Annotated in this window: 55 protein-coding genes and 2 pseudogenes (1 of these 57 only partly in view); 22 read left to right on the top strand and 35 right to left on the bottom strand. The window is 68.6% G+C overall.

The features are described from left to right. The 5 genes from RYH79_RS15775 to RYH79_RS15755 all read left to right on the top strand — a co-directional run. Window positions 1–854: the 3' portion of a S26 family signal peptidase gene (locus RYH79_RS15775; RefSeq protein ID WP_370901071.1), read on the top strand. 241 nt of this gene lie to the left of the window's left edge; only the last 854 of its 1095 coding nucleotides appear in the window; its start codon lies off the left edge, out of view; its stop codon occupies window positions 852–854. Window positions 855–1159: 305 nt separating this feature from the next. Beyond that, the gene (locus RYH79_RS15770; protein ID WP_370901069.1) at window positions 1160–1747 is read left to right on the top strand and encodes a DUF7344 domain-containing protein; all 588 of its coding nucleotides are present in this window, start codon (window positions 1160–1162) and stop codon (window positions 1745–1747) included. A 96-nt stretch (window positions 1748–1843) separates the two neighbouring features. Next, window positions 1844–2641, top strand: coding sequence for a flagellin (locus RYH79_RS15765; RefSeq protein WP_370901067.1), 798 nt, complete (start codon window positions 1844–1846; stop codon window positions 2639–2641). Between the two features lie 109 nt (window positions 2642–2750). Further along, complete coding sequence (locus tag RYH79_RS15760; protein ID WP_370901065.1) at window positions 2751–4319, top strand: S8 family serine peptidase; 1569 nt, start codon at window positions 2751–2753, stop codon at window positions 4317–4319. 45 nt (window positions 4320–4364) lie between these two features. Further along, on the top strand, window positions 4365–4709 hold the full coding sequence (locus tag RYH79_RS15755) for an amphi-Trp domain-containing protein (protein ID WP_370901063.1): 345 nt from the start codon (window positions 4365–4367) through the stop codon (window positions 4707–4709). Window positions 4710–4736: 27 nt separating this feature from the next. Here the strand turns inward: RYH79_RS15755 and RYH79_RS15750 are convergent, their stop codons facing one another. Beyond that, the gene (locus RYH79_RS15750; protein WP_370901061.1) at window positions 4737–5732 is read right to left on the bottom strand and encodes an ABC transporter permease; all 996 of its coding nucleotides are present in this window, start codon (window positions 5730–5732) and stop codon (window positions 4737–4739) included. 96 nt (window positions 5733–5828) lie between these two features. Between RYH79_RS15750 and RYH79_RS15745 the strand changes: the two genes are divergently transcribed. Continuing rightward, entirely contained in the window at window positions 5829–7049 is a 1221-nt protein-coding gene (locus RYH79_RS15745) for an ABC transporter permease (protein WP_370901059.1), read from the top strand. 21 nt (window positions 7050–7070) lie between these two features. Here the strand turns inward: RYH79_RS15745 and RYH79_RS15740 are convergent, their stop codons facing one another. The 8 genes from RYH79_RS15740 to RYH79_RS15705 form a co-directional block, all read right to left on the bottom strand. Then, window positions 7071–8222 carry a SipW-dependent-type signal peptide-containing protein gene (locus RYH79_RS15740; RefSeq protein ID WP_370901057.1) on the bottom strand — a complete coding sequence of 384 codons (1152 nt, stop codon included), beginning with the start codon at window positions 8220–8222 and terminating at the stop codon, window positions 7071–7073. Window positions 8223–8382: 160 nt separating this feature from the next. Further along, window positions 8383–9921, bottom strand: coding sequence for a SipW-dependent-type signal peptide-containing protein (locus tag RYH79_RS15735; protein ID WP_370901055.1), 1539 nt, complete (start codon window positions 9919–9921; stop codon window positions 8383–8385). A gap of 312 nt (window positions 9922–10233) precedes the next feature. Continuing rightward, entirely contained in the window at window positions 10234–11892 is a 1659-nt protein-coding gene (locus RYH79_RS15730; protein WP_370901053.1) for a VWA domain-containing protein, read from the bottom strand. A 76-nt stretch (window positions 11893–11968) separates the two neighbouring features. Further along, complete coding sequence (locus RYH79_RS15725) at window positions 11969–12949, bottom strand: SipW-dependent-type signal peptide-containing protein (protein ID WP_370901051.1); 981 nt, start codon at window positions 12947–12949, stop codon at window positions 11969–11971. A 666-nt stretch (window positions 12950–13615) separates the two neighbouring features. Beyond that, window positions 13616–13966, bottom strand: a complete 351-nt coding sequence (locus tag RYH79_RS15720; RefSeq protein ID WP_370901049.1) for a SipW-dependent-type signal peptide-containing protein — start codon at window positions 13964–13966, stop codon at window positions 13616–13618. Further along, window positions 13959–15182 carry a signal peptidase I gene (locus tag RYH79_RS15715; RefSeq protein WP_370901047.1) on the bottom strand — a complete coding sequence of 408 codons (1224 nt, stop codon included), beginning with the start codon at window positions 15180–15182 and terminating at the stop codon, window positions 13959–13961. The genes RYH79_RS15720 and RYH79_RS15715 overlap by 8 nt, the downstream gene beginning before the upstream one ends. Beyond that, entirely contained in the window at window positions 15179–15811 is a 633-nt protein-coding gene (locus tag RYH79_RS15710; RefSeq protein WP_370901046.1) for a hypothetical protein, read from the bottom strand. Before RYH79_RS15710 ends, RYH79_RS15715 begins: the two co-directional genes overlap by 4 nt. Then, window positions 15808–16557, bottom strand: coding sequence for a hypothetical protein (locus RYH79_RS15705; protein WP_370901044.1), 750 nt, complete (start codon window positions 16555–16557; stop codon window positions 15808–15810). The genes RYH79_RS15710 and RYH79_RS15705 overlap by 4 nt, the downstream gene beginning before the upstream one ends. A gap of 148 nt (window positions 16558–16705) precedes the next feature. On the opposite strand from RYH79_RS15705, the gene RYH79_RS15700 reads away from it, so the two are divergent. After that, complete coding sequence (locus RYH79_RS15700) at window positions 16706–17239, top strand: DUF7344 domain-containing protein (protein WP_370901042.1); 534 nt, start codon at window positions 16706–16708, stop codon at window positions 17237–17239. Here the strand turns inward: RYH79_RS15700 and RYH79_RS15695 are convergent. Continuing rightward, window positions 17236–18087 carry a DUF8054 domain-containing protein gene (locus RYH79_RS15695; protein WP_370901040.1) on the bottom strand — a complete coding sequence of 284 codons (852 nt, stop codon included), beginning with the start codon at window positions 18085–18087 and terminating at the stop codon, window positions 17236–17238. The two genes, RYH79_RS15700 and RYH79_RS15695, sit on opposite strands and share 4 nt — an antisense overlap. A gap of 139 nt (window positions 18088–18226) precedes the next feature. Here RYH79_RS15695 and RYH79_RS15690 point away from each other — a divergent pair, with 139 nt between their 5' ends. From RYH79_RS15690 to RYH79_RS15680, 3 genes are all read left to right on the top strand, one after another. Then, complete coding sequence (locus RYH79_RS15690) at window positions 18227–18505, top strand: HalOD1 output domain-containing protein (protein ID WP_370901037.1); 279 nt, start codon at window positions 18227–18229, stop codon at window positions 18503–18505. A 283-nt stretch (window positions 18506–18788) separates the two neighbouring features. After that, the gene (locus tag RYH79_RS15685; protein ID WP_370901035.1) at window positions 18789–19427 is read left to right on the top strand and encodes a DUF7344 domain-containing protein; all 639 of its coding nucleotides are present in this window, start codon (window positions 18789–18791) and stop codon (window positions 19425–19427) included. Between the two features lie 126 nt (window positions 19428–19553). Beyond that, window positions 19554–19928 carry an ArsR/SmtB family transcription factor gene (locus RYH79_RS15680; protein WP_370901033.1) on the top strand — a complete coding sequence of 125 codons (375 nt, stop codon included), beginning with the start codon at window positions 19554–19556 and terminating at the stop codon, window positions 19926–19928. Between the two features lie 6 nt (window positions 19929–19934). Here RYH79_RS15680 and RYH79_RS15675 read toward each other — a convergent pair whose 3' ends face one another. Further along, the gene (locus RYH79_RS15675) at window positions 19935–20567 is read right to left on the bottom strand and encodes a DUF2270 domain-containing protein (protein ID WP_370901799.1); all 633 of its coding nucleotides are present in this window, start codon (window positions 20565–20567) and stop codon (window positions 19935–19937) included. Between the two features lie 517 nt (window positions 20568–21084). On the opposite strand from RYH79_RS15675, the gene RYH79_RS15670 reads away from it, so the two are divergent. Continuing rightward, window positions 21085–21240: a hypothetical protein gene (locus RYH79_RS15670; RefSeq protein WP_370901031.1), complete on the top strand. Its 156-nt coding sequence runs from the start codon at window positions 21085–21087 to the stop codon at window positions 21238–21240. Window position 21241: 1 nt separating this feature from the next. Here the strand turns inward: RYH79_RS15670 and RYH79_RS15665 are convergent, their stop codons facing one another. Together RYH79_RS15665 and RYH79_RS15660 are read right to left on the bottom strand one after the other, a co-directional pair. Beyond that, the gene (locus RYH79_RS15665) at window positions 21242–21568 is read right to left on the bottom strand and encodes a HalOD1 output domain-containing protein (protein ID WP_370901029.1); all 327 of its coding nucleotides are present in this window, start codon (window positions 21566–21568) and stop codon (window positions 21242–21244) included. Further along, a complete protein-coding gene (locus RYH79_RS15660) occupies window positions 21565–21879 on the bottom strand; it encodes a hypothetical protein (protein ID WP_370901027.1) in 315 nt (104 codons plus the stop codon). The genes RYH79_RS15665 and RYH79_RS15660 overlap by 4 nt, the downstream gene beginning before the upstream one ends. 416 nt (window positions 21880–22295) lie before the next feature. Here RYH79_RS15660 and RYH79_RS15655 point away from each other — a divergent pair, with 416 nt between their 5' ends. Further along, window positions 22296–22556, top strand: a complete 261-nt coding sequence (locus RYH79_RS15655) for a hypothetical protein (protein ID WP_370901025.1) — start codon at window positions 22296–22298, stop codon at window positions 22554–22556. On the opposite strand, the gene RYH79_RS15650 is transcribed toward RYH79_RS15655, so the two are convergent. Continuing rightward, a complete protein-coding gene (locus RYH79_RS15650) occupies window positions 22546–23619 on the bottom strand; it encodes a DUF7350 domain-containing protein (protein ID WP_370901023.1) in 1074 nt (357 codons plus the stop codon). The two genes, RYH79_RS15655 and RYH79_RS15650, sit on opposite strands and share 11 nt — an antisense overlap. A gap of 141 nt (window positions 23620–23760) precedes the next feature. Between RYH79_RS15650 and RYH79_RS15645 the strand changes: the two genes are divergently transcribed. Continuing rightward, window positions 23761–24375 (top strand): hypothetical protein, encoded by a 615-nt coding sequence (locus RYH79_RS15645; protein WP_370901021.1) that lies wholly within the window; start codon window positions 23761–23763, stop codon window positions 24373–24375. Window positions 24376–24540: 165 nt separating this feature from the next. On the opposite strand, the gene RYH79_RS15640 is transcribed toward RYH79_RS15645, so the two are convergent. The 7 genes from RYH79_RS15640 to RYH79_RS15610 all read right to left on the bottom strand — a co-directional run bounded on the left by RYH79_RS15640 (window position 24541) and on the right by RYH79_RS15610 (window position 33206). Further along, window positions 24541–25953, bottom strand: coding sequence for a midas domain-containing protein (locus RYH79_RS15640; protein ID WP_370901019.1), 1413 nt, complete (start codon window positions 25951–25953; stop codon window positions 24541–24543). Continuing rightward, complete coding sequence (locus RYH79_RS15635) at window positions 25950–27245, bottom strand: signal peptidase I (protein ID WP_370901017.1); 1296 nt, start codon at window positions 27243–27245, stop codon at window positions 25950–25952. Before RYH79_RS15635 ends, RYH79_RS15640 begins: the two co-directional genes overlap by 4 nt. Further along, the gene (locus RYH79_RS15630) at window positions 27242–27868 is read right to left on the bottom strand and encodes a hypothetical protein (protein WP_370901015.1); all 627 of its coding nucleotides are present in this window, start codon (window positions 27866–27868) and stop codon (window positions 27242–27244) included. The genes RYH79_RS15635 and RYH79_RS15630 overlap by 4 nt, the downstream gene beginning before the upstream one ends. Continuing rightward, window positions 27855–28670 (bottom strand): hypothetical protein, encoded by an 816-nt coding sequence (locus RYH79_RS15625; protein ID WP_370901013.1) that lies wholly within the window; start codon window positions 28668–28670, stop codon window positions 27855–27857. Before RYH79_RS15625 ends, RYH79_RS15630 begins: the two co-directional genes overlap by 14 nt. A gap of 327 nt (window positions 28671–28997) precedes the next feature. Further along, on the bottom strand, window positions 28998–30707 hold the full coding sequence (locus RYH79_RS15620) for a SipW-dependent-type signal peptide-containing protein (protein ID WP_370901011.1): 1710 nt from the start codon (window positions 30705–30707) through the stop codon (window positions 28998–29000). Window positions 30708–30811: 104 nt separating this feature from the next. Beyond that, a complete protein-coding gene (locus RYH79_RS15615) occupies window positions 30812–32239 on the bottom strand; it encodes a vWA domain-containing protein (protein WP_370901009.1) in 1428 nt (475 codons plus the stop codon). 94 nt (window positions 32240–32333) lie between these two features. Beyond that, entirely contained in the window at window positions 32334–33206 is an 873-nt protein-coding gene (locus RYH79_RS15610; RefSeq protein ID WP_370901007.1) for a SipW-dependent-type signal peptide-containing protein, read from the bottom strand. Window positions 33207–33579: 373 nt separating this feature from the next. Between RYH79_RS15610 and RYH79_RS15605 the strand changes: the two genes are divergently transcribed. After that, entirely contained in the window at window positions 33580–34158 is a 579-nt protein-coding gene (locus RYH79_RS15605) for a DUF7344 domain-containing protein (protein WP_370901005.1), read from the top strand. 112 nt (window positions 34159–34270) lie between these two features. Here the strand turns inward: RYH79_RS15605 and RYH79_RS15600 are convergent, their stop codons facing one another. Further along, complete coding sequence (locus tag RYH79_RS15600) at window positions 34271–35167, bottom strand: DUF8054 domain-containing protein (RefSeq protein WP_370901003.1); 897 nt, start codon at window positions 35165–35167, stop codon at window positions 34271–34273. A 260-nt stretch (window positions 35168–35427) separates the two neighbouring features. Here RYH79_RS15600 and RYH79_RS15595 point away from each other — a divergent pair, with 260 nt between their 5' ends. Next, the gene (locus RYH79_RS15595; protein WP_370901001.1) at window positions 35428–35985 is read left to right on the top strand and encodes a DUF7344 domain-containing protein; all 558 of its coding nucleotides are present in this window, start codon (window positions 35428–35430) and stop codon (window positions 35983–35985) included. Between the two features lie 7 nt (window positions 35986–35992). Here the strand turns inward: RYH79_RS15595 and RYH79_RS15590 are convergent, their stop codons facing one another. Next, window positions 35993–36631, bottom strand: coding sequence for an AAA family ATPase (locus RYH79_RS15590; RefSeq protein ID WP_370900999.1), 639 nt, complete (start codon window positions 36629–36631; stop codon window positions 35993–35995). 241 nt (window positions 36632–36872) lie between these two features. Between RYH79_RS15590 and RYH79_RS15585 the strand changes: the two genes are divergently transcribed. Beyond that, complete coding sequence (locus tag RYH79_RS15585; RefSeq protein WP_370900997.1) at window positions 36873–37841, top strand: metal-dependent hydrolase; 969 nt, start codon at window positions 36873–36875, stop codon at window positions 37839–37841. A gap of 85 nt (window positions 37842–37926) precedes the next feature. Then, window positions 37927–38553 (top strand): DUF2238 domain-containing protein, encoded by a 627-nt coding sequence (locus RYH79_RS15580; protein ID WP_370900995.1) that lies wholly within the window; start codon window positions 37927–37929, stop codon window positions 38551–38553. Window positions 38554–38588: 35 nt separating this feature from the next. On the opposite strand, the gene RYH79_RS15575 is transcribed toward RYH79_RS15580, so the two are convergent. Together RYH79_RS15575 and RYH79_RS15570 are read right to left on the bottom strand one after the other, a co-directional pair. Then, window positions 38589–39923, bottom strand: coding sequence for a hypothetical protein (locus tag RYH79_RS15575; protein WP_370900993.1), 1335 nt, complete (start codon window positions 39921–39923; stop codon window positions 38589–38591). 399 nt (window positions 39924–40322) lie between these two features. Next, the gene (locus RYH79_RS15570) at window positions 40323–40496 is read right to left on the bottom strand and encodes a PQQ-binding-like beta-propeller repeat protein (RefSeq protein ID WP_370901807.1); all 174 of its coding nucleotides are present in this window, start codon (window positions 40494–40496) and stop codon (window positions 40323–40325) included. Window positions 40497–40763: 267 nt separating this feature from the next. Between RYH79_RS15570 and RYH79_RS15565 the strand changes: the two genes are divergently transcribed. After that, entirely contained in the window at window positions 40764–41009 is a 246-nt protein-coding gene (locus tag RYH79_RS15565; RefSeq protein ID WP_370901806.1) for a hypothetical protein, read from the top strand. 116 nt (window positions 41010–41125) lie between these two features. On the opposite strand, the pseudogene RYH79_RS15560 reads toward RYH79_RS15565, so the two are convergent. The 3 genes and pseudogenes from RYH79_RS15560 to RYH79_RS15550 form a co-directional block, all read right to left on the bottom strand. Next, window positions 41126–41470 (bottom strand): annotated as a pseudogene (locus RYH79_RS15560) (outer membrane protein assembly factor BamB family protein); the annotation flags it as partial. Between the two features lie 802 nt (window positions 41471–42272). Then, window positions 42273–43266, bottom strand: a pseudogene (locus RYH79_RS15555) (S49 family peptidase). A 99-nt stretch (window positions 43267–43365) separates the two neighbouring features. Further along, a complete protein-coding gene (locus tag RYH79_RS15550; protein WP_370900991.1) occupies window positions 43366–44151 on the bottom strand; it encodes a TSUP family transporter in 786 nt (261 codons plus the stop codon). A 175-nt stretch (window positions 44152–44326) separates the two neighbouring features. Here RYH79_RS15550 and RYH79_RS15545 point away from each other — a divergent pair, with 175 nt between their 5' ends. Both RYH79_RS15545 and RYH79_RS15540 read left to right on the top strand, forming a co-directional pair. Beyond that, window positions 44327–45832 (top strand): lamin tail domain-containing protein, encoded by a 1506-nt coding sequence (locus RYH79_RS15545; RefSeq protein WP_370900989.1) that lies wholly within the window; start codon window positions 44327–44329, stop codon window positions 45830–45832. Further along, the gene (locus RYH79_RS15540; protein ID WP_370900987.1) at window positions 45829–46140 is read left to right on the top strand and encodes a DUF3006 family protein; all 312 of its coding nucleotides are present in this window, start codon (window positions 45829–45831) and stop codon (window positions 46138–46140) included. Before RYH79_RS15545 ends, RYH79_RS15540 begins: the two co-directional genes overlap by 4 nt. 190 nt (window positions 46141–46330) lie before the next feature. Here the strand turns inward: RYH79_RS15540 and RYH79_RS15535 are convergent, their stop codons facing one another. The 5 genes from RYH79_RS15535 to RYH79_RS15515 form a co-directional block, all read right to left on the bottom strand. Then, complete coding sequence (locus RYH79_RS15535) at window positions 46331–47095, bottom strand: universal stress protein (RefSeq protein ID WP_370900985.1); 765 nt, start codon at window positions 47093–47095, stop codon at window positions 46331–46333. Continuing rightward, complete coding sequence (locus RYH79_RS15530) at window positions 47092–48558, bottom strand: APC family permease (RefSeq protein ID WP_370900983.1); 1467 nt, start codon at window positions 48556–48558, stop codon at window positions 47092–47094. The genes RYH79_RS15535 and RYH79_RS15530 overlap by 4 nt, the downstream gene beginning before the upstream one ends. 118 nt (window positions 48559–48676) lie before the next feature. Further along, a complete protein-coding gene (locus tag RYH79_RS15525) occupies window positions 48677–48964 on the bottom strand; it encodes an amphi-Trp domain-containing protein (protein WP_370900981.1) in 288 nt (95 codons plus the stop codon). Between the two features lie 95 nt (window positions 48965–49059). Continuing rightward, window positions 49060–50448, bottom strand: a complete 1389-nt coding sequence (locus RYH79_RS15520; protein ID WP_370900979.1) for an MFS transporter — start codon at window positions 50446–50448, stop codon at window positions 49060–49062. A gap of 111 nt (window positions 50449–50559) precedes the next feature. Beyond that, entirely contained in the window at window positions 50560–50868 is a 309-nt protein-coding gene (locus RYH79_RS15515; RefSeq protein WP_370900977.1) for a hypothetical protein, read from the bottom strand. Window positions 50869–51061: 193 nt separating this feature from the next. On the opposite strand from RYH79_RS15515, the gene RYH79_RS15510 reads away from it, so the two are divergent. Then, window positions 51062–52156, top strand: a complete 1095-nt coding sequence (locus RYH79_RS15510) for a helix-turn-helix domain-containing protein (protein ID WP_370900975.1) — start codon at window positions 51062–51064, stop codon at window positions 52154–52156. Between the two features lie 69 nt (window positions 52157–52225). On the opposite strand, the gene RYH79_RS15505 is transcribed toward RYH79_RS15510, so the two are convergent. Continuing rightward, on the bottom strand, window positions 52226–53320 hold the full coding sequence (locus RYH79_RS15505; protein WP_370900973.1) for an OmpH/Skp family outer membrane protein: 1095 nt from the start codon (window positions 53318–53320) through the stop codon (window positions 52226–52228). A gap of 193 nt (window positions 53321–53513) precedes the next feature. Between RYH79_RS15505 and RYH79_RS15500 the strand changes: the two genes are divergently transcribed. Further along, window positions 53514–54170 (top strand): sensor domain-containing protein, encoded by a 657-nt coding sequence (locus RYH79_RS15500; RefSeq protein WP_370900971.1) that lies wholly within the window; start codon window positions 53514–53516, stop codon window positions 54168–54170. A 43-nt stretch (window positions 54171–54213) separates the two neighbouring features. Here the strand turns inward: RYH79_RS15500 and RYH79_RS15495 are convergent, their stop codons facing one another. Continuing rightward, window positions 54214–56943 carry a DEAD/DEAH box helicase gene (locus tag RYH79_RS15495; protein ID WP_370900969.1) on the bottom strand — a complete coding sequence of 910 codons (2730 nt, stop codon included), beginning with the start codon at window positions 56941–56943 and terminating at the stop codon, window positions 54214–54216. Between the last annotated feature and the right edge of the window lie 63 nt (window positions 56944–57006).

The raw sequence follows: 57006 nt of genomic DNA, 5'->3' as shown, positions 1-57006 counted from the left end.
CCCGCGGGGACGCGAACCCGTTCACGGACCAAGACGGCGAGGAGCCGCCGGTCAAGCGGACGCAGATCGTCGCGGTGGCGGCAGAGGCCGGTAGCGGCGTGGTCGTGATCCCGGAACTCGGGACGGTCGTCCAGGCGATCGGCGGCGCCCTCGGGACGATCCAACGGTACGCGGCCGCTTACACCGGTCTACGGTCGCTGATGGGGCTCACCGGGGTCGGGTACGGACTCGGACTCCTGTCTGCGATCGGCTACGTCGTCGATGTCGTGACCAGGAGTCGCCGCGAGACGGACGAGCGCGACCGCACACCGGACCGCGACCGTGGCGGGACGGACGGCCAGCGGTACCTCCGCGTGTTCACGGCGATCATCGTTGTCGCAGCCACGGGGACGATGCTGTTGCCCTCCGGGCCGACGGAGTACGGCGTCGTCAGCGCGGAGTTCGACAGCGATCAGCCGAGCGTGATCCCGGCCGGCGAGACCCGCGAGCAGGCCGTCCGGCTGGGCAACACCGGGCTCGTTCCAGTGGTGGCGGTGCTGGAACCGGTCGGCGACGGGATCGGCGTCCGCGACCGGACGGTGTCGATCCCGTCTCGAGGCGAGGCGACGACGGAGATCACCATCACCGCACCCGAGGAGACGGGCTACTACCGGCGCGTCCTCACGACACACCGGTATCTGGCGCTCCTGCCGACACCGATGATCGTCGGACTCGCCGGCGTCCACCCCTGGCTCCCGGTAGTCGTGATCGACGCCGTCCTGGGAGGCGGCTTCTACCTCCTCGGCTACCCACTGCTGGCCGGCCGGATCCGGAGCCGCGACCGTGACGATCGCCGCCGCTCCGGCACTCTGTGACGGAGCCTCTCAGCCACTCAGTAGTTCTCACAGATTGATAATTGCAGGACGATACCACACCCACTGGGGTGTCGGACCCGTCGACCGGGCGCGCCCGACGATTCACCGGCGCTGACGCGTGCCTGACGGTTCGTTCTCACAGATTTTACGCTGAGTCTAGTTATTTCTATTTCTCACATGACGACTATGATAAACGGGCTCTTATAATAGAGGCTTTCAACGGAGAGATTCTGTATTTCACCAATCCACCGACACTACTCTCTCGAACTCTTATTACATATCCGTTGTAGGACACGTTACGACACATGAACGTGGTCGGGGAGGACTTGAGCGAGGCGGAGACGACAGAACAGTTGTTCGAGATCTTGTCGAACAGGCGGCGGCGGTACGCGGTGTACGCGCTGGGACAGGGGGAAGAAGACACAGTCGAGTTGGGCGAACTCGCCAGACGGATCGCGGCCTGGGAGACGGAACAGCCGCCGGAGCAGGTGTCGAGCACAGAACGCAAGCGGGTGTACACGGCGCTCCAGCAGTCACACCTCCCGAAGCTCGCCGACGCCGGGCTCGTGGACTACGACGAACGAGCGTCGGTGATCCACGCACGACCGGAGCTAGAGGAGTACGAAGTGTATATGGAGCTCGTTCACGGCCGAGAGATTCCCTGGAGCCACTACTACCTCGGACTCTCTGGAGTCGCGGTGAGCCTCCTGCTGGCCGTCTGGGTGGGCGCTCCGCCGTTCTCGACGCTGCCCGACGTAGTGTGGATGGCGGCGCTCGTCGCCGCTCTGACCGTATCTGCGGCCGCTCACGCCTACTTCTCTCGTGGGGTCGAACTCGTCGCCGACGGCACGCCGCCGGAAGTCGAAATCGGCCCCGGCGAGACGGACGACTGAGACGAGCAGACCGCCACGCCTCGCGTTTTTCTCAGAACTGATTTTTCGACCCAAGTGTTATAAATTGGGGCCGTTACCTCGATATGAGCCGATACGATGCGCAGACTGTTCGACGGGGCGAGTGACGAGTCGGGACAGGTCGGAATCGGGACGTTGATCGTCTTCACCGCCATGGTGATCGTCGCGACGATCGCGGCAGGAGTGTTCCTCGACACCGCCGGGTTCCTCCAGTCGAAGGGCGAACAGACGGGCGAGGAGTCCGTCGACCGCGTCACGTCGCGGCTTCGGGTCGTCTCCGTCGCCGGAAACATCACTGGCAACCGGAACGACCACCTGACGAAGTCCGGCGGCGACGCGCTGGCCGACGGGACGGTGAACACGTTGTCGGTCACGGTCGAGCGGCCACCGGGCGGAGAGGAGATCCGGCTCCGCAACCTCACCGTTCTGTGGCGTGGACCCAATCAGACCACGACACTCTACCACGGCGGGACGGAGCCGTACGCCCCCGGGCGGGCGGGTGGGGACGGGTTCGGCGCCGGCGACAGTTCGACCGCCGGAGCGACGGCCGGGATCTCTCCGGTCCAGCAGTCCGACCCGGCCACGAACCCCGGGAGTCTCGACGGAGCGAGTGATCCACACCTGACGTACCACACTTTCTCGCCGAACTCCGACCAGAACACGCTGCTGTCGAGTGACGGCCAGTTGGCGTCGATCTACATCAACGTCGCGGCCGTCGAGAGCGGGACCGCCGACGACAGGCGGCCGGCCGATCTCGACCCGCTCACCCGAGGTGACCGGGCGCGGATCGTGTTCGTCACCGGTGGCGGCGGTCGGACGGTGGTCCAGGTGGTCGTACCGCAGTCGATCGGCCCGGACGACATTATCGAACTGTGACCCGAGATACGACGACGCGACGACAGGCGAGACCGAGCGGGAGAGACGACGCGCGGGAGCGCCGACCGACGCGTGAGACAACGGCACGCGGGCGTCGAGGGTGGTCGCCGTGACGGACGACGACGGGCTCTCACGCCGTGGGTTCCTCCGAGCGACCGGCGCGGCGGCGGCGGCGACCACGGTCGCCGGGCCGGCGGCGGGCCAGGAGCCGTCCGCCTCCCGGGCGGATCGGGTGCTCGTCGGGGTGTCGGCAGCCGCCGACAGCCTCCGTGGCCCGGTGGCGGAGACGATGCCGGAGTCGGCAGCGATCCGTTCCGTGGACGACACGCTACGGTACGTCACCGTCCAGTTCCCGCCGGACACGCCGACGGCAATCGAACACGACTACGTTCAGACCGCCGAGGCCCACGACATGGTGCGGTACGCCGAGCGGAACAAACTCCGGACACGGCGACTCACCCCGGACGACCCGCTCCGGAGTGAGCAGGAGTCGTTGGACCTGATCAACGCGAACGCGGCGTTCGACACCACGGTCGGCTCTTCCGACGTCCGGATCGCCGTGATCGACACCGGCGCCGACTACGAACACGAGGATCTGGCCGCGAACGTCCGGGCGAACCCCGGGAGAGACTTCGTCTTCGGCGGCGACAGCGACCCGATCAACGGAACCAACAACGGCCAGCCGCAGCCACACGGCACTCACGTCGGCGGAATCGCCGCGGCGGTGACAGACAACGAGACGGGCGTGACCGGTGTGAGTCAATCGGAGCTGATCTTCGGTCGTGCACTCGGGGATAGCGGTGCCGGATTCACCGAGGACATCGCAGACGCGATTCGGTGGGCGGGCGACCAGAACGCCGACATCATCAACCTCTCGCTTGGCGCTTCGACCGCCTCGAACGTAGAACTGAGCGCGGTCCAGTACGCACACCGCAAGGGGGCGTTGCTCGTCGCGGCTGCGGGCAACGACGGGAGGGAGGCTGTCAGCTTCCCGGCGGGCTACGACCTAGTCGTCGCAGTCGCGGCAGCCGACTCCGACGGCACTCTCGCCTCGTTCACCAACACCGGTGAACAGGTCGAAGTGGTCGCTCCGGGGGTCGACTACCTGTCTACGGTCCCGGACGGGTACAAAGGCAAGAAGTACACGGGGTTCAGTGGAACCTCGATGGCCTCGCCGTGTGCCGCCGGCGTCGCGGCACTCATCATGGCCCAACACGGGACGGATCGGACGGAGACACGCAGACACCTGCGAGCGAGCTCCGAGGTTACCACTCCGGTCGGTATCGTCGACGCGCAGGCGGCCGTCGAGGAGGACCCGGGCGACATCCCGGTCCCGCCGAGGCCGAGCGGCGGGCTGCGACAGAGGACCGACAGCGTCACGAGCCGGCTCTCCGGGTTCGACGACTCCGACTGCTACCGGTACGGCTTCTCGTTCGACAACCCCTCGGCCGTCGACGTCGAGCTGAGCGGGGAAGACGGGACCGACTTCGACCTCTACGTCAACGACGGCGTTGCGAACTGCCCGACGAACGACACTGCGACGAAACGGTTCGTCTCCACGGACAGCAACGAGAGCCTCACCGTCCAGAACCCAGACGTCTCGGTACCGCTGTACGTCACTGTCGACTCGTACGCCGGCAGCGGTCGCTACACCCTCGAGATTGTCGAGACCGGCTGACCCCGACCGCCACGTTCTTGTTTTAGGCGGGCCAAAATTCGAGCGATGACGGACGATCAGCCCGATGTCGACGGTGAGACGGGAGCGACCGGAGAGACGGAGACCGAGGAGACCGAATCGACGGAACGGACCGTGATCCGCAGCGGCCGCGAGTTCGAGCGGGAGTACCGACTGTCGGCGGCCGCGGCCGGCGAGTTCCTGGTCGACCTGGGTGAACGGCTCCAGTCCGGCGACGAGCTGACGATCACCGACGAGGAGTGGGAACTACCGTTCGGCTTCGGCGAACCCGTGGAACTGGAGGTGGACTACGACGGCGTCGACGACCCGGAACTGGAGATCGAAGTGGAACTCCCCGGACGGTCGGACGACACCGGTCCGTCGGTCGAGTGAGTCACCGGGCGGCCGGACGGGGGGTGCTCAGTCGTCGTCGACCGTCGCTCGGGGGTCGAGCGTGCCGTACACCACGTCCGCGAGGAGGTTCGCCGTCACCCCGACGGCCGCGAGGACGAACGTCACCCCGAGCACGATGGGGAGATCCTGTCGTCGAATCGCCCGGACCCCGAGCGCGCCGAACCCGTCCAGCCCGAGCGCGGTCTCCAACACGAACACCTCCACGACGAGCACGCCCAACACGTCCGCGACGAACAACGACGCCAGCGTGACGGCGCCGTGTCGCAGGACGTGACGGCCGACGGCTCGGCGACCGCCTCCCTTCGCTCGAACCGTCTTGACGAACGCCCGCCGGAGCCGCTCGTTCGTCTCCGTCCGAACGTACCGCGCCTGGACCGCGAGCAGACTCAGCCCCAGCGCCAGCGACGCGCTGACCGTTCCGACGCCGACGCCGGAGGCCGCCAGCCAGGCGGTCGGCACCGCGGCCGCGAGGACGACCGGCAGCGCGATCAGCGCCAGCCAGAAGTTCGGCAGCCCGTACAGGAGGTACGACAGCCCGGCGACGCTCCGCTCGCGGCCGCTCGTCGTCCGGCTCGCCGTCGCCAGCCCGAACAACGTGCTCCCGACGAGTGAGCCGACGACCGCCGGCGTCACCCAGACGGCCGTCGTCGCCAGCCCGTCGCCGACGAGCGTCCGGACGGACCGCACGTCGAGCCGTGCCGGGTCCCGCGAGACTCCCCAGTCCAGCGTGACCACGCTCACCATCCAGTCGACGTACCGCACCGGCAACGGGCGGTCTAGCCCGTTCGCCTCGCGGTACGCCTGGACCGCCTCGCGTACCTGTCGGGTCTGTTCCGTCGCGTTGGCGTTCTCTGCGGCAGCCTGCCGGCTCGCTTCCGCCGCGACCCTGGCGACCGCCGGGTTGGCCGTGAGTTCGATCACCGCGAACGTCGCCGTCAGGACTGCCAGGAGTGCGACGGCCGCGAACGCCACTCGTCGGAGGAGGAACGTCCGTCTCGACATGGATCTGTTCGGGGACCGGCGTCGCCGGTGGCGACGCTCCGGCAACACCTACCGACAGAGATATTTTGTATCTTCGGGTCGACGAACCGCCCGACGGTGGTTCCCGATCCCGATCCCTCCCCCGACCAGACCGACGAGACCGACTGTGCTCCCGCGACGGACGGCGGCGTCGCCGGCGTCCACGAGATCGACTGGAGCGACGCGGACCCCTCGCCGTCCGTCCCGGTCGTCCGGCTCGTCCTCGCGGCGTTGGCGGCCGTCGGCCTCGCGCTCGCCTGGACGGAGACCCAGGCGACGAACGTCGACCCGTTGCTGGACCGCAACCCCACGCCGGTCGTCTGGCTGTTCCGAATCGCGCTCCTGACGGCCGCCGTGGTCGTCCTCCCGGCGGCCGTCCGGGCCCCGCGTGTCGCCCTCGCCCGGCTCCGGCCGCTCCGACGCGACCCACTCACCGCGGTCGCGGCGCTGACGCTCGCGGCCGCGACCGCCGTCGCCGTCGTCGGCCCCGTGGTCGCCGGCCTCCCCGACGCTGCGCCGCTGTCGTCGGATCAGCCGCCGGTCGCCGTCCAGGTCGCCTACCCGACGGCCACGAACGACTGCGTCGCCAGTGTCGTCGGCACCGGGGAGAGCCGAGCCTGTCCCGGTACGCTCCAGTACCCTCTCGGGACGAACGCGATCGGCTACGACGTGGTGACGCTGCTCGTCCACGCGCTCCGGAGTAGCCTCCAGATCGTCGTCGTCACCCTCGCGCTGGCGGTGCCGATCGGAACGCTCGTCGGCGCCGTCTCCGGTTACGCCGGCGGTCGCGTCGACGACGTGCTCTCCTGGTACGTCGACGTCCAGCAGTCGACGCCGACGTTCGTCGTCTACCTGCTGGGCGTGTTCGTGTTCGGCGAGAGTCACCTCCTGTTCGTCGGGGCGTTCGGACTCCTGGGCTGGGCCAGCACGGCGAAGCTCGTCCGCGGCGCCGTGCTCGAACGCCGTGACGCCGACTACGTCCGCGCGGCCCGTGGCGCCGGCGCCTCCTCGTCGGCCGTCCTCCGGCGGCACATCCTGCCGAACGTCTCCGGCACCGTCTTCGTGGAGGCGACGCGACGCGCTCCGCAGTTGCTCCTCCTCGAAGTCGGACTCACTTTCGTCGGGCTCGGCGACGCCGCGCGACGGGTTCCCTCGTTCGGCAACGTGATCCGCTCCGGAATCCGAGGAAACTGGTGGGTGTGGGTGCCCGCACTGGTGACCCTCACGGCCGTCGTCGCCGCCCTGTTGCTCGTCGGCGACGCGTTCGGTGACGACGTGCCGGGGCGCCAGCGGACGTGACCCCTCCCGTGGCCAAGTAGCTCACCCACCGCCGGCCGTCTCCGTCTCCTCGGGCGCCTGCCCGCTGCCGTCGTTGTGGCGGCACTGCTCGGTGTAGAACCCGAGATCGAACGTAGCAGAGTCCGTCTGAATCTCGTTGGCGTGGTCCACCGGGAGCCACCACGCGAACGCGACGTGTCGCGTCGTGGAGTTGGGGTAACAGTCCCGCGTCTCTGTCAACGGGTCGGCGTCCAACGGCACGCCGTTGCCGTCGGACAGCTCCGCCAACACCTCGCGGAGACTCCCGTCCGTTATCAGCGCCTCCTCGGCGGTGAGCGTGATGTTCGACGGCTCCGTCACCGCGTGCGGGGAGTTGACGACCTCCTCCGGCTCTAACACGTTGTCGCCGTCGTCGTGCCAGACGGCGACCTGGACCTCGTCCAACAGCTCGACGACACCCTCCTCCTCGTCGGGGTCGTCCGCCTCCGGCTCCGTCGTGCCGTTCTCGGCGGCGCTCACGAGGTCTCCCGTCAGCCAGATGTACCCCGGGTTGTGGAACAGGTGGAGGCTGAACGTCACCTCACCGAAGTCGCCCGGCTTCACGTCGTTCAAGTCGATCACGGGCGCCTCCAGGTCCTGCGGCACCTGCGCGAACTGGTCGCGGTAGGCCGTCTCCACCTCCTCGGCGGTGAGCCCGGGATTGAACGACGCAATCTGGTTGCGGGTGAGGATCGGATCCTGGTGGCCGTCGCCGTCGGCGTCCGGGTACGCCTCCACCTCGGTGTTGTACTGGAAGTCGTTCAGTGCCTCGCTGGGCACCGCCACCAGCGGCTCCGTCGGCGTCGGCACGCCGACGTACCCCGACGGGACCGCGCTCGGGTCGCCGCCCGTCGTCACCACCTCGAAGTCGTCCACGCCGTCGCCGTCGGTGTCCGTGTCGAACTCGTCGGGGTCACCGCCGATCAGGCTCCCGTCCACGTAGTCGTCGTTCTCGTCGACCGACCAGTCGCTGTAGTGTTCCGACCAGTCGACCATCAGGTCTAGTTCCCCCGCGACCAAGCGGTTCCCGTCGAACTCCTCGCGGTCCGAGAAGTACGCGCTCGTCCCCAGCCCCGACCCGGCCGAGACGACCCCGGCACCTCCCAGGGCCACGAGCAGTCGTCGTCGTGTCAGTGTCGTGTGTCCATCTGTCATGGTGTCCGCCGCGGCTGTGGCCGCGAGACCCACCGGCGGAGTCGAACCGCCGACCGCAACGACACGGCACACCGGTGTGGGTGAGTGGGTGGTGAGAGGGGACGGTCGTCGGGGCCGCCGCGTCACCGAGCGATGCGCCCGTGCCGCCGCCGTCCGGCGACTACAGGTAGATGACCCCGGAGCTGTCGGTGACGTTGTCGATGTCCTCTCGGCCGTCCTGGTTGCTCGGGCTCGGGTTCGACGCGACGCCCTCGCCGCCGTCGCTCGCGAACACTTCGTCGACGATCGCCGCGCCCGGGGTGCTCACGGGCGCCCCGGTCGCGCTCAGATCGCTCGTCCAGTCGATCTCGAACGTGTACGACAGCTGGTCGGCCGACTCCGTGGCCGAGAACCCCGACAGGTCCTCCTCGGCGACGACGACGAAGCTCCCGTCTGGCTGGCGGCGCTTGATGTAGCCGCCGGGGGTCGGCTGTCCGGCCGCGACCCGCTCGCTGTTGTCCGCGCCGCCGTAGCCGATCCGGAAGTCGTCCGTGAACCCGTTCGAGTCGGCCGCCGCCAGCCCGTCGAAGTCGTGGTCGACGACCGCCTCGACGACGTAACTGGTGGGGTTGCTCGGCCACTCGCCGGGCTCGTTGCCGTACATAGCGCCGTCCAGCTCCACGTCGATCGTCGTCGTCGGACCGGCGCTCACCACCGCGTTGATCCACTCGCCGCTCTCCCTGACGCCGTCGGTCGTGTCGCTCGACAGGACGACGTCCTCGGGCGCCTGCCCGGAGCCGTCGTTGTGGCGGCACTGCTCGGTGTAGAACCCGAGCGTGAACGTGGCAGAGTCCGTCTGGATCTGGTTGGCGTGGTCCACCGGCAGCCACCAGAGCAGACTCACCTCGGCGATGGACGATCCGGAGAAACACTCCCGACCGGTCGCCTCGTCGGCGATCCCGGTCGGCGACAACGGGACCCCCTTGTCCGAGGACGCCGCCGCCAGGAACTCGCGGAGCGTCATCTGGTTCGTCGGCTGGAACCCGGTGCTCGTGTCCTCGAACACACTGGAGTCTTGGATGCCGCCGACGCCGTACGCGATCTGAATCTCGTCTAGCAGCTCGACGACACCTTCCTCCTCGTCGGGGTCGTCCGCCTCCGGCTCTGTCACGCCGTTCTCGCTCGCGGCCTCCAACAACGCGCTCAGCCAGAGGTAGCCGGGGTTGTCACACAGCTCGACGGCGAACTGCACGCCGCCGAAGTCGCCCGGCTTCACGTCCTCGAGCTCGATCACGGCCGCGCCGTCGGCGTCGCTCTCCGTGCCGCAGAGGTCTCCGTCCACCGGAACGCCACCGTTGATGTTGTCGCCCGTCCGCAGCGTCCCGACGAACTGTTCGTACACGTCCGCCGTCTCGTCGTCTAGGTCCAGCGCGATGTCGTTGGCGTCCGGGTTCCCGTCGGGCGCCGGTAGCCGCACGTCCGTCGTCTCGGGCGAACTGGCCATCGAGGCGAACTCCGCCTCGTCTTCCGACCAGTCGCTGTAGTACTCGCTCGCGGCAACCTTCATGTCGAGGCTGCCGGCGGTGATGCTGTTCCCGGTGAACTCCTCGCGGTCCGAGAAGTACGCGCTCGTCCCCAGTCCCGCACCGGCAGAGACGACGCCCGCCGTCCCGAGTGCCGCGAGCACCCGTCGTCGTGAGAGTCGGATTCGGTCTGTCATGGTTCGGTCGTGTCTCCCCCCTCTCGGGGGAGTCCCACCGACGGGGTCGAACCGCCGTCACACGGCAGAGCCCGTGTCACGAGTCCCCAACCCAGGGGACGTCGTGATACGTCACGCCGTATCACGAGCCTCCGACTCGCGTCGGAGACGCCGTACGCGGCCGGCGGCGGGTCGACCCCGCCGCGTCCGCGTGGGAGACTGCAGACGCACACCTGGACCGTCACCGCCCACGCCGCACGACACCCCCTCTCACCCACGATCCCGGGTGTGCGTCGTTCGAACTGCTCGCGTCGTTCGCTCCGCCCGCCCGTCTCAGGAGTCGCTGGTCGCGTTCTCCTCCCGGGGCATCCCGGAGCCGTCGTTGTGGCGACACTGCTCGGTGTAGAACCCGATGTCGAACGTGGCGGAGTCCGTCTGGATCTCGTTGGCGTGGTCCACCGGGAGGTACCACCCGACCCCGATACACGACCGGACGTTCGCGTCGTAACACGCCCGCCCGGGTTCGTCGGTCGGGTCCAAGGGGAGCCCGGGCTGTGGCCCGATCGCCTCCGTCAGCTCTCGGAGCGACCCCTGGAACAACAGACGCTCACCGTCGGTCGTGGTGCCGCCGCCGGTGATCTCCGCCGTGATAGCAGACGCCGCCGCGGCCATCTCCTGGCGCACGTCGTCGTCACCACCCGGCGAGCTAGTGCCAGTGCCGCCGTCCTGGTAGACGAAGTAGGTGTCCGACGGCGTCGACGCGATGTCTCGCCAGAAGTCCGCGTCCGTGCTCGTCGGGTCGACGTCCAGCGCGACTACCTTGATCGTCACGCCGGCCACGTCCTTCAGGTCCGTCGCGGCGTCGCGGATGTTCTGGCGGACGGTGGAGTCCGGCGACGGTGCGTTGGTGAACAACACCGCGAACTTCTCGTTGCCGACCGTGCAGTCGCTCAGCGAGGTCTCGGCGAGTGTGAGCGCCTCTGCGACGTTCGTCCCGCCGGCCGGCGTGCTCGCCAGTGCGGCGTCGAGCCCGTCCAACACCAGCTGTTCGTCGTCCGTCAGCGGCTGCTCGATGGTGTCCTCGTCGGCGAAGGAGTTCACCGCGAAGCGGTTGTTGTCCGTGCTCCCCAGCGGCCCCGGCCCGAGGACTCCGTCGTCCGCGCCGTCCACGTCGTCCGTCGTGGTGACGATGTCGCGGGCGATCTCGTTTGCCGCCTCCGCCTTCGTGATCGTCGGGTCGCCGTCCGCGTAGACGGCGTCTTCCATCGACCCGGAGGTGTCGATGATGAGGTCCGCACACACTGGCTCTGACGCCTGGTCGAACACGTTGTCACAGTCCGCGTCGTACCAGACGCGGGTCTGCACCTCGTCGAGAAGTTCCACGACGCCCTCCTCCTCGTCGGGGTCGTCCGCCTCCGGCTCCGTCAGGCCGTTCTCGCTGGCGGACTCGAGCCCGCCGGACAGCCAGACGTACCCCGGGTTGTCACACAGCGCGAAGTCGAGCGTCAGTTCGCCGAAGTCCCCCGGCTTCACGTCGTCCAGGTCGATGCTCGCGGCGGGGTCGTCGTTGGCCGCGTCCGCGGACGCACACGGATCCTCCTCGTCCAGCGTCAGCGGCTTCGGGATCGACTCGTCGACGACTTCCGTGTTGTTCTGGAAGGTGGAGACGTTCTCGTTGCGGACCCAGAGCGGCCCGACGTCGTTCCCCAAGATCCCGGTGAAGTTGGTCGTGTCCATCGGGTTCTCCATCGTCACGTCCTCCTCGGAGATACCCTCCAGTTCGTCCGGCGACCAGTCGCTGTAGTGCTCCTCGTAGGAGACGACCATGTTCAACTCCCCCGCAGCGAGCTGGTTGCCCGTGAACTCCTCGCGGTCCGAGAAGTACGCGCTCGTCCCTAGTCCCGCGCCGGCGCTGGCGACCCCAGCGGTCCCGAGACCGGCGAGTAGTCGCCGGCGCGACAGTTCTAGTCCACTCGTGTCGTCTCGTGTCATCTGTCTGTTGTCTGTGTGCCGTCCTCACCCGACGGCGCTGGCGGTTGGCGTGTGGTACGCGTGGGGTGACTCCGGATCACGGCTGTGGCACGTCCGTCCGGTTCTGCCCGGAGCCGTCGTTGTGGCGGCACTGCTCGGTGTAGAACCCGAGATCGAACGTGACGGAGTCCGTCTGGATCTCGTTGGCGTGGTCCACCGGGAGGTACCACCCGAACCCGACCGCGTGGGTGGCCGGTGCCGCGCTGTAACAGTTCCGCCCGCTGCCGCCGGCGCTCGTCGCCGTGATGTCGCCCGGTAGCGGCAGTCCGAAACTGCCGTTCGTCGGCTCCAGGGTGTACTCCGCCAGGAACGTCCGGAGCGACACCGGACCGACCAGCGTCGACTCCTCCTCGTCGAGCACGTTGTCCTGGTCCGTGTCGTCCCAGACGATCACCTGGATCTCGTCGAGGAGTTCCACGACCCCCTCCTCCTCGTCGGGGTCGTCCGCCTCCGGCTCCGTCACGCCGTTTTCGGACGCCGACGTGAGCGCGCCGTACAGCCAGACGTAGCCCGGATTGCCACACAGCGTGAAGTCGAGCGTCAGCTCGCCGAAGTCTCCCGGTTTCACGTCGTCCAAGGCGATGCTGGCCGCCGGGTCGTCGTTCGCCCGGTTGCCGTCGGCACACGCCAACTCGGGGTCCAGCGTCAGCGGCTTGCCAGCCGAGCTGTTGACGACCTCCGTGTTGTTCTGGAAGGTGGAGACGTTCTCGTCACTGACCCAGATCGGCCCGACCTCGTCGCCCAGCAGCCCGGTGAAGTTGCCCGTGTCCGCCGGCATCTCCATCGTCACGTCTTCCTCGGAGATGCCCTCCATCTCGTCTTCCGACCAGTCGCTGTAGTGTTCCTCGTAGGACACCTTCATGTCCAACTCCCCCGCGGCGAGCTGGTTGCCCGTGAACTCCTCGCGGTCCGAGAAGTACGCGCTCGTCCCCAGTCCCGCGCCGGCGCTGGCGACACCGACCGTCCCCAGTGCCGCCAGTGCCTGCCGTCTCGACAGTTCGTAGCGCTCTCGTGTCATTGTGACTCCCCCTCGTGGGGTGGTCTCCCATTGTGGTAGTCGGGTGTTTGCTACTCGCAGGCTACTCCGGACCGAACGCACCGCTCGGTGGGCCCGAACGAGTCGTTCGAGCGGCGTTAGTCGCAGGATTACAGCCGCGAGCGGCGCTCTCGCCGCCGGTCCTCGTGAGGGCGTCTCGACAGGTCTCGGACTGCGTCCGGCGACTCGTGGCGGTGTGCGCGTCGCCGAACGGACGTTCGGCAGCTCGTCACTGCTGGTGAGTGTGTCCGACCGACTCACACCCGGCCGTCGACGAGTTCGCTCTCGACGGCGACTGGATGGCTCACTCTCGACGACGACCCCCCGACAGTCGGGGGACAGCGCGACAGGTTCCCTCGGCGCGGCGCCGGTCTCCGACCGCCCCGCGCACACCGGACGCGCCGCGCAGAGGCCGGAGGCTACCCGAGGCCCGACTGTCCCACGGCGACGGCAGACCGTCGAGCCGAGCGGGAACGGCAGACCGTCGGGCACGGGGGCCGCGGTCGATCCAGAGAACAGCGTCGTTCCCGAGTGCACACCACAGGGTAGTCACGAGCAGATCGGCAGACGCGCCGGCGTCGAAGCACGTCGGGTGGTCGGTCGTGCCGTCGAGACGACACCAGCGAGGAGAGTCCGCCCGCTCGTCGTTCAACCGACCGTTCGCACCGTCCGGGCCGTCGTCGCCATCCGCGTCGTCTCCACGACCACGAGCGGGTCTCCGCCACTGTCCTCGCCGCCGTCGGGGCGTTCGACGCTGCTCGGTCCGCCGTCGTCGTTGCCGGCCGTCGCCGTCGGTGTTCCCCCGTCGTTACCGGCGGTGGCCGTCGCCGTCCCGCCGTCGTTGCCGGCCGTCGCCGGGGCGTTCGCGGCGCCGAACTCCGCCTGGACCTGCTCCGTGTCCGTGAACGCCGCGAACGACGCGACGCCGGCGCCCGCCGACGCCGCCACCGCGACGGCCAGCGCCAGCGCCACGATCCGCCGCAACGGTGTGTCAGTCACCCCCCTCACCCCCGGCGGCGTAGTAGAACGTCAGGACGAACCCGACCGCCAACAGCCCGGCGACGAACGCCCCGACGCTCCAGGCCGACACACCCGTCTGGAACAACACCCAACCCGCGTAGCCAGCGAACGCCGCCGTCACCGCCGCCGACAGCCGTAGGTCCGAACGGGTGACGACCACCTCCGCCGGCGCCGCTGCCGTCTCGCCGCCGTCCGCCGCCGCCTGTGTCGTGTCCGTACTGCTCTCTCCGGTCGCCTCACCCCCTTCGGCCGTCTCGCCCCGCTCCGCGAGTTCCTCGCCGGTGGCCACGTCCGTGTCGGCCGTCGCGTGTCCGTCGGCCGTCGCGTGTTCATCGCCCGTCGCGTGCCCGTTACGCGCCGCGTGCTCGCCGTCTGTGGCGCGTGTCCCGTCTCCCGCTCGCTCGTCGTCTGCCTCGACGGTCCGGGCGCGCGGCGGCGGCTCGACTTCCGGCTCCGTCTCGCCGCCGTCGTCGCTCGGGTCCCCGTCCGGGTCCGCCCGTCCGTCGCCGCTCGGCTCCGTCGTCTCTGCCTCGCCGGTGGCTCCTCCGGTCGGGTCGATCCGCAGCGGCACCGAGCCGTCGTCGTCGCCGGGGTCGTCGTCGCCGGGACCGCCTCCGTCGCCGTTGCCGTCGTCGTCGTCGTCATCCCTGCCGCCCGTCCCGAGGGAGCCACTCCCGCCGTCGCTCCGGACGACCGACAGCAGTTCCGTCACGACCAACAACGTCAGCGGGGCGACGACGAACGACACGAACCCCGCGGTCGTCGAGCCGAACTGGACGACGTGGCCGACGAACGGCAGCGTGACGAGGACGCGCCCGATTATCTGATCACTCGCTACCGCCTGCGGGTCCGCCTCCTCGTTGGCGTCGCCCTTCGTCCGGAAGTACAGCTCCCCGTCCTGTGTGACCCGTTCGACGACCCGGTGTGTCGTCGGTAGCCGCCCGCCGTCGTGGCGGAACGTCACGATGTCGCCCGCCCCGATCCGGTCGGGCGGCACCTGTCGCACGATCACGACGTCGCCCGCGCCGATCGTCGGCTCCATGCTCCCAGAGACGACCGTGTAGCTCTGATCTGCGCCGACTACCGACGGCGCGGCGTACACCACGAACGGGACGAGGAGAGCCACCAGGAGGACCGTCCCGAGGACGTTCGCGATCGTTCGCAGCCGTCCCGTCGTGTCCGCGTCGTCACTCACGGCGACCACCCCACCGGTCTCGGTGTCGTGTGTCGGCACTGCCGTGCGCCGAACTGGAGCGTCGCCGCCGCGGTGCCGCCGTCGACGCTCGCGTCGGACGGCAGCGACCACGACAGCTCCACACAGCCGGCGACACCGTCCAGACAGTCGTCGCTCTCGGTCGTCGTCAGCCGGACCCCGTCGCCGAGCGCCGCCCCCAGTCCCGACAGCGACCCGTCGTAGATCGCCGTCGTCGCCGTCGCCGAACACGGCACCCGGGACGCCACCGACACGACGAGTTGGTCCGCGAGACGCGTCGACGGAGTCGTCGCCGTCAGCCACAGCCGCGCGGCACCGCCGGAGACCTGCCCGGCGGCCGTCACCCCACCCGTGTCACCCGGGGTCAGGTCGTCGAACGACACCGACAGCGTCTGGCCGTCCTCGAACGTCGTCGGCGGCGCCGGCGGCTCGCCGTCGGCGGTCGCGGCACCGACGGCCAGCCCGAGCGATCCGCTCGTGAACACGTTGCCGCCGACGACCTCTCGATCCGACAGGGTAGCGTACACGCCGGTCGCCCCCAGGAACCCCGTGCCGGCGGCGGCCGTCAGCGCCCCCAACAGCCGTCGCCGCGACGGTCCGTCGGCGGTCACGGCGACCCTCCGAAGGGGTTCGGGCTCCCGCACGGTACGCCCGCGAACACGAGATCCAGTCTCGCCTCGTCCGTCTGGACGTAGTCACCGACGTCTGCCGGCAGCGACCACGACAGTCCCAGACAGACGCGGCTCCCCTGCGAGAGACAGTCGGCGACCCGATAGCCGTCCGACAGCGCCGCGACCGTTCCGCGGAGACTGCCCTCGGCGACCGTCGGCTCGTCGATCCCCTGCGTGCCGTCACACGCACCCACGAGCCCGTCGTCGCGCCACACGACTGTCTCCAGGGCAGCCCCCAGCTCGCCGCCGGGTCCCTCGTCCGACGCCGCCGCCTCCGGGTCCGTCACGCCGTTCTCGGACTCGGTGAGCGACGGGCGGAGCCAGACGGCGACCCCCTCGTCGTCGTTCGGTCGGTCTGCCGCGAGCAGGCCGATGGCCAGGCGGCCGTCGTCGCCCGGGACCACGTTGCCGACAGTGACGACCGCACTCGCCGCCTCCTCGCGGTACGCCGGGGTCTGGTCCGGATCGAGCGCAGTCTCCGCGTCGACCGAACCGTCCTGTGTCGTCACGACACCGTCGTAGCGCGTGTACCACGCGACTCGGAGCCGTGTGTCGTCCGTGTCGCCGTCCGGGTCCGCGGCGACCGAGTAGCCCCAGGGTGACGACCGGCGGTCGCCTACCGCCGCGACTGTCGCAGTCAGTCCGCCCACCGCAATCAGGAGGCCGCGTCGAGTCTGCCTGTCCATGTGTGTGCTCCGGCGGCCCGTCGGGGGGGTCACGCCGTCGCCCGCTACGACCCCACTCGTCTTCGTTAGGCGCCAGCTACGGCCAGCTCCCGCCGAAGTAGCCGGCGTGTAGTTACTTCGGTGCCGGGCGTCCACCCGGCGACGAACCGTGCAGCAGTCCACACCCGCGCCCGTCGAGATCGAGCCGACGGAGGCGTACGAGCTCCTGGGCAACGACCGCAGACGGCGGACGCTCGTGCAGCTTCGCGCCGCCGGACGGTGTTCGCTCGCGGAGCTGACGGACGCCGTCGTCCGGCGGGAGACGAGCGAGCGTCCGCCGCCAGAACGGCTCCGCCAGAGCGTGTACAACTCGCTGCGCCAGACACACCTCCCGCGGCTGGCGGCCGCCGACGTCGTCGCGTACGACCGCGACCACCAGGTCGTCCGGCTGCGTCGCCGGGCGCGGGCGTTGGACCGTTACCGCCACGCCGCCCCCGGCGGGATGACGTGGGCAGAGTGGTACCGGAACGTCGCCGTCGCCGGGCTGTGGGGGCTGTTGTTGATCCACCTGGACGTGCCGCCGCTCGCGGAACTGGACGGGCTCGTCGTCACCGTCGTCTCGCTGGCGGCGCTGGCGGGTGTCGGTATTGCCAGAGTGTGGCACCGACGGTGGCTGTACCGCCGGCTCCTGTTCGACCGCTAGTCGTTCGTCTGTCTCGCTCGCTCGCCGTCCCGGGGCACCGGCGCCTCGAACAGTCGCGTCCCGCAGTCGACACAGCCACCGGCGACCACCGGCACGTCACGACAACACGACGGCACCGTCTCGCGCGACAGCGCCACCTGCCCCCGACAGTCCGGACACCGGTCCAGCCACAGCCGGAGCCCCGCGAGCACGGTCGTGCGTGCCTCGAAGTCCAACGAGCCCCAGTGGCTCGACCGACGGGCGACCAGGGGGGCGGCCGCCAGGTCGAGCCGAGCGGCCGTCGGAGACTCCCACTCCGCGACGGCAGTGTCGTCGACGAACGCTTCGAACTGCTCGGGCGACCGGCGGAAGCTCACCGCAGACGGCTCCACGTCCGGGAACTCCGCCAGCCGGAGCAGCGCGTCCGGGTCGGCCGCGGTGCCGAGCCGATCCGTCGCCGACTGCCACCGAGACCGGAACGGCGGCGACAGCTCGAGCTCGTCGTCCCCCTCCCCCGTCGAACGGAGGATCCCCGCGGCGACGAGCACGCGCTCGGCGTTCGGATCGTCCTCGTCGGACACCGTCGGGGCGTGGAACCACGCCCAGACCCGGTCCGGGAGGTACCGACGGGTGAGCGTCGGCGTGTACGGGACGGCGTACCCCCGGACGGCGACGGACGCGAGCCCGACGACGACGGTCGCGCCGCCGACGAGCGGCCACTGTGACGCGAGCGCGCCGCCGACGAGCGCGACCAACAGCGTGTTCAGTGCGGTACACGGACGACAACGGTTCTCTCCGGTGTGTTCCGGCGGACGAACCCTGCGTGCCAGACTCCGGAGTCGGGTCCGGAGTGATCGGTCGTGTGACATCCTCGGAGGAGAGAGGCGGGCAGTGGAGTTGGTTATGCAGTGGCTTCCCCGCTCGTCGCCGACGGCTCCGCCGGCCGGAGCCCCAGTAGTCGATAGTTACTTTATCGATGGGTAGTGAGTAGTCGAAGGGTAGACACGGATGCGAGATCCGAACGGGGCCAGACAGGAGGAGTCGACCGTCCGGGAGTGGGACCCCGGGACGGAGCTGACAGTCGCGGTCGTGACGACCGTCGCCGAACTACGTGGAACGGCGCCGGACGCGTTGACGCCGCTGTCGGAGGCGATCGATCCGGACGCCGTCCAGGCGTTGTTCGAGGGCGACGGCGACCCGGTCGTCCAGTTCGAGTACGAGGACTGTGTCGTCACCGTCGACAGCCGGAGCATCGCGGTGGTACCCCCCGAACACCGGATCGAGTGACACCGACCGTCTCTGGTACCGACGGGGAGCCGGCCTCGGACGAGACAGTGACCGACCGCGCGCCAGTTCGCGGTCGGGTCCGGTGAGTCGGCGTTCCTCCGTATCAAAGTCCACTCTGTACTCATTTCTCTACTCCGTTATCGATTTTTGTTTCGGAATCTGAACCACGAGTCTCCAGACAGTTCGAGTGGTGTTACCGTGACCCGGATTTATGTACCGGAACAGAGAATCTGCACACGCACACCTCCGACACACTCGGACCGTGTGTGAGGGAGGCGTCACGATGAGTACGACACCAGACGGCAGTGAGACTGGAGAAACGACTGCAGTCGGGACGGAGACGACGAGTGAGTTGGGATACGACGAGGCGTTCGGGCTGCTGAAGAACGGCAGACGGCGGGCAGTGTTGTCGGCACTCGCGGACACACCGGAGACGACGCTGTCGGAACTGGCGGAACGGATCGCGGCCGAGGAGAACGACACGGAGCCGACGCTGCTCACGTCGGCCCAACGGAAACGAGTGTACATCAGCCTCTACCAGAACCACCTCCCGAAGCTGGCAGACGAGGGTGTGATCGACTACGATCGCAGCCGGGGTGACGTAGTACGGCGGCCGCCGGCAGACCGGTTGATCGCGTTTCTCGACGGACTGGAAGGGCGTGACACCGACCCGGCGCTGGCCGACGGCCTCCGTCGCCGACACCTCTTGGGCGGGCTGGCGGCGACGATCGCGCTCGCGGGGACCACGTTGGCGCCCGCGACCGCGCCAGCCTGGACCGCGGTCACCAGCGGGTCGTTGTTGGCGATGTGCTGTGTCGAGCGAGTCGACTGGACACGGGTGGATCACACGCTGTCGGACGCTCGGCTGCCGTTGGCGGTGACGGTGGCCGTGACGCGGCTGTCGACGCTGTGGCGGCGGTGACGGCAGCCGCGACGCGGCGACACCGGAAGTTGTCCGTGCCTACGTGGCCAGTAGGCAACGCCTTCAGTCGGCTCGTGGTGCCGTTACGCGGCGGGTAACGAGGTGCCCCGGCGACCAGAGACGGGTATGAGCGAGTCACAGGAGCGACGGAGAGTCCCGACGACAGCCGTCAGGACGCGCCTCGAGGGGTCGACGACACTACCGGACGAGCGCGCAGCGGCCGTGCTCTCTGCGCTGGCCGACGACGACTGTCGGGCGATCCTCGCCGCCGTCCGCGACCGCTACCGGTCCGTCGAGGAGATCGCGGCCGCGACGAACGTGCCGACCTCGACGACGTACCGGAAGCTCGACCGACTCTCGGAGGCCGGACTGCTCCACGAGGGGAGTCGACTCCCGTGTGAGGGTCGCCCGCCGACGACGTACACGGCCGCGGTCCGAGACGTCCGCGTGGCCGTCGCCACCGAGGGTCCGGTGGTCAGGGTGTGGAGACGGCCGGAGTGACGGCAGCTACGCTCGCTCGTCGTGACGCAGTTCCTCGTCACCGTGCCAGGTCCGGGGTCTGAGGGCGACGACGACGGCCACGAGCGCGTAGCCGGCGACGACGGCCGTCACCACCACTCCGGACGCGTCGCCGACGGCGGCGCTGGCCGGCCACGGCTCCGCGACGAACGCGGTGACGCGGATCACCCACGCACCGAGCACGACGAACACGAGCGGGAGGTACATGCGTCGGAGTCGGTGCGCGACCGCTTCCTCCGCCGTCACTGCCGGCTCCGGAGAGGCGTACGCCGCGCTCAGCCGTTCGCGCCACCCCTCCGACGGCTCGCAGTCGGGGTCGAGTCCGGGTGCGAACACGTTCCGCTGGAGGTCACGCACCCGCGAGCGCCAGATGTCGTAGCCGCGGTAGCGGCGCGCCTCGACGATCAGGAACACCGTCAGCGCGGCGACGCCGACCAGAACGACGTAGTGGGGGTGTGACTCCGCCGAGAACGTCCACGTCAGGATCGCGGCGATCAGGATCACCGCCCAGTTGGTCGTCCGGTCCAGCCGTTCGCGCCAGAACTTCGTCCGGTGGAGCTCGCCGCGGTAGAGGTGCGCGAGCGCCGAACTCGGTCCCATCTGCTCGTCCAACAGTCCCAACCCAACGTCGTCGTCGCGGTCGCCGAGGCCCGGAGCGGTCCCTCCGGTCGCCGACTGCTCGCCGCGTCTCGTCTCTTCTCTCCCAGTCGACGGCCGCCCGTTCCGTCGTGTCGTCTCCCCTTCGGTCGACGATCGCCCGTTCCGTCGTGTCGTCTCCTCTCTCCCAGTCGACGGCCGCCCGTTCCGTCGTGTCGTCTCCCCTTCGGTCGCCGACCGCCCGTTCCGCTGTCTCGTCTCCTCTCCCCCGGGCAACGACTGCTCGCCGTCCGGCGCCGAGTCGGTAGCCTTGCTCGAACTGTCCACTTCTGACTCCGCCCCGTCGGTCATCGTACTCTACTCCAACCCGCCGAGGCTTACGGCTTTCGCCTCGCTGACCGCTCTGGTCGGAGGGGGCTCTAACCGATCGGAAGTGCAGTCTTGTTTCAGTACTACCAGGAGAGCCGACTCGCCACGGAGTTCTGTCACGGCGCTGCGTTAGATGTAGGGTTTATTACTACGAAGCGTGTAAACGAATACGATGCCGAGGGAGAAGCTGTTGACGGCGTGTCCGTTCTGTGGCTTGGAGGGTCGGGGAATCGATCCGGAGGTCCGGCACCGGACAGTGTGTACCCACGTCGAGGAGGTCCACCCCGGGCGTGTCGAGGAACTCCACCGCCCGACGGTCGACGAGTGAGCTACTGGAACACGGTCACCCGGCCGTCGCCACGAATCTCTACGAGCGTCCCGCGGTAGACGAAACGCATCGCCGCGGCCTCGACTCCGCCTCTCTCGAACAGGGCGCGTTCCACTGCCTCCACGTCGATCACCGACCCCAGCGGCGGGGTCGCCACCGCCGTCGGGTCGACTCCCTCGGCGGCCGCGACCCCGCCGATCACGACCGTCACGAGATCGGCGTCGTCCTCGGGGTCGAACGACCGACGTTCGACCGGGTGCCACTGTCGGCTGTACAGCAGGGACGGCTGTCCGGACTGGTCCACCTCCTCTTCCGGACTGTCGCTCACGCCGTCCCCCCGCGGGCCAGCGGCTCGTCTAGCACAGACGACGCCACGCCGATGTCGCTCGTCCACCCGATGCTGTCCCGGTCGGAGTCGTACGCGACGAACCCGGCGCCGTCTGGCTTCGGCACGTGGACGCGCCCGGTCGACACCGCTACCGTCTCGCGACCCGGGAGCTCTGCCTCGCCGACGGACGGTGCACCCGTCGACTCTCGACCCCCGAACGGCGGCCGCCGGCGCGCGTGTGCCAGAGCGTCGAACGTTCGATCCAGCACTCTCCGGTCGAGGCGGCTCCCGCCGTCACTGCTGTCTATCACTCGCGCCACCTTCTACCACGGTAAGAATTCTCTCGGTATACACTTTTCGGCAGGCTCGAACCATCAACGACGTGATCTGTGTTTCTCGCCGGCGCGCGAGCGGTGGTGTCAGCCTCGTCCGACACGCCCGCGTCGGTGGTCGGGTCGCTCGGGAGGAGTCGAGCGTCGTGGTCGTTCGTGGTGAGTCGGTCGAGCCCAGACGAGCGACGGGGACGCGTGGTCGGCTCCGAGGATCCGTGTCGAGCGTCGGCGGTCGACGACGAGGTGCTACACGAGCTCCGCGAACGGGGCGTCGCCGACAGAGCCCGACGACGACCGCGGTGACACCCGTGGACACCGAGCGCCGACACGCTAGTACTGCGTGAGCTGTACAAGAGCAGCGAAACTGTAGCGCCGCCGGCGGCGTACAGACGGACGTGCAGCCCAGTGTCGCAGTCGTCGACACCGGGGTTCAGGCGTTCCGGGTGGGCGACAGCGACGGCGTCCAGTTCCACCCGGAGTACGACCGCGAGACTGCAGCGTGGGTGATTCGCGGCAAGGAGTTCGATCCGGAGCGAGAGACGGCGCTGTTGGCGGAGCTCACAGACGACACCGTCGCGGCGGCCGCGCAGGCGAGTCTGGTGTTCGACAACTTCGTCGAGATTGCTGCTCGGGGTGGACGAGCGACTACAGCGTAAGCGTCGCGTCCGGCATCGGACCGGAGACACCGCCGAAGGCGGTCTCGTACCCCTCGTGGCGGGCAGTCTGTGGCTGGACCGTGACGGAGAGCTCGAGTTCGTCGCCGGACTCGACGCCGTCGACGACCGCGCCGTAGTGGTACGCCAGGTTCGGATCGAGCGTCCGTCGGAGTCGGCCGTCGAACACGGTGTCGCCGTCGCGCCGGAGTCGCCCCCGGAGCCCCATCGCCGGGATCAACATCCGGTTGTGCTCCGTCCGGGCGGAGACTGCGAGGTACTGGCCGTCGCCGTCGACGCCCGCCGGCGGCTCGTCCAAGACGGTGACGGCGAGGACCGCGTCGTCGCTCTCGACTGTGCCGCGGACGTTCCCCGGGAGTTCGCCGACCGCCGGCGCTCGGGAGTCCGGCAGCATCTCCATCTCCATCCGAGAGACAGCGCCGGGGGTCGCGGCTTCGTCGTCCGGCGTGATCTCGAAGTCGATCTCGTCTCTGTCCGCCCGGCTGTACGAGAACGGCAGTTCGACCGTCACGGGCTCGTCGAACCGTCCGCGGAAGCTCCCGGTCTTCCGGGTGGGAACTGCGCCGACGCTCAGCTCCACCGTGTAGTCGCCGTCGCCCGCCAGCCCGAAGTTGGCGCCGTAGTGGAACCCCATCGGCTGTGACAGCATCGGGTAGATCGCCTCCTGCGTGACGAGTTCGCCGTCGCGGTAGATCGCCGTCGACAGCCCCGTCTCCGGCAGAACTCTCCCCGTCTCCGGGTCCCAGACGCTGGCCATCAGGTGAACGTCGTCCTCCTCGCCGACCGCCGTCAGCGAGGTCTCGTCGCCGACGACGTTCCAGAACCGGTGGGCGTAGCTGTACGTCAGCCCGAAGGCGTAGTCACCCTCGCGGGCCGTCCCGACCATCGCCATCCCCTCGACGTGGCTGGGGACGTACACCCCGTCCGGACGGTCCTCCGGGATCGGCGGCTGGCCGACCTGTTCCGTCTCGAACCCGCCGAGACAGCCCGCGAGACCCACCGCCCCTACGGCCGCTCCCGTCCGGAGGAAGGCACGTCTGTCCATACGCTACGTTCCGCCGCCCGCGGGCAAGTGGATTCTGTTCTCGACCCCGCGCAGCACACGACCGCGTGCGCCCCACAGTGCCCCCTCCTGACATGTCACGCAGTATCAAACTTTACGTCGGATTCCTCCATACGCACTGACATGGCAACGGTAGACGAGACGGGAGTGCCACGAGACGGAAACGTCGTCGAACGAGTGACACACCTGGCGCAGCGTGCGAACTCGGCGTTCGCTGCCGGGAGCGTGGCGGTGCCGCTGGGGGTCGTCGCCGTCGCGGCGGCGCTGGGCTCTACCGCGGGGTTGTTCTACGCCCACGTCGCCGCCGGCGCGCTCTGGTTCGGCTTCGCGCTCGTGTTTCCGGCGGTCGTCGGCCCGGTGTTGGGTGGGTTGGACGACGACGCCGCCCGGAAGGTGACCCGGCGGCTGACGCCGAAGGTGATCTTCTTCGTGTTCGGCGCGAGTCTGGCGACGGTCGTCTCCGGCACGCTCCTGTTGAGCGGCGACGCCGGGCTGGCGTACGGCTACAGCGGCACCTGGCCGACGCTGGCGCTCGCGTCCGGGTGGGGACTGTTCTTCTTCGGGCTGGCCGTGCCCAACCGACTCCACCTCCGGGAGTACTACCTCCGGACCGCCTCCGACACGGACGAGTCGGCGCTGGCGTCCGTCGAGAAGAAGATCCTCGCGGTCGGACTGTTCGAGGCCGCCGCCATGCTCGGGATCATCGCGGTGATGTCCGGGCTCCGGCTCGGCGTGTGAGCCGTCGCTCGCACACCGTTCGACCGCCTCGGAACACGCCCACCGACCGGATCGACCCCGCGACGAGCGCGGCCACGTAGAGGGACGACAGCCAGACGAGCACGTTCCGCCGCGTCGCGCCCGGTGCGGTCCCGGGGAGTCGACCTCCCCCCCGGGGACGATCCATCAGGCGTCGCCCGTTCCCCGGTCGTCCCGGGTCGCCTCGGCTTCGGTCTCGCTCGTCTCCTCCTCGCTGCTGGCGTCGCCCGCCTCGGCCGTGTCGCCGTCCGTGTCGTCGACGCCGTCGGCAGCGTCTGTGCCACTGGAGTCGTCTGTCGCTTCGGCTTCCGAGTCGTCGGGCTCGCTCTCGCTCGTCTCCTCGGCGTCGTCCGCGTCGTCCGTGCCGTCCGCGTCGTCCGTGCCGTCCGCGTCTGTACCGTCGGATTCGTCTGTGGTCTCGTCGATCAGATCGTCCGTCTCGTCCGCGTCGGCACCACTCTCGGTCGAGCTGGTGTCGGCCGGGTCGTTCGGTGTGTCGTCGTCGGAGTCACCCGTCTCGTCGGACGTATCCGAGTCGTCAGTCGAGGCGTTCGCGTCGGCGGCGGCGTCGTCCGCGTTCGACACGTCGTCGTCGGGGCCGCCCTCGGGCACGGATTCGGTGTCCCTGTCCGACTCCGGATCTGGGTCGGTGCCGTCGTCCGGCGTGTCACCGGCGGTCGCGTTGCCGTCGCCGCCGTTCGGGTCTCCCGGGGCGGGGTCGTCCGTGGCTTCGTCGTCGATCTCGACCGTCTCGTTCCCGCTCGACCCGGGCTCGACCGTCTCGTTCCCGCTCGACCCGGGCTCGACCGTCTCGTTCCCGTTCGATTCGGGTTCGACAGTTTCGTTGCCGTCGGGTGCGATCCCGGCTGTCTCGTTGCCGTTCGACTTGGGGTCGACCGTCTCGTTGTCACCGATTTCGAGGTCGACCGTCTCGTTGCCGTTCGATTCGGGATCGATAGTCTCGTTCCCGTTCGACTCGGGTTCGACCGTCTCGTTCCCGTTCGACTCGGGTTCGACCGTCTCGTTGTCACCGATTTCGAGGTCGACTGTCTCGTTGCCGTTCGACTTGGGGTCGACCGTCTCGTTGTCACCGATTTCGAGGTCGACCGTCTCGTTCCCGTTCGACTCGGGCTCGACCGTCTCGTTCCCGTTCGACTCGGGCTCGACCGTCTCGTTCCCGTCCGAATCGTCCACGTCGTCTCCGACGGTTTCGTCGTCCGTCGGTTCGTCCGCGTCCTCGACGGCCGTCTCGGCCGTCTCGACTGCGTCCTCAGACTCGGAACTCTCGTCGGAGGCCGGTGTCGTCTCGTTGCCGACCACGTCGACCACGGGCAGTTCCGTCTCCTCGTCGCTCGTCGTGTCGTCGTCCACCGAGACGACGCCGAGGCCAAACGCCGAGACGACTGGCGTCGGTGTCGGGACGGGGGTGATCTCGACCGTGAGCGGCTGGACCGCCGTCTCCGTGTCGCTCACGAGCGCGAGACTGCCGAGGCCGGCACCGGCGGTCGCGGCCGCTAGAACCACCGCCGCCACGACCACCACCGTCACCGGTCGGCTCACGGTGCCCCCCCGTCGCCGTCCGACTCGTCCGACTCGTCCGACTCGTCCGACTCGTTCTTCTCGGTGTCCAGTTCGCCCTCGCTGTCGGCCTCCTCGTCGGCCTCCGACTCCGCGGGCGACGACACCGGAGTCACAGCAGCGTCCGTCGTCGTAGCAGTCGTCGTCTCTGTCGTCCCTGTCGTCTCTGCCGACTGCGCTGCGGTCGCGGCTGCGACGGCCTCCCGGGCGGCACTCGCCCGTCTCCGGCCGTCGAGCGTGACGTACACTGCGGCGAGACAGCCGAGTAGCCCGGCCGTCGCCGCACCGACCGCGACCGCGTCCGGCGCAGCGCCGACGGACACCTGGCCGTACACGTTCCAGCCAGCGTACGCCGCGAGCCCACCCGCCGCGAGCGCGCTCAGTGTGAGATCCGTCTCCGCGACCGACACCGTCGCCGGCTCCGACGCCGGCTCCGACGCCGGCTCGGCCGGCGGCGTCCGCGACGTGACGCCGTCGCCGTCCGCCGCAGTTCCGCTCGCCGTCTCCATCGCCTCCATCACGGTCGCGTCTGTCGTCTCCATCGCCTCCATCACGGCCCCGTCTGTCGCTGGCTCGGGTGGTCGGCGTCGGCCGCCGTCGGCCGTCGGAGCCCCAGTCTCTCGTGGCGTCACGACGGCCGCCGGGGGTGTGTCGGGAGCGTCCGTCGCCGGGTCGCCGACGGGCTCGTCCGTGTCGTCGTCCGCATCGCCGTCTGCGTCGTCACCGCGGCGCATCCAGCCGTACAGCTCCGAGCCGCCGAACAGGAGCAACGGCACGACGACGAGCGTGACGTAGCCGACCGGGGTGTTCGCCCAGAGGATCACGTAGCCGATCAACGGGATCGACAGCGTCACCTCGCCGAGCACGTCCCCCGGCGAGACGAGCCGGGTGTCCGGGTTCTCGTTGGCGTCCCCCTGCGTCAGGTAGGCACCGTCTACGACCTCGACCACGCGGTGGGTGGTCGGCACCTCGCGCCCGTTGCGGTACGTCACCACGTCGCCGACGCCGACGGCCGTGCTCGCGTCCACGATCACCACGTCGCCGGTCGACAGCGCCGGCTCCATACTCCCCGAGAGGATCACGAACCCGTAGTTCGCCCCGACCAACTGCGGCACTGCGAACACGACGAACGGCACCACCGCCGCGACGAGCAGGACCGTCCCCCCGATGGCCGCGATCCGCCGTGCCGTCTGCCGGCGGTCCGTCGCCGCCGACGCCGGCTCGTCGTCGTCCGGTTCACGCCCTCTGCGGGTCTCGCGCGTCTCGCGGGTCACTCGAACCACCCCGAGTCGGTCAGCGCGGCCGTCGGTGCCGACAGACACTGCTCGGCGGCGACGGTCACGGTCAGATCGGCGCTTGCAATTCCGACGAACCCCGCGGGGTCGAACCGTGCAGCCAGCGTCACCGGGGTGGCGACACAGCCGTCCGTTCGGCTGCCGTCGTCGACCACCAGCGGCGTCGCCTGCGCGAACCCGTACAGTGTGTCGTCGGCCAACGTCTCGGTCGGACTGCCGTCGGCCGTCGCCGTCGACAGCCGGACCCGGACCGTCTCCGTCGCCGTCGTCTGCGGCGTCGTCGCTCGAATCGACAGCGCGACCGGTCGGTCGAATCCGTCGACGGGCTCCACTCTGACGACCGTCGTCTCCGTCGCCGCCGCGTCCGTCAGTGCCACTGCCGGGAGCGTCACCGTCGGGCCGTCGACGACGCCGTCCGGCTGCGTCGGGTCGATCCCAGCGCCGGCGTCCGTCCAGTAGGCCACCCGCACGTCCAACTGCCCGGCGTCGACCGCGCTCTCGACCGTCTCGCGGTCCCGGACGACCGCGCCCGTTCCTGCGCCGCCCAGTGCCGCCGTCCCGGCCGCGACGCCCGCCAACAGCCCCCGCCTACTGAGTCGCATCCTCACCTCCGGTCGCCGTCTCGAACGGGCTGCCGTCGCCCGCCGGCACTGCCGCGAACACGGCGTCGAACCCCAGGGAGTCTCCCTGAGAGCGGTTCGTCGACGCGTCGTACGGGAACCGCCACGCCAACGACACACACCGGGGTGCGCCAGGCGTCAGCCCCGTCACGACGAGTACGCCCGCGTCGGCACCAGCGCCGCCAGCACCCAACGCCACGCTCGCGGGCTGTTCGGGGACGGTCACCGTCTCGGTGACGTCGACCTCACCGTCACAGGTGCCCAACGGCGAGCCGTCGCGCCACACCGTCACCAGGAGTTCGTCGTCGAGCTCACCGTCCGTCGCCGTCGTGTCGCCGGCGGCCTGCTCCGGCTCGACGAACTCCCCCTCGCCGTCGGCCGTCACCGTCGTCTGGAGGTAGATGTCGATCTCGTCCGCGAGCAGGTCGTCCGTCGCGGTCGTCTCCAGTCCGACGATCACGACGCCGTCGTCGCCCGGGAGCACACCAGACAACGAGAACACCGGGCCGTCTGCGGCCGCGGCGAGGTCGTCGACGTACGCTGGGTCCGTCTCCGGGTCGAGCGTCGCGTCGAGTCCGGGGTCGGTCGTGCCGTTCTGTCGCTCCTGGAAGACGCCGTTGTAGCGTTCGTACCAGGCCACCCGGACCACCGACTCCGGGAGCCCACTCGTCTGTGCGTAGCTGTAGTTCGTGAACCGTGGCCGTTGCCGTCCGAGGGTGGCCGTCCCGACCCCCAGCGATCCGAGTCCGACTGCGGCCAACAGTGTGCGCCGTGTGAGTTGCATGTTCCCTTCGCCGACTCGCGCCGGCGTCGGCCGGCCGTCCCGACCCAGTCTCGCGTCTGTCTCCGTTCGTACGTCGCTCCGGCCGGAGTTAGGTATACGCCGGCTACCGTCCGGTCCGGTCGCCGGGCTGTCTGCTGTCCGTCCGTCTCCCGCCGTCGAGGTGGCCGGCCGGGCGAGTGCGTCTCGCCACGGTGTCCGGCCCCGAGGCCGGGAGTGAGTGTCGCCTACGCCCCCGGTACGACGACCGTACCGGCGTGGAGGGCCGTGTCGGGGGACCAGTGTCGGCGTCGGCGACGGTGACGCCGAGATCACCGGTGACTCGCCGGATCAGGTCGTCACCGTCGGGCCGGAGCCGTCGTTGTTCCGGGCCTGCTCGGTGTAGAACGCCACGTCGAACGCGACGCTGTCGCCCTGCACCTCGTTGCCGACGTCGAACGGCAGTTCCCACGACATCGCCAGACAGTGCTGGATCCCTTCGCCGACGAACGGCTCGCGGTCCGAGTCCGTCGCCGGATCCGCGAACTCGTCGTACAGCGTCGCCCGGTTGCCGTCCAACGGGATCCCGTTGCCCGACGACAGTGCGGACAGTGCACTGTCCAGCGTACCCGACACGATCAGCCGCTCGGTCACGAACTGGCCCGCGAGCAGCCCGAACACCGCCGGGATGGCCGCCGGGTCGTTCACGTCGTAGAAGAAGTCCGGATCGTTGCCCGAACTCCCGGCCGCGCCGGCCATCGCCTGGAGTGTCGTCTCGTCGGCGCTCGCAATGGAGACGGTGTACAGGTCCGTTCCCGGTGCCGGGCTCGCGGCCCGCGCGTCGTCGGCGGCGTCCGTCGGTGCCACGGGCGTGTTCGGCCCCTGGCCCGCGAAGTTGGACCCGTCCGACAGCGTGATGTTGGCCGCCCGGACGCCCGCACGGCCGTTGGTCGCCAGTTCCCCCTGTGCGTCCTCGACACCCTCGCCGATGAACGTCCCCGTGGAGATGGACGGTGCAGTCGCGTTCGGGTCCGAGTCACCGTCGCCGTCGTTCGGTGTCGACGGCTCACTGCCCGTGACCACGTTCGCCAGCTTCTGTCGGAGCCCCGACAGCGCCGTGTCGATGAGGCTCAGGTCCGACGTGAGCGGCTGGAGCACGCCCGTCCGGGGCTCCGTGTCGTCTGTCCCCTCGCCGTCGAAGTAGGCGACGCCCACCTGGAAGTCAGTTCCCTGGCGGTCGAGGTAGTCAACGAACTGTCGTGTGCCGAGTTCCACGAGGTCGATCCGCGTGGTCTCCGGGTACGTCGTACCGTTCACCTGGATCTCGTCGTCGCTGACGATTCCGCCGTACTGGTCGTACAGCATCGAGCCGGAGAAGTCCAGCGTGAGCACGATGTCCGCTGGCTCCGTCTCGTCGCGGACGTTGTCACAGTCCTCGTCGTACCACAGCTCCACGTCGATGTTGCGTGCCAGGTCCGCGGCCTCCGTCTCGTCGACGGCTGCCTCGCTGTCCGTGTTCTGCCCTTCGCTCTCGGCGACGTCGGTCGCCTGCATCCAGAGGTAGCCCGGGTTGTCACACAGGTGGAGGCTGAAGGTCACCTCACCCTCGTCGCCCGGCTTCACGTCGCCGAGTTCGATCAGCGCCTCCTGTGGCTCCCCCGTCGTCGGATCCGTCCCGTACGTCGCCTCCGACAGCGGCGGGATGTTGTCACAGTCCAGGATGTCGACGTTGCGGCCGTTGTCGTCGTCACCCTCCAGGCCAGCGTCGTCCGTGTACCGCCGGACGCTACCGTCCGTCAGTTGGATCGACTGCTCGCCGTCCTGGTCGTGGTCCGGGTGTGCGTTGACGAACGTCGTCTCCCCGTCCGCGGTGTACGTCTGTTGCCAGTCGACGAGGAGGTCGAGTTCGCCCGCGACGAACTGATTGTTCTGGAACGTCTCCTCGTCCGCGTAGAACGCGCTCGTGCCGAGCCCGGCACCCGCCGAGGCGAGCCCGACAGCGCCGACGCCCGCGAGCACCTTCCGCCTGCTGAGTCGCCCGATTCCGTTGTTGTCTGTCATGTGTTGTGAATTGTCGATCTGTGTCGTGTCGTCCAGTCGGTCGGTCGTTGTTCGCTCGCGCGATTCGACCCGGGAGATCCCGGGGGGCCGTTCACCGGCCGTCGTCAGGAGGGTGGCGGAGTGTTGCGAGCCTGCGTCGCCGTCGCGGCGACGTCGAAACTCACGCTGTCGGACTGCGTCTCGTTGCCCGAGGCGAACGGGAGCTCCCACTCGAAGCCGATACACTGGGTCGTCATCGCCGGGTACGGCTGGACGCCGGCGTCGACGCGGGAGCCGTCGAGGGTGATCCCCTGGCTCAACTGGTCGAACACCTCCCGCATCGTCCCCTCGACGATCTTCTGTTCGCCCGCGAGCACGATGTTCGCAATCTGGGCGTACACCGTGTCCAGGTCGGCCGGGTCCGGCGCGACGAAGGCGTCGTCCGGGCTGGAGGCGATCTGCGTCTCCAAGAACGTCTCGTCGGCCCCGGTGCCCAGCGCGATCGTGAAGATCCGGACACCGGCGTTGCGTGCGTCCGCTGCGGCCGACGCGGCCGCACTCGAGTCGTTCGGCGAGCCGTCCGAGAGGACGATCATCACCTTCGAGGCACCCGCCGTCGCGTTCGTCCCGGTCGACAGTTCCGTCTCTGCCGTGTCGATCCCCGCGGTCATGTCCGTACCGCCGCCGTCGTCGTAGAGGTCGATCGCGTCCTTGACAGCCTGGTAGTCGGTCGTCAGCTCCTGGTCCAGGCTCGCGCCGTTGCTGAACGAGATCGCGGCCGCCTCGTCGGGAACCGAGAGGTTGTCGACGAAGTCCGTCGCCGCCGCGATCAGGTCGTCGATCTCGTCGGCCATCGAGCCGGAGGTGTCGCTGACGAGCGCCACCTCCAGTTCGTTGCGTTCGCCCGTCCCGGTCGGCTCGAACACGTTGTCACAGTCCTCGTCGTACCAGACACACACCTGGATCTCGTCCGGGAGTTCGCTCAGGTCGTCCGTGTCGGTCCCCTCGGCGGCGATCTCCGGGTCGTTCTGTCCGTTGTCGGCCTCGTCGGTGAGCGCGCCGGACAGCTCGATGTACCCCGGGTTGTCACAGAGGTGGACGCTGATCGTCACCTCACCCGTGTCGCCCGGCTTCACGTCCGAGAGCGTGAAGATCGGCACGCCGTCGCCGTTGACGAGGAACTCGTCGGCTTCCGGGCTACAGAACTCGAACGCCTGGTCGCCAGCCGCCTGGACGAGATCCGCCCAGTCTTGCATGTCCGCCGGCGACGGCGCTTGGTCGAGGAGGTACGTCCCCTCGTCGATCTCCTCGGCGTCGGGGTAGCCCATCGCCTGGATCTGGCTCAGACGGCCCGTACCGCCGGCGTACGTCGCCTTGTAGTCCAGCTTCAAGTCGAGCTCACCCGCGGTGATGTCGTTGTCTCGGAACTCCTCCTGGTCGGAGAAGAACGCGCTCGTCCCCAGTCCGGTGCCGGCGGACGCGAGTCCGACGGCACCGACGCCGGCGAGCAGTTTCCGTCGGCTGAGTCCCCCCAGCCCGTCAGTGTGTGTCATGTGTTGTCGTCGCGTGTGTCGACGGTGTCGTCGCCGTCGACCGGTGTGGCCGGGTGTCCGCCCGACCGTCGGCTATCGTCACTCCTCGGCCGGGTCAGACGGCCGTGTTGTTGAACGGGTCCGTGTTGTTCCGGCGTTGCTCCGTGTCGAACACGAGATCGAAGGAGAGACTGTCCCCCTGGATCTCGTTGCCGACCTCGTACGGAATCTCCAACAGGAGGTAGAACACGTACGGCTCGCCGTCGACACCGCCGACCGCGACCGGCACGCCCTGGTCGTCTCTGACGATGTAGCCGCCGTTGGCCGTGTCCAAGATCGCGTTCGCCTCCCGAGCGGTGGTGTGGTGTTGGTCGCTGTCGACGACACCGCCGGTGTCCGGCTGTGCGTACTGGAGCCCCAGGAGGTCACTCGCGTTGTTGAACACGGGGTCCAGGTTCGTGAGGTCGGTCCGCGTCCCGCCCGCAGAGCCGTCCACCGGGCCGGCGTAGTCCTGCCACACCGTCGACAGGAGGAACTGGCCCAGGTCCGCGCTGTTGTTCGTGTCGCCTTCCGCCGCCTGCTCCGGCTCGGGGTTCGCGCCGCCCGCCTCCGCGAACTCCTCCGTGCTCACCTGCACGTAGCCGGGGTTGTCGAGAACGTCGATCTCACAGCAGACGATCCCCCAGTCGCCCGGCTTGGCGTCGTCGACCACGAGGCCGACGGCGGCGTCCTGGCCGTCGGCGGTCGTCGACGCGCCGAGTTCGAAAGACGTCTGATTCGCCCAGTAGTCGTTCGCGGCCACGACGGTCGCGGTCACGGACATGTCGAGTGTGCCCGCGGTGATGCTGTTGTTCTCGAGTTCTTCCGTGTCGGAGAAGAACGCGCTCGTACCCAGTCCAGCGCCCGCGGAGGCGAGGCCCACGGCACCGAGGCCGGCGAGCATCTTCCGCCGCGAGAGGTCGTACAGTCGGGGTTCGTCGTCTGTCATAGTCGGTCACCCGGCGGCCGTCCGTCCGACCGTCTCGGGATACTCGTCTCCTGGATGGGGTCGAGGTTAGCTATGAGCCGGTTCAGCCCGCTGCATCCGCCCGGTGACACCGTGAAACGTCTCGTGACACCCGTTTGGGGGCCGCCGTACCGCTCTGTGGTGGTGTGCGAGCCGGGCGACGGGCCCTCGCCTACCGGGTCGTCGCCAGGGCCTTCGGGCCGTTAGGCCCCGCCTACCGGGCGCGTACGGCCGTCTCGCCGCCGTGAACGGTCACCCCGCCGCTCGACAGTGCTCGGCGAACCACCGCGACGGTCCACTCCGTCGGGTCGGAGCCGAGCCCATACTGAAGTGGCAACGGAGCGTTTCGACGATAGTGACACGAGACGCCCCCCTGCGTGCGACGGACGCGCACCACCTGCTGAGCAACGCGCGTCGGTGTGAGACGCTCCGTGTCCTGTCCTCGCGGCCGGGGGAGCCGTCGCTGGAACTGCGAGAGCTGTCCGAGCGGGTCGCCGCCACGGAGGCGGGCGAGACGCCGGCACCGCGGCCGCTCCGCCGGAGCGTCTACAACGCGCTCCACCAGACACACCTCCCGAAACTGGACGAACACGGGTTCGTCAGCTACGACGCCGTCCGCAAGCGTGTCGTCGTCCGTGCGGAGGCGCGCGAACTGATCCGGTACATGGACACGCTCGGCCCCGCCGGGCTCACCTGGGGGGAGTACTACCGGGGCGTCGGGATCGTCGGGCTGTGTCTCGTCGTCGCGGCGTTGGCTGCTCTCCCGCCGTTCGCGCTCGTCGACCCGTTGTTGTGGGCCAGCGGCGTGTTGGTCGTGTTCGCCGTCTCGACGCTGTACCAACTGCTGGCAGCCCCAGTCGGCGGCCGTGTCGGACTGTTCTGGCTGTGGCTGGACCTCCGCGAACTCCACGGGCGACTGAACGGGCGGCGGTGACGCCGGCGGACGACCGCCTCGGCTCTCGACTCTCGGCTCGCGTCGGAGAACAGAGTGTGGCTGGGGTCGGCCTCGGTCGGGTCACGCCGAATCGCCGGCCGCGTGTCGCCGGCTACTCCAGGCTGTCGGCGGCGACGCGCACCTCCAGCATCCGGGTGTCACAGTCGACACAGGAGACGGCGACGACGCGGCGGGAAGAACAACACGACGGCACCGTGTCCGTGCCGAGCCGGACGGCTCCGCCACACGCGGGACACACCTCGGCGAACAGTCGAAGACTGGCGGCCGTCTCCGTGCGGGCGGCGGGCGTGAGTCGGTCCCACTCCGGCAGCCACTCCGGCAGGAGATCGAACGCGGCGGTGTCGGCGAACAACGCCGCGCGCGACTCCCAGGTGCCCAGCCACACGCCGTCGAGGTGGGCGACCACTCCGTCGTCGTACGTCGTCACGACGAGCGCGTCGCGGTCGACACCGAGCGCGGTCGACAGCGCCGTCCGCTCGCCGTCCGTCCCGGCGAGCGCGACTCTGGTGCCCGACAGCCACGCGGCGGCGAACCCGGCGTCCAAGCGCACGTCGTCGCCCACGGGCGTCGGGCGGAGCAGCCCCGCGGCCTCCAACAGCCCGTCGCGGTCGGCCGCGCGGGCGGTGACCCGGTCGGACGCCGCCGCCTTCCCGAACCACGCCAGCACCCGCTCGGGAAGGTACCGCCGGGTGAGCGTCGGCGTGTACGGCACGACGTACCCTCGGAGCCAGATGGCCGCCACCCCGGCGAGGACGGCGACCAACGCGGCGGTCGGGGAGACGGTCGCCAACACCGTCCCGCCGACGGCGACGGCGGCGAGGTTGACGACGGTACACGGGAGACACCGGTCGTCGCCGGTGTACTGCGGGTGGCGCAGCCAGGCCACGGCGGTTCCGAGCGGCCCAGCGCGCAGCCAGGCTGCGGCCGCGAGCGTCGCTCGGCGGGTGCGTGTCGAGTGCGTCTGCGGTGTCGGTGGTCGGATCGACATGTGTCTGCCGGCGCGTGCCGGTCGTCACCGCTACGCGGTGTGTCGGCGTAAGTATGTGTTCCGTACGCCGTCGTCGGGACAGCCTGTGACCGCCCGACGGCCGCGGCCGTCGTCCGAACGGACAGTTGTTGCGGCGCTCCACCAGTACACTGTAGCCGATCTGTCGTGACGGGATATTAGTATCAGATGACCCTAAATAGATTATAAATGGTGATTCCACACATGGGTTTATACTCCGATAGCGTGAGGTACAACGAGATATGCAATCGGCAGTAGAGACCGACGCCGTCGAGACGGACGAACTGTTCGAGACACTGAGCAACCGTCGACGGCGACACGCGATCCACTACCTCGTCGGGGTCGGGGACGGGGAGACGGTGGCGATCGGGGAGCTCGCCGAACAGCTCGCCGCGTGGGAGAACGACGTAGAGCTGTCGGCCGTGAGCGCCCGCCAGCGCAAGCGGCTGTACACGGCGCTCCACCAGACGCACCTCCCGAAGCTAGACCGGTTGGACATCGTCGACTACGACAGCGCTCGGGGCACGGTCGCGGTCGGAGCGGAGATGCCGGCGTTCGACGTGTACTTCGACGTGATCGCGGGCGACGACGTGCCTTGGAGCCAGTTCTACCTCGGGTTCGCGCTCGTCAGCCTGTTGGTGGTGGCAGCGTCGGGGCTGGGTGTCCCGCCGTTCGTCGTGCTGGACGGGTACACCGGTGCCTGGCTCGTCGCCGGTGGGCTGCTCGTCGTCGCCAGCGTCCACATCGTCCACAGCCGGCAGCGTCGCCTCCGCGTCGTCGACAGCCCACCGGAGCGGTGACGACCGCTCACGACTCGTCGTCGGTCGACCCGTCTCCGTACAGTTCGTCTCTGCGTGTCTCTCTCGTGCGTGTCTCTGCGGCCGTCGTCGGAATCGCCGCGACGACGGCGTCGAGCTCTCGTTCCAACTGTGTCCGGTCCGCCTCGTTGACGATTCGGTGATCGACCGGCTCGTCGGTCAGCAGCGTCTCCAGGCCGTACTCGAGGTCTCGACGGTCGCGCCGCCGGAGGTAGCCCGGACCGTACTGCCCCGCGCCCGCACGGTTGCGACGGCTGACCCGTTCGTAGCGCACGTCGAACCCGGCGGTGAGTTTGACGAGCGTCACCCTGTCGGCCTGGCTCCGGAGGTCGGACAGCGACACCGGCGTCCGCACACCGTCGACGACGACCGTCGACGCCGGCAGACAGTCGTCGACGGCGTCGGCGATCCACTCCCGGAACGGCTCCGCCCCGCGCTCTCGGAACCGAGCGTACAGCCAGTTGCCGATCTCTCTGCCGACGACCGCCCCCTCCAGCTCCGTCCGCGCGTCCCGTCTGACGGCGTCACCGAGGCTCGCCACCGGAGCTCCGAGCAGTCCCGCGAGGTACCGCGCGCTGTGTGTCTTGCCCGTTCCGGGGAGTCCGACCGTCACGACGGCGTGGTTCACGAGTAGATTGTTGTTCCTGTTCGATAAATTAGTTCTGGTAGTAATAGGACACGGGCGGAGTCAGACGGATACAGGGGCTCGCTGCGGCCGCGAAACTCCCGTGTCGTGGTGAGTCCGTCGTCGCAGCGTCGTTCGGCGACACCGACACGGGGCCGTCCCGCCGGCGACGTCGAGCGCCGTCGGCTCCGCCCCGTTGAGCGCAGCCGAAACACACACCACACAGCCACCGGAACGTCGGCGTGTGTTCGTCGGACACGAGTTCCTGGCGTTCGCGCTCGTGGCCGGGCTCGCGGCGCTGGCGGGACGAGATCGGCGGACGACGCTGTGGCTCGGTGCCGTCGCGGCGGCCGCGGCGGTCCTGCCCGACCTGGACTTACTCGTCGGCGTGCTGTCGTACGTCCGGCAGTTGGGTGGCGATGCGGTGGTGTCGATGAACGGCTTCTGGGGCGTGTCGAACGCCGTCCACCGACGCGTCACCCACCCGTTGGCGGTCGTCGGTCCCGCGGCGGTCGGAGTCGCGGCCGCCGGCGGGGCCTGGCGGGCGTGGACCGACGGCGACCACGGTCGTGGCGTGCTGGCGGCGGGCGTGACCGCTCTCGCCGTGGCCCCGGCGTTCCTGGTGGGCGACGGCGTCGCCGGCCTGCGGGGCACGTTCGTCGCCGGGGTGTTCGCCGTCGGCGTGGTCGCCGTCGGCGTCGCCGTGGCCGCCCGGACGAGGCTGTCGGCGAGCGACCGTCTCGCTGCCGCCGCCGGCGGGCTGCTGTCACACCCCTGGGGCGACGTGCTGATGTCCACCCCGCCGCCGTTGTTCGCGCCGACCGACGCACGGCTGTTGGGCGACCGACTGGTCTTCGCCGCCGACCCGACGCTGAACCTGCTCGCGATCACGTTCGTCGAGCTGACTACGGTGTGGGTCGGACTGGCCGTCTACACACACGTCGCCGGGCGGTCGTTGCGGCGGGCAGTCGCCCCCCGTGCCGTCGTCGGGGTCGGCTACGCGGCCGCGGTGGTGTTACTCCCCCGACCGACGATGGTCGACGCCCACTGGCTCGGATTCACCATCGCGCCGATGGCGCTGGTCGGACTGCCGGCGCTCCGGGCGCAGACGACGCCCGTCGACCGCCGACTTCGAGCGCTGGTGACGGGTGTCGCGACCCTCACGCTGGCGGCCGCCGCGTACCTCCTCGCGTATACGCTCGGCGGCGGGTGACCCATCGGTACCGGTCACCGCCGCACTGTCACGGACGGCGACATATGACACAAGGTCTTTACACCCGTTCGGGTTTCAGAGAAACGTGACGTTGCCACACCTCTCGATGCGAGCGACAGTCGGTGTCGCGTCGCTCGTGTTGGCCGTCGCCGGCACCCGGGTCGCAGCCGCGACTCCGGGGTTCCCCGGCGACCCACACCGGTGGCTCCTCCGGTTCGTCCGTCGGCTCGTGGCGGACCTCCGGACCGGTGAGACGACGGCAGGGTGGATCGTGTTCGGCGTCGTCGCAGTCACTGTCTCCGTCTGTCACTTCGTCGGTATCCGGGCGGAGCTGTACCACACCATCGCGTGGTGGGACCTCCTCACTCACAGCCTCGGCGGAATCGGCGTCGCCGGGCTCGCGTACCTGACACACCGTGGACGAGAGGTCCCCGTCGGATCCGTCTGGTGGGTCGTGCCGTCCGTGTTCGCCATCGGTTCCGGCTTCGAAGTGTACGAGTTCCTGTTCAAGTCGTTCTGGTACGATCTCACGCTCCGGACGTACGCCGTCGACACGGTCGTGGACCTAGCCGTGAACACCAGCGGCGCGACACTCGTCGCCGCCACGGTCTCGGTAGTCGAGTCGGCCGGCGTGGGCGACTCCGACGAGTCGGTCACCGACGACGAGCGACAGATCGATCCTCGTGACCCCGACGAGTCGGTCGACACCTGAACTGCGGCGTCCGGGTCGTCTCGCCCACGCCGGAGTCACTCGCGGCCGAGGATCGCGTCCCGGAGCGGCGGGAACACCTGCAGTTTCGCCCGGCCCAACAGTGCGTACAGGTACGGCTTCAGCCGGCGACGCCACGCCGGTCTGTCGTCGTCCGGGTCACCGGGACGCACCTCCGCGACCTGTATGTCCTCCACCGCGCGACCGATCTGTGCGACGAGCAACGGCGACGGGTCACTGCCGACGACGGAGCGGTACGTCGACTGGGCGCGCCGCTTCGCCGCGAGCGTGTGGCCGGAGTCGAAGCCGGTGTCGTCCGGCTCGACGACGAGTCGGTCGACGACACGACCGTGGGCGCGCCGTCGCGCCAGCCCGATCGACAGCGCGACCGCTCGCAGCGCCAACAGCTCCTCGTCGATCGTCGTCTCCCACGGCACGGACAGCGAACGAGACGAGTCGAAGCACCACCGTGCCAGCCGGGAGTGAGCGAACTCCCAGGGGCCGTACTCGTCGGCGTCGCGGTCGAAGTACCGTTCCATCACCGCGTCGCGGCCGGGGTACTCCGCGAGGTCACTCCGGAACCGTTCCACGACGGCAGCCAGCCGGTCGCGGAACGGCGTCGTCTCGCCGTCGACCCTCGCGGACAGGAGCTCGCGGAAGCGTTCCGCCTCCCGAACGTAGAGCCGGGCCTGGAGTAGCGTCGCCGTCGCCTCGCCGAGGGCATCGGGATCCGGGTCCTCACTCTGCCGGTCGGGCTCCGGCACCGCCCGCGTCGCCTTCGTACCGGCGACCTGTGCCGCCTGCTCGATCCGAGCGTACCACGCCAGATCACGCCGCGGGACGGTCGTCGGGTACGGCTGGAGGGCGGTCGTAACCGCCCGAGCGCGCTCTTGGAGGCTCGTCGCCCGATCCGCGAGCGCCTGCCAGCCGACCCGATCCAGCTTCCCCCGGGCGAACCCCAGGCTCTCGCCGGCGAACTGGATGCCGTAGATCGCGTCGAACACCGCCCGGGGGTAGTCTTCCTCGCGGAGGTGTTCGCGGGCCGTCTCCAGCCACCCGCCGGCGACGGGCGGGCCGAGGATCGTCGGCTCGTCCACGTCGACGCGCGGCCACAGCTCGTCGGCGCGCTCGCTCGTCTCCGCCAGCAGTTCGACCGCCTCCCGGGCGTGCGCCTCGGTGACGGTCGGACGCCACAGCGTCGCCGTCTCCGGTGGCTCCGGGTAGTGGACCGTCGCCGCGTCGGTCAGCCGGTCGGGCAGCGCCGTCGGTTCCGTCGCGCCGAGCGCGACCGTGCCGCCGACGAGCGCCGCCACCCCGCCGCCGAACCCTGCGAGGAGCCGTCGCCTACTGGTCGTGGGAGGGTCGGGGACCATTCCGTCGGAGGCGTCTGTCTCGTACGGTATAAGCCTTCCAGTCGCGTGTCGGAGCGTGGTGAGAGACGCCGGCGGAGGAGCCCGCACTGGTGGTGAATCCTCACCACACCAGTTACTTTGTAACATATAAAGAAAGTAATTTTGTCAGAAGAACGAGTGTCGACTCGAGGTTCGTCGTCTCGGGTTCGTTTCGGCACTCTCGATGTGTGACGGCGTCGGTGGCCTGCGAGGCGTACTCGTTGTCAGGGTCTTCGCCGTCGGCGCCGGATTCGAAGTGTGTGGCCCCTGTTCAATCCGTTCTGACACGACCTCACACTCCGGACGCACAGGGTCGGCACGGTTGTGGATTCGATCACGAACACCACCGGCGCGACCCTCGTCGCCACGTCTCTCTGACACCTACGTCGCGCTGTACGCCACCACCCCGTCACGGTGCGTGACGTACAGTAGGTCGCCGACAGCAGCGAGGTGGAAGGTTAGCCTCGGGAGGTCGAGGTGCCACAGCCGTTCACCACTCTGGTCGTGTGCGACGAGTCGGCTCCGCCGTTCGTCTCGTCGGGTGTTGTTGAGCACAGCGTAGACGCGACCCCCGGCGACGATCGGTGAGACTGTGGATCTACCGGAGCCAGGAAGCGAGGCACGCCACTGTTCCGTGCCACTGGTGATATCGAACGCCTGAAGTATCGTCTGAACTGCCGACGACCCCTCGACGCTGTGTGTCGACGAACTGAGAACGTAGCCGACACCGTCACTGACAGCCGGTGTCGACACGAGGTAATCCGACTCCGACTCGGCGGGGCTGCCGTCCGTCCACGCCGTCGGGAACGAGAGCCGCCACCGGTGGGTGCCATCGCGGTCGAAGGCGTGAACTCCCGGCTGTACCGTCGGCTCCCTCTCGACAGACGGAGACGACTGCTGCCAGACCGGAACGAGGACACCGTCGGCGACAGCAGTCGGCGGACGCAGTCGCTGTCTGTTCCCGAGGTCGAACCCCCACCGCTCTCCTGGGGTCCGACGGAGAATATCGAGCAGATCGAACTGTTCGTCGTAGCCCCCGAACCGAACTGGGAGTGGAAGGTACAGTGAATCTCTGGTGAGTGCGGGGGTGGAGGCGGGGTACGGGTGGATACTACTGTCCTGGGTGAGCCCCCAGCGTCGAGTCCCGGTGGTGTCGAACCCGACGTGACCCCACTGGGGACGACGACAGCGTCGCCGTCTGTGACGGGCGTCGACGGCCGTCTCCGACAGTCTGTCCTGTGTGTGAGCTGTCCAGTCGAGGTGTCGACGACGGACAGGTGTCCTCGTGGGTCCGATCCCGAGTCGGCCACCTCTCGCTCGACGACGTGCAGTCGGCCGCCTGCGACTGCGAGGCCGACGACGTATCGACCGTCGTACTCGCGTCGCCACTGTCGATCGCCAGTCTCCGCCTCGTAGCAGGCGATCCCTCGACCACCGAGGTAGAGCCGACCGTCGGCCACGACGGGTCGCGGAACCGCGTCGAGAACACGTATCTGAGCAGCGTCCCCGATCGGCGGGTGGTCGGACACCCGCCAGGCAGCCTGCGGCTCGCTCGCGGGCGGTGTCGCGTGCGGGTTGTGATTGGTGTTCCGGCCATCGTGGAACACCGACGGCCACCCGCGTTCGTCCGCCGAGTCGGTCGTCGAGTCAGTGGTTGCCGCACCGCTACAGCCGGCCAGTGATCCGATGCCGGCAGCCGCTATCGCCCCGAGGAATCGCCTCCTTGGTCCCACAACGTTAGATCGGTATCTGATTTATTTGAATTTTCTGGTCGATAGACAGTAGGGCGGAAGGTGGGGTCTGCGGCGGCAGAGAACACGACCTCGTCGTCTGCCGTCTGCCCGATCTCCGAGTCCGGGATACAGAACGCTTCCGGGTTCTGTCGTGCGTCCTGACCCGAGGATGCGTACAGGTCTCTCTCCTCTCCCGGTCAGCTTCGGGGTGGCCGACATCGAACAGTCCCCACCAGTCAGGTCCGAGAAGGAATCGAGTTCGGGCAGGTGGTTGGCGGTCGGCGTCGTGGTCGGTATCGTCGACCCCTTCGGATTTGTGACGTCTCGACTCCCGTCACGGTCTGGACGCTCGCGGTCACGAGCGGCCCGGCCGCGTTCACCGCCTCCTTCGTCGTCGGCTCCCCGTGCGCGCTCCTGTCGACGTTCCCGGTCGTGGCGGTCGGCTCCTCCCCACGCGCCATAGCCTGGACGGGCTGTCCGCCGGCGACGCCGTCCGCCGGAGTCTCGCCGTCGTTCGCGGTAACCTCGGAACCACACTGGGCTACACCGTCGTCCCGATCGAGGTCGCCCTCTCGGGGGCCGTCGAGACGCCGACGGCTCACAGCCGGAATCGCACCTCGTCGTCCGGCGACAGTCGGTCGGCGACGCCCGCGCCGAAGCTGTACGCGACGCGTCGGCTGCCCATCCCGATCCGTTCGCGCAGCCCCCGCGTCGGGGTGAACTCCGTCGTCGTCGGTTCCTCACCCAGCAGTTCGGCGACCCGGTCGTCGACCGCGTCCCGGTCACCCACCGCGTCGACGAGTCCGATCTCGGCGGCCTCGTCGCCGAGGTACACTCGCGCTTCCGTCTCCCGGACGAGCTCCGGGTCGAGATCCATCCCCTCGGCGACCCGGTCGACGAACCGGTCGTAGAAGCCGTCCGTCAGCCCCTGGAGGTACTCCAGGTCCTCGTCGGTGAACTCCGTCACCGGCTGGCCGGCGTCCTTGTACTCGCCGGCGGCGATCGACTCGAACCTGATCCCTCGTTCCTGGAGGAACTCGCTCAGGTTGGGGCGCAGCCCGATCACGCCGATGGAGCCCACCTGTGAGGCGTCTCGCGCCCAGAGCTCGTCACAGCCGGAGGCGATCCACATCCCGCCGGAGGCACACAGGTCCGTCGTGTACGCGACCGTCGGGCCGTCGAACGACGCGATAGCGTTCCGGATGTCGTCGCTGGGCACCACCTCCCCCCCCCGGCGTGTTCAGCTTCACCACGAGCGCCTCCGCGGCGTCGTCGTCGTCCGCGCGTTCGATCTGGTCGACCACGTCGTCGGCCGGCACACCGCCGCTCGTCGGACCGACCCCACTCGGGTCGCGGCTGATCGGTCCCTCGACTGCCACCTCGACCGTGTTGTACGCCGGGAACGCGGAGTCTGCCAGCGACGAGCCGATCCGGAGCGCCGCGACCGCCACGCCCAGTGTCAACAGGACACCGACGAGTTCCGTCGGGCTGTCGGGGAACCACACGAACGCCAGGTACCCCAGCGTCGCCGCGAGCACGACCGCGGCCACGCCGAGTCCGATCCGTGCCAGCAGTTGGAACCTCTCTGTCACACCGCTGGCCTCGGCCTGCCGGCAGATAAGTTCCCGTGTCGGAGCCAGCGACGAAGGCTCGTCGACCCGAGCACCACCTGCGTGCCGAGACGGTGCAGATCAGACGACGCCCACGCCGCCGAGGAGCAGCCGGACGCCGACGACCGTCAGCAGGCCGAGGACGACCCCGCGCCGGAGGCGTTCGCCCACGCGGTCGCGGAGCCGTCGCCCGACCGCGACGCCGGCGGCGGCGGGGACCGCGGCCGCGACCGACGCGAGGGCGAACGCCGCGTCCGGGTACAGTCCGAGCGCGCCGGCGGCGACGACACGGACGCCGTTGATCCCGAGGAACACGAGCGCGACGACACCGACGAACAACCCGTGTGAGAGGTCGAAGCTCCGGACGAACGCGACGAGCTGGACGCCGACGTTCGTCGCGCCGAACAGGACGCCCGAGACGAGCCCGACGGCTGCCATCACGGGGGTGGTCTCCGCGAGCCGGCCGTCCGTCGGCCCCGGCAGCGGCGGGAGCGGGACCGTTCGCTGGGCGGTGGCCACGAAGCCGAGCGAGACGACTCCGAGCAGGACGCGCAGCGGCGCCGCCGGGAGCCGGTCGAGCACCGCCATCCCAGCGACGGTGCCGACGACCGTGGCGACGAGCAACGGGCCGAACCGAGCGCCACAGGTTCGGAGCTCTCGCCGGGTGAGTTCGCCGACGAGCGCGACGTTCACCGCGACCATCGGGACGAGCATGAACGCGACGGCGGTCGCCGGCTCCAGCACCGACGCGAGCACGGTCGTCCCGACGACGGCGAACCCGAACCCCGCGACCCCGTTGACGGCGCCCGCGACCCCGACCACGAGCGCGACCGTCACCGCCAGTTCGACGGACACGGGCAGAACCATACCGGGGCGACGCTCCGCAGCGTCATAACGGACAGTTGGCTGTGCGGCAGTGGGACACGGGAGACCGACGCGAGAGAGGCCGGCGTACGAGAGACGACACACGGGAGGCCGTCGCGCCGCGCGCTGTCGGAACCCACAGAGCCTTGCCCGTCCACCTATTTGTCAAAGCTACTACATGAGATCGAGTCTCGCGCTGGCCGTCGTCGTACTCGTCGTGCTCGCCGGCTGTGGCGGCGGCGGGACGGCAGTCGACACGCCGAAGACGACCGGTACCGCTGGCGCAGCCGACGCGACGACGACTGGCGCGTCCGGCGTTGCCGACGCGTCGACGGCGGCGACGAACGGCACATTAGAGGTTCACTTCCTCAACGTCGGCCAGTCGGTGGCGACACTGCTCGTCGGGCCGACGGGCGAGACGATGTTGATCGACACCGGCCACTACGACGACGACGGCGAGCACGTCCTGTCGTACCTCCGCGCGCACGGCGTCGACCGAATCGACCACCTCGTCGTGTCGCACAACGACGCCGACCACATCGGCGGGAACGCGGCCGTGATCGACTACTACGAGACGGACGCCGACGGTGTCGGTGCGGTGTACGACCCCGGTGTCCCCGCCAGCACGCGGACGTACGAGTCGTACCTCGACGCGGTCGAGCGTCACGGCGTCACCCTCTACGAGACGCGAGCCGGCGACCGGATCCCGTTCGAGGGCGTCGGCGTCGACGTGTTGGGCCCGCCGGAGCCGTACCTGGAGCGAGAGGCGAGAAACGAGAACAGCGTCGTCCTGAAGCTCACGTACGGCGCGACGAGCTTCCTGTTCACCGGCGACGCCGAGGACGACCAGGAGACGCAGTTGGTGTCGCGGTACGGCGACCGACTGAACGCGACGGTGTTGAAGGCCGGCCACCACGGCAGTCGGTCGTCCACGAGCGCCGCCTTAGTGGACGCAGTCGACCCGCGGGCGGTCGTGATCTCCAGCGCCTTCGACTCCCGGTACGGCCACCCACACGAGGAGACGCTGGCTCGACTCGGCTCGCTCCGGACGTTCTGGACGGCGACACACGGCGACGTCGTGTTCGTGAGCGACGGCGAGCGCGTCACCGTCGCCACCCAGGCGGCGGCGCCGACCGACCCCGAGCGACTCCGCGCGGCCGACCCCGTCTCGGTCGGCAGTGACGACCCAGTCCAGTCGCGGGTGACGATTCGCGGCACGGGCACGGTGACGACTGCGCCGGCGACGACTGCCCGTGACGCCGAGACGGCGGGTGAGACGACGCCCGTCGGCGACTCCCCGGCGGACGACGCGACAGCCGACGATCCGAGGACCGCAGTCGCCGACGGCGGGCACCCGCTCGTCGTGGAGACGGTCCACGCGGACGCAGCCGGCGACGACCGAACGAACCTGAACGACGAGTACGTCACCCTCCGGAACGTGGGCGACGCGCCGGTGGAGCTCTCCGGGTACACCGTCGCGGACGCCGCCGGCCACACCCACACGTTCGCGGACGGCGTGGTCGTCGACCCGGGCGCGACGCTGACGCTCCACACCGGCGCGGGTGACGCCACCGCGAGCGACCGCTACTGGGACGCCAGCGCCCCGGTGTGGAACAACGACGGAGACACAGTTACCCTGACGGCCCCCGACGGGACGGTCGTGTTGGAGGAGCGCTACGGGTGATCCCGGACGGCGAGCACACGGCCGTCCTCGACCGCGTCGAGGACGGTCGCGCGGCGTTCGAGGTGGCTGTCGACGACGGCGACCGTCGGGAGGTCGTCGTCCCGACCGACCGACTCCCGGACGACGCGGCAGTCGACAGCGTCGTCACGCTCCGGGTCGCGGACGCGACGGTCGTCGACGTGACGGTCGACTCGGACGCGACGGAGACCCGCGAACGACGGGCACGCCGTCGGTTCGACCGACTCTCGGAGCGACCGCCGGGTGACGGCGGCGGCCGTGGAGCCGGAGACGACGAAGACGGTCGCTGACCCGAGCCCCGACGCCCGCCGCGGCCTGGTGCGTCGCCGCCCGGGGGTGAACCCACGCGGCGGGGGGCCATCGGAGCCGAGAGCCAGTCGGAACGACGGCGGGCCCGCACGCCGAGGCACGGCCGACTCGGCGTCGTCGAGTTCTGCCCGACTCCTCGCCCGCCTCGACAGGCAGGTGCTCGTCTCTCCGTCACTCTGCCGTCTCGTCGTCTACACTGTCGGCTGGCGCCGTCGCCTCCTCGTGCTCCCGTTGCACGACCAGAACCGGGCCGAGGAACCGCTCGGCGACCTGCTCGGCGGGCATGCCGAACACGAACGTCGCCAGCGACGGGTCGGTCTCCCCCATCACGACGGTGTCGAACTCGGCGGTGGCGCCGGCGATAGCGTCGATCGGGTCCTGCTCGCGCTCGACACGGATCGAGACACGGCCGTCGTCGACGCCGAGCGCGGTCAAGCGACCGGTGACAGTGTCGAGCAGGGCCTCGGCGTCGGCGTCGGTCTCGTCCGGGTCGGCGACGTGGTACAGCGTGACTCTCGCGTCGGTCTCGCCGAACACGCCGGCGACGACGCGGGCGAGTCGGTCGACACCGACAGTGCCCCGGACGGCCACGAGCACGTCCTCAACGGGCGGGGTCGCGCTCGGCACGAGCACGGCCAGACAGCCGTGTTCCTCGACCGTGCGGTCGATCGTCTGTTGGCCGTCCTCCGTGAACACGAGACGGCGTTCGACGGTCGCGCCGGCGGCTCCGAGACTCTCCTCGAACTCGTCGAGCCGCGCTCGCGCGCGCTCCTCGAACTGGAGGCGGGCCTGCCCGGGCGGGGTCTGCTCCGGGACGACGTGGTAACCCAACAGGACGACGTGTGCGCCCGCCAGGAGCTCGGGGACGCCGTCTGGGAGCGACTCGCCGTCCAGTACTCGCAACGGGACGAGGACGGACGGACGATCCGTCGTCACAGCTCACCCCGCAGTTCGACACGCGGCGCGTAGTAGCGGTACCAGAGGTACGACACGGTCATGACGACGACGCCGATCAGGATAGAGCTCAGCCCCATGAACGCGATCAGTGCGACGCTGGCGAGCGCGCCGACGGCGGGCAACACGGGCGACCCCGGGGCGCGGTAGGTGGGTCGGTACCACTCCGGGTCCCGTCGGCGCAACACGAGCAGCGTCACGCACAGCAGTCCGTACATCACGAGGTGGAGGAAGGAGGCAACCTCCGCGAGCAGCTCCACCCGACCGGTGGCGACGAGCACGAGAATCGGGCCGCCGGCGGCCGCCAGCGCGACGTGTGGCGTCCCGTAGCGGAGGTTGATCTCGCTGGCCCGTCGTGGAAGCAACGCGTCGCGGCTCAGCGCGTACACCGCCCGTGAGGCGCTCAGAATCGAGGCGTTCGCGCTGGAGAACGTCGCCAGCAGCCCGGCGATCAAGATGGCGACCGCGCCCGGCAGTCCGAGGAACTCCCGAGCCACCTCTACCATCGCCGTCTCGCCGAACTGGCCGAGCTGGTCGGCGCCGAAGGCGCTCGTCGCCACGAAGATCGTCACGACGTAGAACACGGTGACGACGACGACCGAGCCCACCATCGCCAACGGGAGGTTCCGGCTCGGGTCTCTGATCTCCCCGGCGACGGTAGCGACCTGTGCGAACCCTAGATACGAGGTGAACACGAGCGCTGCCGTCGAGAACACCGGAGTGACTCCCCGAGAGAAGAATCGTTCGGGTGCGCTCTCCCGTCCGAACACGCCGGCGGCGTCGAGCACGCCGTACGAGAGGAACCCCGTGAGGACGACGAGTAAGACCCCGACGACGACGTTCTGGAGCGTCGCCGTGTTCTCCGTGCCGCCGACGCTCAGCGCCGTCAGCCCGGCACCGAACAACAGTCCGATACCGATAACCGGGCTAATAGGGAGTTGGACGCCGACCTCGGCGAACACGGCGCTGGCGTAGTGGCCGAGCCCGACGAGGTAGAACGCGGCCGCGAACACCAGCCCCAGCCACAGCCCGAGACCGACGATAGCGCCGGCGCCGGTGCCGAGCCCGCGGGAGACGAAGTAGTAGCCGCCGCCGCTGCGGGGCATCGCCGTCGCCAGTTCCGAGGTCGGGAGCGCGACGAGTAGGGCGACCACACCCCCGAGCGTGAACGACACGGTGGCCGCCAGCCCGGCCTGGTCGGCCGCCAGTCCGGGGAACACGAAGATACCGGCGCCGATCATCGTCCCGATCCCGATGGCGAGCCCGCCGACCAGACTGATCGTCCGTTCCAGTTCCACCTCGTCGTCGTGGACGGTCGTCTCGTCCGTGACGGCCGCCGGCTCGGACGCCGGCGTCTCGCCGGCGGCGTTCCGCCCCGTCGCCTCTGTCGCCGGCTCGGCGACGCCGTGGCTCGCCGTCTCGTCGTCACCCGGCTGTTCTGGCACACAGAACCGCTCCCCCGGTGCATCATAAGTGCGGCGGCCAGTGTGACGGCGTGAGCGGGGGTGGGTGGGACTCGGCGTCAGAGACGGGGTGTCGAGGTGCGGCGTTACTCTTCCCGCCTCACTCGATCTCCAGTCCGCCCGCCCCCCCGTCGTCACCGTCGGCCCCCTCGTCCCACTCCAGTTCGAACTCGACACTCAGTTCGCCGGAGCCCTCTGTGGGCCCCTCGCGTTCCGCCTTCACCTCGAACGTCGGCCGCGCGGGCGGGTCCATCGTGACGGACTCGGATCCGGACTTCAGCGTGATCGAGTCGCCGGCCTCCAGTCGATCGACGACAGTCTGGAGGTACGACGCGATCTCGGCTCTGCTCTGTGCGCTCTCCGTCTCGAACAACACTTCTTCGGGCATACGCTCCGAACTACGCGTCCTGTCGGAATAAGCGTCGTCGTCGTCTCGGCGCGAGACTCACGCGGAACTCGCGTCGATCGACGACACCCACGGGGTCACGGGTCGCCGACGCCCGCACCGGTACCGCCCGCGAGTTCGCCCTCGCCGGCGGCGGCTTCGGCGTCCGCCTCGCGGGCGGCCCGTCGGCCCGCGTCTACGTCCACCCGCGAGAGCAGTGCCGCGCCACCCAGGAAAAAGACGAGCAACGAGACGATGCTATAGCGGCTGGAGCCGGTGACCTGGCCGACGACGGCGAACAACGCCGGCCCGGCGACGCCCGCGACCTTCGAGGAGATGGAGAAGAAGCTGAAGAACTCCGAGGACTTCCCCGTCGGTGCCAGCGTCGAGTAGAGTGACCGTGACAGCGCCTGTGTCCCGCCCTGAACAGTGGCGACGGCGACCGCCAGTGTCCAGAACTGCCAAGGCTCGGACATGAAGAAGCCGCCGACGGAGATAGCGGTGTAGACGGCCAGGCCGAGGTACAGCGCGCGTTTGGCCGTCAGATCGACGCGCCCCAGCAGCGACCGGCCGGGGAGCGAGCCGAACAGGAACGCGAACGGGACACCCAGGAACTGCACCAACACGAGCGCACCGACGATCTGCGTCTGGCCGATTCCGACCTCGCGGCCGTAGATGCTGGCCATTCGGATGATCGTCCCGATCCCGTCGGCGTACAGCAGGAACGCTCCGAGGAACAACAGGAGGTCGGGGTACTCGCGGATCTCGCCGGCGGTGCGCCGGAGCCGGGCGAACCCGGCCCCGACCGGACCGGACGCGCCCTCGGCGACGGGCTCGGGGTCGGCGTCCGGCTCCGGCACCGTCCGGAACAACGGGATCGAGAACACCGCCCACCAGACCGCAACCGACAGCAGTGCCGCCCGGGTCGCCGCGCCGGTGTCGGCGAAGCCGAACGTCTCCGGCGACAGCGTCCACGCCAGGTTGACGACGAGCAACACCCCGCCGCCGAAGTATCCCAGGGCGTACCCCGCCGTCGACAGCCTGTCCGGGTCGGCGTCCAAGTGACCCAACAGGGAGTCGTAGAACACGTTGGCGCCGACGAATCCGGCGTTGGCCAACACGAAGAGTCCGGAGGCAAGCAACACGTCCCCTTCACCGGTGAGGGAGAGCCCCGTGGTCGCCACCACGCCGAGGACGACGAAGCCGGCGAGGAAGCGTTTCTTCGCCCGGTAGCGGTCGGCGATAGCACCCAACACCGGCGAGACAACCGCGATCAGCGCCAGCCCGATAGCGGTGGTGTAGCCGAAGTAGACGGACGCCAGGTTGCCCGACAGCCCGGCCCCGATCACGGACTCGTAGTAGATCGGGAACACCGCAGCGACGACCGTGGTGGCGAACGCGGAGTTGGCCCAGTCGTACAGCGCCCACGCCGTTGCTGCCGGCGACTCGAGCCCCAGTCCCGCCGCCCGTTCGCGCAGCCTGCTCACTGCTCGCCCCCACTCGTGTTCATGCGGTCGCTGCGGCCGTCGCCGATTAAAAGCTGGCTACGGAGCGGTACGTATCCGTACCGAGACAGCTCCTAGTGGGGAGTCGCCGACTCACACCTCGCCGGTCTGTTCGAACGGGTCGGTGCAGTTCTCCCTGAGGAGACGGCGGTACTCGTCGACACCGGACTCGTCGACGGAGACACGGCCGTCGTCCATCCCCAGCGGACAGGCGCGGTGGGCGACCATGACGACGAGGAGGTCCCGGAGGAGACTGTCGGAGACGTGTGGGGGGTCGTACCACTCGCACACCTCCCGTGGCGTGAGGCCGTCCCCGTCCTGTCGCAGTCGGTTGAGCAGGTCGACGGTGAGGTCCCGCACTTCCCGTGACTGATCCCGACTGATACTCCCGTTGGACGGCACGTTGGCACTGATTCTCTCGATTCACTTGTATGTCTGTCGACCGTTCAGACTCGCTCGTCGGGGGTGACACGAGACGGCGCGGGGACTGTGCGGTGACTCGAACGCCCGGGTGACGGTAGCCGCACAGCGACGGCAGATGACTGGTGTGCACTGCTGCAACAGAGTTATGTCTCCCTGCACAGTAGGTGTAGACATGAGCCAGGACAGTGACGCAGACAGTGGCGCGGGCGGTAGTGCAGACGGTGGCTCGGGTGGTGACGCAAACAGTGGCGCAGGGGGTGAGAGAGACCCAACGCTGACCGATCTGCTCGACAGTCCTGGGCGCGTACGGCTCCTCGACGTGTTCCTCGGGAGGGGGAGTCTCCCGGTCAGTCGCGGTGACTTGGCCGACCTCGCCGGGGTTCACAGGTCGACCGTCTCTCGACGCCTCGACGAGTTCCACGAGTACGGGCTCGTGGAGCCGGTGCCGGAGACGTCCGATCCGGAACTGTTCCGGGTGGACGCGGACCACTCTGCCGTAGGTCCACTCCGGGAGGCACACGCTCGGTTGTTCGACCACGTCGACCGACTCCAGACCGCCAGCGACGACTACGACTCGGACGACGACCTGTACGTCGCCGGCTCGCCGTTCGTGGAGCTGTTCCGGTCCCCCGCGAACGTCGACTTGTTCGTTGCACTTCTGGACGCCCCCGACGAGCGGCTGACCGCAGCCGAGTTGGCCCGCGCGGCGGGGGTCGACCGCTCGACCGTGGAGGACAACGTCGACGTGTTGGTCGACATCGAGGTCGCCCGGCGGAGCGAGCAGCCGTTCGCGTCGGGTCCGAGGTACGGGCTCGCGGACGACTCCCCCGTCGTCGAGCGTTTCCGGCGGGCCGTCGACGCGCTCGGCGGCGGGAACGAGACGACGACCGACGCGGACGGCGACGACGCTTCCGACGGACCGGACGTGGCGCCGGCAGCGGCGGGAGCGACGGGGACGTCCCAGGTAGGTAACTTCGGGCCCGGGATGGGTGACTCGACGTGGGGTATCGGCTCGGTCGGCGGGAAGAACGACCTCGACGAGTTCGGCCACGAGGCCGACGGTGTCGAGTTCGTGTACGAGACAGAGAGCGCCGAGGTGGCGTACGACCGCGACACGGGGCGACTGAGCTGTGAGATCGACACGGACAGCCTCCCCGACGGGGTAGCCCCGGAGGACGCGATCGTCGAACTCAGGTCGTCCGTCGCCGAGCTGGAAGGAGCCGGCAGTGCCAGCGAGGACACCTCCGCGTCACACGTCGACTACTGATCGAACACGTCGACTGTCGGCCGAACACGTCGACTCCCGGCCGACGACCGTCGCGCTCGGGTGCCGAGGCTACCGCTCTCGGAGCCGTGCCTCCGGAATCTCCCAGTCGAGATCGTCGACGAGGTCCGCCGTGTCGTACCCCGTCGCCAGATCACGGAGACGGTCGACCGTCAGCTCGTCCGTCTCGCCGTCGTAGTCGGCTGGATCGACGGCGTAGCCCGGTTCGAGCACGATCTCGAACGGACTGCCGACGGCGTTGGTGAACACCAGGACGAACCCGAAGCGGATCTGTTCGTCGCCGTCTTCGAGGTGTGACTCGACTCCGCCCAGAAACCGCCGAAACCCCCCGCCGTAGTCGGAAGCCGACGAGAACTGTGGCGTGGCGACGAGCAGACAGGGCTCCTCTCTCGGGGGGAAGAACCCACCCTCGCCGCTGGGTGGCTCCGTGGAGACGCTGTCGACGGTGACGTCCGCGATCCCGGGGAAGACTCTGTCTGGGGGCGTCGGCTCCTCGCCCGCGTAGCCGACCAGACAGACGAGTTGGAGACGACGCGCGACCACGTCGCCGTGGTTCTCGACGACGGCACACACACGCGGGGCAGCGTCGCCGCCTCCGTCGACCTCGACCTCGGTCACCCCGTCTGGACCCCGTTTCAGCGTCGGATCGCCGGCCACGAGCGACAGGCTGCCCCGACGGAACGTGAGCAACGGGTGGCCACGACGGGCCGCGATTCGGGTCTGGTCGCGTTGGATCTCCGTCTGATCGCGTTGGATCTCCGTCTGGTCGTCGAGGATCGTCGTCTGATCGCGCTGGATCTCCGTCTGTTCGGCCAGCACCTCCGTCTGATCGCGTTGGATCTCCGTCTGTCGTCGGAGGACGTCGTTCTGTCGGACGTAGATCGCCGCCAGCGCCAGCGACAGGGCGAGACTGCCGGCGACGCCCGCGAGTTCGACGTAGAACGCTGGCGGTGTCGGTGCGGTACGGCCGTCGGACGGCGCCGGCGCGAGCCCGACGGCCGTCGCTCGAAGCGGTGCAGACGGGACGAGTGTCACTGCGACACTCGAGAGCGCCGCCAGCGAGACGGCAAACAGGAGCGCTGCCGGCACGCCGAGCACCCACACCGCCACCGACTGTCTTCCGACGGTCCCGTCGTCGTCTGTCACGACTCTTCCTCACTCGTTACTACTTTTGAACCTTGGTGTTGGAATTCAAACACGATTCGACGCGCGACACCACTTCTGAATACGCAGACTCACCCGTCACACGGTCGCGTCCCAGATTCCAGACGGTCGGTCACCCCTGCTCTCTCGGCTACGAGCGGGTGGAGATAGGGGGAACGGGTCCGACAAACCGTGTGTGAGCAGCAACAGACGGTTCACGGCAGACACGAGCCTGGTGACGGAGTTCTTCGCCGCTCCGTTCCGGCTCCGGACGTACAGACGACTCGCGTACCTCCTGCTGGCGTTCCCGCTCGGGCTGGCGTACTTCGTCGGCATCACCGTGGGCGGGTCGTTGGGCGTCGGCCTGGCGGTGACGTGGGTCGGGATTCCGATCCTCCTCGGGACGCTGCTGGCGGCGACGGCCGTCGCGGGCCTGGAGGCGAAGCTGGCGACGCACCTCCTCGGCTACGACGTGTCGGTGCCGTCGGCGTTCCGGACGAAGCTCCGCCGCGAGGACGAGGGGTTCTTCGACGCGCTCCGGCGGTTCCTCTCGCGGCCGACGACGTGGACGAGCGTCGGGCTCGCGTTCGCCCGGTTCGCGTTCGGCGTCGTCGCCCTCTGCGTGACGGTGACGGCGGTCGCGCTCCTGTTCGCGCTGCTGGCGGCGCCGTTCGTCTACGACGACCCCACGACGACGATGCAGGTCGGCGGGTACGTCGTCGACACGCTGCCGGAGGCGCTCGGCGTCGCCGGCCTGGGCGTGCTCTGGCTGTTCGTCGCCGCGAACCTGCTCGACCTGCTCGCGGGCGTCGGCGGGCGGCTGACACAGGGGTTCCTGGCCGTCGAGGGGTGAGGGGCGGTGGTGACAAGGATCTGAAATTTTCTGCCAAGCGGCGTCAATCGTCGACAACGGATCGGATTGTACTGAGTTCGACGATTCCCTTGTCTTCTAGCAGTGTTCTGTAGTCATTTGCGCTCAGATCACCATTAATTGCCCGGGCAACGAAGGCGGCAAAGCCGACAGCAGTCATCCCGGCGACATCGTTGTCGACCAGTGCATCGTCAGTTCCCTCCGTGAACCCGGGCGTCGCAACTGTAAGCTGGACTGTCGTCTCCGGCGCCTTGGTGACGATGGCAGTCGCATCGCTCGTTGCCACTTTGCCTTCGAGACCCTCCTTCGATTTGCACTCGAACCCAATCTCCATGGTCTCGTTGTTGCTAGTCTCGAGATACGTGCCGTCTGGCTGTCTGATTTTCACACGGCACTCCGGCTCCTCCGTCCGGCCGGACTCGTCCGCTGGCTCAACGAACATCTCGTCGACGTATTCTAGGAGACTGACCGCCGTGTTCTCGAACTCGGAGGTGTCAGAGTTGAGGAGACGTTCGAATCGGCCCTCGGAGAGTCCTCGTTCGTGGACATCGAGGAGTACGTCCCTTCGTGCGGCTTCTCTACCTTCGTACACGGCATTGACAGCTCTTCGCTTGACCTGAACTGCATTCCTCGTTTTCATTCTCTTATCGAGTTTTTGAAAGTCAAGGTCTGCGATCTCTGCCACCGCTTCGATGTCGAGCTTGTTACGGAGTTCACGAAGCTCACTGCGCCCCTCGACGATTCCTGCATCGAAGAACGGGATACCTTCCCGGTCGACACCGTGCCTGAGCTGTGTTACAAGCGTACTCACGTCGCTGACGGCGTCGTACAGATCTGAGTCAGAAGCTTCGAGAATCCGAAGAACAGTTCCGAGAACACGGCTCATCTCTGGAGCGAGCCGCTGATACACGTCTGCGGCTGACCGGGTGTCAGAGATACTGTATCTCTCGAACGCGGTCTCAATACTGTCGCCCGATAGCCAGTCTGCGACGACGCGAGCGGAGATGCGTGATTTGGCGACTTCTCTATCGGAGAGGCTCTGGAGTCCGTACTCGTTTGTCAGCTCGCTCACACCTGTGCTGAGATTTCTTTGGGAAGTGTACAGCCTCCGATGCCTGAACTCCGGGGTTCCACACAGGACAGTCAGGAGATCGGACGTGTCGATCTTCGCTTCATTTCGTACAGACTCAAGATACGAGCGGACGGTCGCAACGGTCTCTGGCTCAACGAGGTTCTTAGAGGTCTCTTTGCCAAGACCTGTGAGTGTGAGACCGTCGCCAGCCTCGTCGATCATCCCGTGTTGTCGAAGCTTGTCTGCAGCAAAGTCGACAGCCTCCCTTGTCTGCTTTTCATCAATGCCTTTTCTATGAGCAATAAACGTGTCCTGAAGGAAAGAGTGAATGTTCGTCGGGGTACGATACTCCCGAATCAGATCAAGCATCAGGCTCAGGTCGGACGTGATTTCGACCTGTGACTCGATCGACTCTAACTCACCGAGTACGTACGTGTTCTTCAACTGCTGTTCTTTCCGGAAGTCCTCGGCGAATAGGATCGACTCCCCACGTCGACTGGAACTCGGACGACCGGCGCGACCGGCGAGATTCTTGTAGTCTGCGGTCGACATTTGCGTTCCATACTTCGAACCACCGAACCGAGGGTGGAGTACGAACACCCTGTCTACGGGGAGATTGATCCCCGCCCCGAGGTTACTCGTGGACGCGAGGAGACGAACTACTCCGTTCTTGAATCCTTCCTCGACGATACTTCTGATTTCAGGATCGAGTCCAGCGTGATAGAACGCGGTCCCCCACTTAGCACACTTGGCGAGGTTGTCCAGGGTCTGGCCACCGTCTCTGGAAGCACGTTTGATACGCTGCTTGAGTTCGTCTGTCGCCGTGTCGTCGATCTCGAAATTGTACGAGCGCGGGTACCCCTCGATCAGGTCTCTGATCTCTCCTGCCGCCTCTTCAGCATCGTTTCTAGTTGGAGCAAACACTAATATTTGTTGGTTGTCAACAGAATTATTATGGAGATAGTTGGCGATGGCATCGTACCGGTCGTTGTTGTCGACAAGTGATTGAGTTCGCTCGTCGTGAGTCTCCTGTCGTGTTCCGTCGTAGTAGAACGTCGTCTCACCGTCACGTACGGCGTGAATCCCCTCGTACAGTGGGTTCGGTCGCCAACCCCGGCAGTCGACGTACTCTCCATCGATCCACTCGGCGATCTCTCCACCGTTCGAGGCCGTGGCGCTCAACCCCACCAGTTTGGTATCGTCGTGGCTGTGGAGAATTTTGGAGATAACGATCTCGAGAGTGGGGCCACGCGTCTCGTCCCCGAGCATCTGAAATTCGTCGACGACCACGGTGTGGATCTGATCGTTCGACTCCTCTGAGTAGTTCCGGAGGTAGTAGCTGAACTTCTCGTACGTGAGTATCGCAACGTCGCTGCCGAACAGTTCCCGTGGTGGTACCTGGTCGTCACCCACAGAACAGGTGACGTTGAGTTGGAGATCCCCAGAGAGGCTACTCTCGAACGACTCCTGCTTCTCCCGCGCGAGTGGCTTAAACGGCACGAGGAAGACACTGCACCCTCTCTGTTTGAGTGAACGGTCGACCATCGCTAGCTCGGCGAGCAGCGTCTTCCCCGTCCCAGCGCCCGAGACGACTAGGAAGTTCTCGTCTTCCGTTAGGCCGCTATTTAATGCCTCGACCTGCGGAGGCCAGAGTTCCTCGACGTTACGATCTGTCTCCAACACTGCGATGTACTCGGCTGGGAACCCGTACTCTGACAGCTTCGAAATCGGTTCCGTCTTACTCAT

It is taken from the genome of Halobaculum sp. MBLA0143 (assembly GCF_041361465.1).
Lineage (GTDB): Archaea > Halobacteriota > Halobacteria > Halobacteriales > Haloferacaceae > JAHENP01.
Note: the sequence above shows the minus strand (reverse complement) of the source record. Positions and strands in the feature narration are given on the sequence as shown.

Bases quoted from the DNA above. Each gene is read 5' to 3' on its own strand.
- RYH79_RS15770 (WP_370901069.1), top strand. From the start codon at position 1,160: ATGAACGTGGTCGGGGAGGACTTGAGCGAGGCGGAGACGACAGAACAG.
- RYH79_RS15765 (WP_370901067.1), top strand. From the start codon at position 1,844: ATGCGCAGACTGTTCGACGGGGCGAGTGACGAGTCGGGACAGGTCGGA.
- RYH79_RS15755 (WP_370901063.1), top strand. From the start codon at position 4,365: ATGACGGACGATCAGCCCGATGTCGACGGTGAGACGGGAGCGACCGGA.
- RYH79_RS15750 (WP_370901061.1), bottom strand. From the start codon at position 5,732: ATGTCGAGACGGACGTTCCTCCTCCGACGAGTGGCGTTCGCGGCCGTC.
- RYH79_RS15740 (WP_370901057.1), bottom strand. From the start codon at position 8,222: ATGACAGATGGACACACGACACTGACACGACGACGACTGCTCGTGGCC.
- RYH79_RS15735 (WP_370901055.1), bottom strand. From the start codon at position 9,921: ATGACAGACCGAATCCGACTCTCACGACGACGGGTGCTCGCGGCACTC.
- RYH79_RS15730 (WP_370901053.1), bottom strand. From the start codon at position 11,892: ATGACACGAGACGACACGAGTGGACTAGAACTGTCGCGCCGGCGACTA.
- RYH79_RS15725 (WP_370901051.1), bottom strand. From the start codon at position 12,949: ATGACACGAGAGCGCTACGAACTGTCGAGACGGCAGGCACTGGCGGCA.
- RYH79_RS15705 (WP_370901044.1), bottom strand. From the start codon at position 16,557: ATGGACAGGCAGACTCGACGCGGCCTCCTGATTGCGGTGGGCGGACTG.
- RYH79_RS15695 (WP_370901040.1), bottom strand. From the start codon at position 18,087: ATGTCACACGACCGATCACTCCGGACCCGACTCCGGAGTCTGGCACGC.
- RYH79_RS15690 (WP_370901037.1), top strand. From the start codon at position 18,227: ATGCGAGATCCGAACGGGGCCAGACAGGAGGAGTCGACCGTCCGGGAG.
- RYH79_RS15685 (WP_370901035.1), top strand. From the start codon at position 18,789: ATGAGTACGACACCAGACGGCAGTGAGACTGGAGAAACGACTGCAGTC.
- RYH79_RS15680 (WP_370901033.1), top strand. From the start codon at position 19,554: ATGAGCGAGTCACAGGAGCGACGGAGAGTCCCGACGACAGCCGTCAGG.
- RYH79_RS15670 (WP_370901031.1), top strand. From the start codon at position 21,085: ATGCCGAGGGAGAAGCTGTTGACGGCGTGTCCGTTCTGTGGCTTGGAG.
- RYH79_RS15650 (WP_370901023.1), bottom strand. From the start codon at position 23,619: ATGGACAGACGTGCCTTCCTCCGGACGGGAGCGGCCGTAGGGGCGGTG.
- RYH79_RS15645 (WP_370901021.1), top strand. From the start codon at position 23,761: ATGGCAACGGTAGACGAGACGGGAGTGCCACGAGACGGAAACGTCGTC.
- RYH79_RS15630 (WP_370901015.1), bottom strand. From the start codon at position 27,868: ATGCGACTCAGTAGGCGGGGGCTGTTGGCGGGCGTCGCGGCCGGGACG.
- RYH79_RS15625 (WP_370901013.1), bottom strand. From the start codon at position 28,670: ATGCAACTCACACGGCGCACACTGTTGGCCGCAGTCGGACTCGGATCG.
- RYH79_RS15620 (WP_370901011.1), bottom strand. From the start codon at position 30,707: ATGACAGACAACAACGGAATCGGGCGACTCAGCAGGCGGAAGGTGCTC.
- RYH79_RS15615 (WP_370901009.1), bottom strand. From the start codon at position 32,239: ATGACACACACTGACGGGCTGGGGGGACTCAGCCGACGGAAACTGCTC.
- RYH79_RS15610 (WP_370901007.1), bottom strand. From the start codon at position 33,206: ATGACAGACGACGAACCCCGACTGTACGACCTCTCGCGGCGGAAGATG.
- RYH79_RS15600 (WP_370901003.1), bottom strand. From the start codon at position 35,167: ATGTCGATCCGACCACCGACACCGCAGACGCACTCGACACGCACCCGC.
- RYH79_RS15595 (WP_370901001.1), top strand. From the start codon at position 35,428: ATGCAATCGGCAGTAGAGACCGACGCCGTCGAGACGGACGAACTGTTC.
- RYH79_RS15575 (WP_370900993.1), bottom strand. From the start codon at position 39,923: ATGGTCCCCGACCCTCCCACGACCAGTAGGCGACGGCTCCTCGCAGGG.
- RYH79_RS15550 (WP_370900991.1), bottom strand. From the start codon at position 44,151: ATGGTTCTGCCCGTGTCCGTCGAACTGGCGGTGACGGTCGCGCTCGTG.
- RYH79_RS15545 (WP_370900989.1), top strand. From the start codon at position 44,327: ATGAGATCGAGTCTCGCGCTGGCCGTCGTCGTACTCGTCGTGCTCGCC.
- RYH79_RS15525 (WP_370900981.1), bottom strand. From the start codon at position 48,964: ATGCCCGAAGAAGTGTTGTTCGAGACGGAGAGCGCACAGAGCAGAGCC.
- RYH79_RS15510 (WP_370900975.1), top strand. From the start codon at position 51,062: ATGAGCCAGGACAGTGACGCAGACAGTGGCGCGGGCGGTAGTGCAGAC.